The following is a 57,671-nucleotide window of genomic DNA, read 5'->3' as shown; positions in this document are numbered from 1 at the left end:
CGGGAGTGAGTGCCGGTGGTCGTACCGGTCTGACCGCCGTTGTTGTGGCACTGCTGTTCCTGCTGGCGCTGTTCTTTGCACCGCTGGCGGGCAGTGTGCCTGCGTTCGCGACAGCACCTGCATTGCTGTATGTCGCCGTATTGATGACATCCGGTCTGGCGGAGATCGAATGGGATGACATTACAGTTGCTGCCCCGGTAGTGGTCACTGCGCTGGCCATGCCGTTCACTTACTCCATTGCCAACGGCATCGCCTTCGGTTTTATCGCCTGGACCGCAATGAAAGCGCTGTCTGGCCGCTGGCGTGAACTGAACCCGGCACTGGTTATTCTGTCAGTACTGTTCGTGATCAAACTGGGCTGGTTTAACGCCTGATCATGATGCGCGCTGGAGAGCCTGACCGGGCTCTCCTTAGCGTTGTCCCTTCTTTTATTCCTCCCATTCCTCACCGACCGGGTCATTGGCATCCGGTGCCTGCATTTCACTGATCAGCCATTCCTTGAAGGCTTTCATACCTGCCGTCAGTGGGCGGTGCTTGCGGTACACCAGATAAAACGCCTTGTGGGTATCGAGCATGATGTCGAACGGTACCAGCAGGTGGCCGGAGCTGATTTCTCTTGAGGTCAGGGTGCTGTCGGCCAGCGCCACGCCCAGACCTTCCTGTGCGGCGGCGGTGGCCAGCTGACTGCTGGACAGCTGCAAGCTGCCTTTCGGGGTAATAAAGGCGACCCCAGCCTGCTCCAGCCAGTTCTCCCACTCGTATTTGCGCTTGTTGACGTAGATAAGGGTGTGGTGGCGCAAGTCTTCCGGTTTATTCAGCGGAAAGCGGCCCTTCATCAGGCGTGGGCTGCATACAGGTACCAGCATGACGTTGCGCAGGAAGTGCACTTCGATGTCTTCCCATTCGCCGTTGCCGAAATACACCGCCATATCGGTATTGGAGCGGTTGAAGTCGATCAGGCCCATGGAGGCATTGATCTGCAGCTCGATGTCCGGGTATTTCTCCTGAAAGCGTGCCATGCGCGGCATCAGCCAGCGGGTAAGAAAGTTGGGAGCCACGCTGATGGTGACCACGTTGGTTTCCAGATTGGCCGTCAGGCGTTGTGTCGCGACCTCGATTTCATCCAGCGCATGCTTGATAGAGGTCAGGTATTGCTCGCCAGCAGGCGTCAGCTCTACCTTTCGCTTGTTGCGGCTGAATAGGGAAACTCCCAAATATTCCTCAAGCGTTTTGATCTGGTGGCTGACTGCGGAGGCTGTTACAAAAAGTTCCTCCGCAGCCGCTGCAAAGCTACAGTTGCGGGCGGATGACTCGAAAACACGCAAGGCATTGAGCGGTGGCAGACGGCGCATGATGTTACCTTGACTGGTGAAATAAACTCAGCATTCTGCTTAGAAAGGTTCGCTTTTTCAATAGTCACTTAGACATTAGTATAGGCTGCGTACAAAGTGATCAAACACCTTTCCCAACGGAGTGAATATGATGTCTACCTATGAACTGAAACTGGATGCCAAAGGCAACATCGATACTCAGTACTACCTGTCTCAGTCAGGTGTGAAACTGGATAGCAACGGCAACGTTGATACTGAATACTACGTTGAACTGTCCAAGCAGCTGCGTTACGAGTACATGGCTGAGCTGGGTGCTGCACTGAAAGCCAAGATCAAATCCCTGTTCCGTGTTGAACTGCCCAAGCTGTCCAGCAGCCACTAAGCGCGACGGACGTCACCTGCGGGTGATGTGGCAAGCTCAACGACTGCAACAGTCAACCAACTCCTTTATGTAAGAACAATCTATCTAAAGGATGTGAGCAGGCCAGCCGTATGGCGCACTATTTTTGGGGCCTTCAGTGGCCCCGAGAATTTTCCCTCCTGATCTACCCCTCTTTGTGTTCCTGATCTCATCCGTCGTGCAGCGCTAATGTAGTAGCCGCCTCGCTGGTTTTTCTGTCCTTCTATCTTTGACCGCTCCGGCTGTTATTCGTCTTGCTGATAGCAACATGACGTCATGACCTGAGTCTGACGCATTTGAGTGCGTTGTCTGGCGTTCAGATTGTGCCTGTGTGACACCGTATAACTGCGGCAAGTACTGATGCTGACTGGCTTGTGGCGAGCACGGTTGAGCTGCCTCAAAAGCCTGAAACAATTCGCGTTATATCCTCGTTGCTACTTTACAAAGCGCTCTGGATACTGCCGGCATCAAAAATGTTTCTGTGCTGACCCTACTTTGAGATTTAACTATCCATGCAAAAGAAAACCCGCCGATATGTGTTTAGCCTGGCGTTGTTGCTGCTGATCGCAGCGGCTGGCGCCTGGTTCTTTCGTGACTGGTTCGCGCCGAAGCCACCTGTATTTGTCACCGTGCCGGTGGAGAAGCGTGATATTCAGGAGACCGTTTCATCCACTGGGGTACTCAACGCCTACAAGCAGGTCGATGTCGGTGCGCAGGTATCGGGGCAGCTGCAGTCACTGAAAGTGTCGCTGGGTGATTCGGTCAAGAAAGGTCAGCTGCTGGCGGTGATCGATCCGTCAGTGAAGGAGAACGACCTCAAGGATGCTGAGGCCGAGCTGGATAATGTGCAGGCACAGAAGCGTTCGAAGCAGGCGCTGTTGAAGCAGTATGAGCTGGAATACAAACGGCAGCAGAAAATGAGCCGTAGCGACGCCGCTGCCCAGTCCGATCTGGAGAGCGCCAGGGCCAGTCTGGACAGCACCAAAGCGGATATTGAAGCGCTGGATGCACAGATCACTCAGGCCAAGATTTCGGTCGATACGGCCAAAACAAACCTGAGTTATACCCAGATTCTGGCACCGATGGACGGCGTGGTGGTGGCCGTTGAAGCGGATGAAGGGCAGACACTGGTCTCTACCCAGTCTGCGCCGACCATTCTGATTCTGGCCAACCTCGATACCATGACGATCAAGGCGGAAATTTCCGAAGCTGATGTCATTAAGGTCAAACCACAGATGCCGGTGTACTTCAGTGTGCTGGGTGACCCGGATACCCGTTATGACGGCAAGCTGCGCTCCGTCGATCCGGCGCCTGAATCCATCACCGATGATGACACCTCGGCGACCACCATCAGCTCTTCAGCTACCTATTACAACGGCCAGTTTGATGTGCCCAATCCGGAGCACAAGCTGCGTATCTTCATGACGGCACAGGTGTCTATCGTACTCGGCGAGGCAAAAGAGGCGCTGGCGATACCGCTGTCGGTACTGGGTGACAGCAAGGGACAGGGCAGGTATGAAGTGCGGGTGCTGGATCATGGTCATCCTGAGAGCCGGGTGATTACGACCGGCCTCAAGGACAACATCTATATTCAGGTGCTGGAAGGGCTGAGCGACGGTGATCAGGTAGTGGTGGGGGATTCGCTGACGGCGGCCAGGGCAACCGCCTCTGAGGACAGTCACGGTGGGTTCGGCGGACCACCCCCAGGTGGTGGCGGCCCACGAGGATAAGCCATGAGCAGAGCATTACTTGAAGTCACCGATCTGGAGCGCAGTTTTCAGTCGGGCGAAGAACAGGTGCGTATCCTCAAGTCGCTGAACCTGAAGATCTATGCCGGTGAAATGGTCGCCATCATGGGGGCCTCGGGGTCGGGTAAGTCGACCCTGATGAATATTCTTGGCTGCCTGGATCGTCCAACCTCAGGCAGTTACCGGGTTGATGGCAAGGAAACCGGCAGCCTCAGCAGTGATGAGCTGGCGGCACTGCGCCGGGATTATTTCGGCTTTATCTTTCAGCGCTATCACCTGCTGTCCCATCTGGATGCAACAGGCAATGTGGAGATGCCCGCGGTGTATTCCGGTAATGACCGGCTGCAGCGTATTGCCCGCGCCGAGTCTTTGCTTGAGCGGCTGGGTCTGGCGGACCGTACTCATCACCGTCCCAGCCAGTTGTCCGGTGGGCAGCAGCAGCGCGTCAGCATTGCCCGTGCGCTGATGAACGGTGGGGAAGTGATCCTGGCCGATGAACCCACCGGCGCGCTGGACAGCAAAAGCGGTTATGAGGTGATGAACATCCTGCGAGAGCTGCATGCGCAGGGGCATACCATCATTCTGGTGACCCATGATGCCGATGTGGCCAGTCAGGCTCAGCGAATTATCCGTATTCAGGACGGTGAAATTCTGTCAGACGAGCCCAATCCTGATGCGCCTGAGCCACTGGCGGCTGCCCCTCGCGCCTTACGGCAGCAGAGCAACTTCAGCCGTTGGCGGACTCAGCTTGGCCTGTTCATCGAAGCCTTCAAGATGGCTCTGATTGCTATGGCGTCCAACCGCCTGCGTACCCTGCTGACGATGCTGGGTATCATCATTGGCATTATGGCAGTGGTCAGTGTGGTCGCCGTGGGGCAGGGAGCCAAACAGAAGGTCATCAACGACATTAACTCCATTGGCACCAATACCATCGATATTTATCCCGGTACCGGCTGGGGTGATATCCGCTCCAGCAAGGTAGAAACCCTGGTGCCTGCTGACCTTGCCGCCCTGCAGGCGCAGGTTTATGTCGACAGCCTGACGCCGAACATCTCAGACAGCCAGCAGCTGCGTTACCACGACATCGTCGTCAGTGCCTCCATCAAAGGGGTTGGCGAGGCGTATTTTCGTGTTAAGGACATGACCATGGAAAGTGGCCGCGCGCTGACCGATTTCGATATCAGGAATCTGGCGCAGGTAGCGGTGATTGATCAGAACACCCGGAAGAAGCTGTTCCCCCACGGCGGTAATCCGGTCGGGCAGACCATTCTTGCTGGCAGCGTGCCGGTGACCATTGTCGGCGTGGCGGCAGAGAAGGATTCGGCCTTCACCGATGAAAATCTTAATGTATGGATGCCCTACACCTCGGTGATGAACCGGATTTCCGGGCAGCAGTATTTCAGCTCCATCACTGTGCGTGTTACTGAGGGGATGTCCAACGACATCGCTCAGGCAGGCATTGAGCGGCTGCTCACTACCCGTCATGGCACCAAGGATGTGTTCACCCGCAGTTCCGACAGCATTCTCAAAACCGTTGAGAAAACCACGTCGACCCTGACCCTGCTGATTTCCGCCATTGCCGTTATTTCGCTGATTGTTGGTGGCATCGGCGTGATGAATATCATGCTGGTATCGGTGACTGAACGTACCCGCGAAATTGGCATTCGCATGGCGGTGGGAGCCCGGCAGATTGACATCATGCAGCAGTTCCTGATCGAGGCGGTGCTGGTCTGTCTGATCGGCGGCAGCTGCGGCATTCTTCTGTCGTTTGGTGTGGGGGCGGTGTTCTCCTATTTCGTCAGTGCCATGTCCATGCAGTTCTCAGCACTGTCTATTGTTTCCGCCTTTGTCTGCTCGACGCTGATTGGTGTGCTGTTTGGCTTTCTTCCAGCACGCAACGCGGCGCGACTGGACCCCATTGAGGCGCTTGCTCGTGAGTGATGCAGTGAACAGAAAACAGATTTTCCATCCTCAGCGTCACCCTGTGCGCCTGCTCAGCATCGCGATACTGGCACTGGGATTAAGTGGCTGTGCCGGGCTGGTACGCACTGATTATCAGCGACCACAGGTGGAGCTGCCGGTACAGTGGACGGTACAGCCGGACAGCGGTGACAAGGTACTGGCTGCCGGTCAGTGGTGGCAGGTGTTCAATGATCCGGTGCTGAACGGCCTGATCGAAAAGGCGCTGCAGACCAACAACGATCTTGCTGCAGCGACAGTCAAAGTGCGTAAGGCCCGCCTGCAGGCAGGGCTGGAAGCCACCAGTCTGACGCCTGATGCCTCGGTCAGTGCCAGCAGCAGCAAGGAGCGTGATCTGGATTCCGGTGCTGAAGCGCGCAGCAGCAGTACCTCTGCCAGCCTCAGTTATGAGGTGGATCTGTGGGGCAAGCTGGCCGCCAGCCGTGATTCTGCCGAATGGGAAGCCAGGGCGACTGAGCAGGACCGCGCTGATACCGCACTGACCCTGATCGGCACTACCGCCGATCTGTACTGGCAGATTGCCTATCTTAATCAGGCGATCCGTTCCAGCGAGCAGAGCATTGCCTACACCCAGCGCAGTCTGGAAGTGGTGCGGGTGAAATACAGTGCTGGTGCTGTCACTAACCTCGACCTGCTACAGGCAGAGCAAAATGTTGAAAGCCAGAAGGCTGATCTGGCTGATCTGCAGCAACAGCTGACAGAAGCACAGAACGCACTGGCCATCCTGTTCAACCAGGCACCGGAGCATGTGATGGCCGATCCGAAGCAGCTGAGCACGATGACGATGCCCGCCCTGCAGGCCGATCTGCCTGCCGCCGTGCTGGCTAACCGTCCTGACCTGCGTGCAGCGGAAATGCGGCTGCGTGAATCGCTGGCCGATGCCGATAACACCCGCGCCAGCTATTACCCCAGTTTCAGCCTGACCGCAGCACTCGGCACCAGTAGTACACAGCTGCTGAACCTGCTGCAGAACCCGGTGGCGACCCTGGGAGCAGGGCTGTCACTGCCCTTTGTTGAGTGGAATCAGGCCAGGCTGAACAATCAGATTGCGGATGCGACATACGAGCAGGCAGTGGTCGAGTTCCGTCAGTCGCTTTATGAAGCGATGCAGGATGTGGAAAATGCGCTGTCGGCACGCAAACACTACCTGCAGCAGGAGGTGGCCTTGCAGCGCTCTTATGATCTGGCCCGTCAGGCGGAGCAGGTCGCCGAAACACGCTATCGTGCGGGCGCCACTGGCGTACAGGACTGGCTGGATCAGCAGGAAACCCGTCGTACTGCCGAACTGGCACTGGTTAAAAATCGCTATAACCAGCTGAGCAATATGATGACGCTGTATCAGGCGCTGGGCGGTGCGCCACAGGATCTGGTGGCGGCAGGCACGCCGTAGCCGCCGTCACTGCACGCTGAAAGCCCTGCTGTTTGCAGGGCTTTTTTGTTACGTGCCATGACAGCGGCAGGATGACTTGTTTGAGATTGACTGAGGTCAGGACATTACTCACCGGATTCCCTGACGATGATGACTACATGGCCTGCCGGTTTTCTGGTGATAACCCCGTGGAAGTCCTGCCCTGCGACAGTTATCTGGCCGAAATGACTACTGATCTGACAAATCAAGGATGCTGCGATGAAACACCTGATCAACCGATACGCTACTCCCTTTACTACCGGACTGTTTCTGGTCTCCCTGGTCTCGGGTATTGCCCTGTTCTTCCACTGGGCTTCGTCAGCTTTTCATTCCATGCATGAATGGCTGAGCATGGTACTGATCCTGCCATTTGCACTGCATCTGTGGAAAAACTGGGGGGCATTGCTCAACTATTTGCGTAAAGGCTGGTTGTGGATCCCGCTGTTACTGTCGCTGGTAGCGGCTCTTCCGTTCGCCTTCAGCGCTGCAGCTGGCAGTGGCGGCGGTGGTAATCCGGCTTTTCGTATCGTCAGTCTGGTGGTCAGTGCGCCGCTGGCTGATCTGGCGCCGTTACTGCAGCAGTCGCCAGATCAGTTGTTGCAGCAGTTGAACGCGCAAGGCTATAAGGTGACCTCTGCTCAGGAGTCGCTGAGTGATGTAGCGGGACGGGTGGGCGTGCAGCCATTTGAACTCTTGCAGAAAGTCATGCCAGTCCACTGATCGCTGCTGGCATTCCGTTGGTCAGGGCTGACCGCCGTAAACAAATTCCACTGCCCGATTAATGGCTTCGGGCATTGCACTCATATGGTTCTCGCCGGGAAAAATATGCAGGCCGAGCTGCAGTTTGCCGGCGCTCTCCGCTGCCACTGTCTGCTGCAAATCACTGAATAGCTGCTTGACGTTATCCACCTGCGCGCGTTTTTGCAGCATCTGCGCACGTTCCGCTTTCATGCTGGCCGGAGCTGTCTGCTCCTCACTGCCGACTGTCAGCATCAGTGTCACGGGCTGGGCCAGACCGGCAAGTCTGTCCGCAAAACCGTTGCGCTCAGACAATACATAGCGCTCGTTCCACCAGATCGACGGGCTGGCTGCGACATAGCGCTGGAAATACTCCGGGTGAGTAAACAGCGTATGCAGAGTGAAAAGTCCGCCGTAGGAATGGCCAAACAGCGTCTGCTGATGGCGATTGATGGCGAAGTGCTGCTCAATCTGCGGTTTCAGCTCCTGCTCGATAAAGGCCAGAAAGCGATCAGCTCCGCCTTGCCGGGAGCCAGACTGATCGCCGGTTTTGTCCATATTGGCTGCCGGTGGCGTGTAATCTTCGGCACGGGCCACCAGTTGCGCCTTGTCTCCTTCCGCTGCGGTAATGCCGACCACAATCGCTCCGCGGGCCTGACCGCGCTGCTGCAAGCGCTCTGCCATCACTTTCCACAGTGGGAAGGTGGTGTTGCCATCCAATGAATACACCACCGGAAAGCCTCCGTCCGGCACCGGCGAGTCCGGCACCGCCACCAGAATTCGGTAACTGCGGCCTGTCTGCCGGGAGTCCAGAATGAACTGCCGGGTGTTATCCAGTGTGACTTCAGGCCAGCTGCTGGCTGTTGGAGCGGTGGCATTGGCAGTGGCGGTTGACGGGCTGTCAGCCCCGGCGAAGGTAGGATTGATCATAAGCGTAAGGATCACTGAGAGAGTGGTGCGAGTGAGGAAGCGCGACATGGTCGTCCTGCGGGTAGCGGTATGAGTTATCAAAACTCACTACTATATGCATTTGATAATCGTTATCAAATAAAGCCCCGGTAATTGTCTGTTCTGATTTGCATCTGCGCGGGCTGTCGGCACAGACGCTGGCTTTTTATCTGTTTCCAGCCAGGGTTTTTGTCCAACTGTAAAGATTCCTTGACGAAATCATGGGGATGGCATTTTATTACAGCCTGTTTCGTTTAGGTTTCGGCTTGTAAGTGTTGTGACCTGCCACGAGGAGCGAAGAGCATGGGGCATCCCATGCTGTGCCAGACAGTATCGAGGTCTTAAGGACAAGTATGAAGTACAGGGAAAGAAGCCGCTCACGGTTTGCTGGCTGGTGGGCACTGTTATGTATCGTGATGCTGTCCGTGCAGGTTCAGGCGGAGAACCGTGATCAGGTTCAGATTGAGCCTGAAGAAAGCTGGGTCAACGCCATTCCTTTCCAGACTCCCGCCAGTGTCCCCCATGAGCAGCTACAGGATGGGGAATATACGTTGCTGCAGGATCTGCAGACCCGCGCCACTGTCGGCAGCACCACTGGCTATTACCACTATGCCACGCTGATCGACAACTCCAGTGGCCTGCAGCAGAACTCCAGTATCACTCTCAGCTTTTACCCCCGTTACCAGTCTCTGACTCTGCACTATGTGCGCATTATTCGTGATGGTCAGCAACTGGACCGCACACCGCAGCAGCCGGTGGCCTTGCTGAGCCAGGATGAGAAGCTGGCCGATACGGCCTATGGCGGCAAGCTCACCACCAACATCCTGTTAGATGATTTACGCGTGGGGGACGTCGTCGAGTACGCCTTTACCCGCACCAGCGACAACCAGCTCTACCCCGAGCAGGGCTGGATGCGCATTCGAACGCAATATACCGTGCCGGTTCAGCAGAAACAGTATCGCCTGTTGTGGTTGCGCCCGGAGGTGCTGCAATGGGATGTCACGGGGCCGGCGGTTCAGGTAACGACGGCAGTGGTGCCGGGCGGTAAGGAATATAGCCTGCAGCTGCAGCATCCTGAGCCGGTCAGATCGGAGAAGGGCACTCCTGACTGGTATTCCCGTTTTGGCGCGGTCACCTTTGTTCCCCAGTTCAGCTGGCAACAAGTGGTAAAGCAGGTATTGCCCTCTTTTGCTACGGCCATGCAGGAAGACAGCGCACTGCAACCGCTGGCAGCTACTATTCGGCAGCAACACAGCTCGGTGGCTGAGCAGTGTGCGGCGGCATTGAGCTATGTGCAGAGTCAGCTGCGCTATGTTGAGCTGGATATGGACGCGAAGGACTTACCCCCTTCAGCCGTCAATACCATCCTTCAGCGTGGTTATGCCGACAGTGTTGATAAGGTTGTGGTGCTGACAGCATTGCTGCGGCAGCTGGGTATTGAAGCGGCACCGGCTCTGGTCAGTGGCTGGAAAATGCAGCTTCTGCCCGAGCTGATGCCGAGTGTCTGGTGGCTGGATCACGCTCTGGTGCAGGTGCAGCTGGCCGGGAAGCAGTACTGGCTGGATCCGTCGCTGAGTTATCAGCAGGGGACACTGGACGACATTTTTCAGCCTGACTACGGCTATGCGCTGGTGCTGTCAGAAGCCACTACCGCGCCCAGTGCCATGCAGGTGGGTAGCAATCACCCTTCCCGGTATACAGAGCATTTCGATCTGAGTAAGGGCCCTCAGGCGGCGGCTGACTATACCAGTGAAACACTGCTACAGGGCTTCGATGCCGAGCAGATGCGCGGGATGCTGGCGCGGCAGAGTGTGGCGGAAAAACGCACTGACTATCTCAATTTCTATCAGGACTACTACCCGGGTATTGAGGTGGTCCAGCCTGCCAGTTTTACCAATGTTGAGGGTAAGAATCAGTTTCGCATCAAGGAGCACTACGTCATTCCAGAAATCTGGCAGAAGACAGACGATGGCCACGAAGTGTTTTTCTATGCTTTCAACCTGGAGCCCATGGTCAAGAAAATTAAGGATACGGCACGCACCTCACCGCTGGCCCTGCCTTTTCCCCTGAATATAGACGAGACCATTGAGGTCAAACTGGACGGTGGCTGGTCACTGGATGACGGCTACTTCGAGGAAGACAATCCGTTTTTCTATTTCAGTCGCAAATCGAGCTTTTCGGAGCGGCAGCAAACCCTGACGCTGCAGTTCACCTACCGAGCCAAGGTGAGCTGGCTCGCAGCGCAGGATGTCTCTGCCTATGTCAAGGCGCGCGCAAGGATGGCAGAGAAAGCAGAATATGGCCTGTGGATTGAAGACAACGATGCCGCTGAATCAGTCCCTGCTTCGACAGCGAATGATAGAAAAAATGCTGACGCCCCTGAGTCTTTGGGGATGCAGCTCTTCGGGTGTCTGATCCTGCTGCATGCCATGGCGCTGCTGTACGGGCTGATACAAAGCTATTTTGAGGGCAGGGAAGCACCCGCCCGGCAGGCACAGTTTTACCCTGTGACGGTATGGAAACTGGTGCTGCTGACGGGCCTGACCTGGATGTTCTACCTCTGGTACTGGCACTACCAGAACTGGCGCTATGTGCGGGAACAGCTGAAAGTGAAAGTCCTGCCCGGAGCACGAGCGCTGTTCAGCCCCCTGTTTTTCTTTTCCCTGGGGCTGCAGGTGCGCAAGGTTCTGGCTGCATCACCTGAAGCCGGGTCATCGTTGTCTGTCGCTGCGGTGGTACTGGGAGCTGCGGTTTATCTGTTATTGACGCTGGCACAGTCGATGTCGCCGGAGTCTTTCTATCTGGTGATCCTGTTCAACTTCTGTGGCGGTTTGGCGCATGCGTCTGTGGCACGCGCTATCAAGCGCCTGAACAGTGCGGCGTCGACTGCCCGCAACTCTGTCTGGCGCCTGCGCCACTCATTGATCCTGCTGACCTACCTGTTGCTGATGGCATTTCTGCTGGCCAATCAGCTTGGCTGGTTACCCGACCCGCTATTGATCCCGATTTTCAGACACTGAAGCGAGCTGCTGGTCAGTCAACGACCGGCGTGCAGCTGATCATGAACACGTTCGTATCAAGTAAACAGGTGTGCAGTACCTGTAGAGGGAAGATGTATCAAGATGATGAAAGTGACATTACCTGTTTTCCGTCTGGCCTTACTGACCGCAGCGGTGATGGTGGCCACAGGCGCTCAGGCAGCCAAAACGGTAGAGGTTAACCCGACGACAGCCAGCTGGATCATGCCCGAAGCGGTATCGACGTCAGCCCGGATTCCTCAGGAAGAGGTGCGCAATGGTGAGTACTACCTGCTGTCAGACCAGCAGGTCAGAGTCGATGCGAAAGGTGATGTGGCTCGCTACAGCCACTTTGCCGTCAAGGTTGTCAATCAGCAGGGGCTGGCGGATGCCTCAAAAATCAATGTTGCCTTCGATCCTGGCTATGAGTCACTGATCTTTCATCAGGTGAAAATCATTCGCGACGGCAAGGTGATCAATAAGCTCAAGGGCAGCGATATTCCCGTTATCAGTAGTGAGCCAGACATCAGAGACTCGATCTACGAAGGCCAGCTGACCACGAATCTGCTGCTCGATGATGTACGGGTCGGCGATATCGTTGAATACAGTCTGACACGTAATGGGCAGAACCCGGTTTACGCCGGGCGCTTTGGCTATTTCCTGGATACGCAGTGGTCTATTCCGTTACATGGACAACATTTCCGTCTGCTATGGGAGAAGAATACGCCACTGAATCTGCGCCAGTTCAATCGCAATGTGGAGGTATCGACTATCCCTTACGCGGGCGGAGTGAAGTATGTCATCGACAATCCGTCGCCTCCCACGCTGTACACCAACAGCGAAGCACCCGACTGGTTTAATCCCTACGGTTATGTGCAGTTCTCCGAGTTTGGTAACTGGCAGGGGGTGGTGAGCTGGGCCATTCCACTTTATCGGGATGCCGTCCGTACCGATGCCGCTATTCAGAACATTGCACAGCAGATTCGCTCAGCCTATCCCTCCAGTCAGGATCAGCAGATCGTCGCTGCTCTGGAATATGTACAGAGCAAGATTCGCTATGTGGGCATCGAGATTGGTGAAAACTCCCATCGCCCCAGCCCTGCCAGCGAGACCCTGGCCAGGCGTTACGGGGATTGTAAGGATAAGGTCATCCTGATGATCAGTATTCTCAAGGCTTTGGGTGTGGAGGCGCAGCCCGCGCTGGTCAGTACCAACAAGGAAGATGCCATTGCCAGCTATCTGCCCACCATCAACGCCTTCAACCACGTTATTGTCCACCTGAGCCGTCAGGGTAAGTCGGTGTGGCTGGATCCGACCCGGGACTCGCAACACGGGCAGTTACTGGACATTTATCAGCCAGATTATGGCTATGCGCTGGTGATTGATGCCAATACCTCTGCGCTGACAGCCATGACTCAGGCCACCACCCAGCATGCAACGGTAATCAACGATACCTTTGATGTGAGCAAGGGGGCGCAGGGTGAAGGGCGTTTCACAACCGACCGGACAATGAATGGGCTGGATGCCGAGCTGGTGCGTGACCGGCTGGCCAAAGGCGCGCAGGATTTGCGTGGGCGCTACCTCACCGCATTTCAGTGGTATTACCCCAAACTGGATGCCTTACAGCCGATGGCGTTCAACGATAACACTGCGAGTGGCCAGCTGAGAGCGAAAGGGGAATATCGTGTTCCTGAAATCTGGACTGAGAACGATAACGACCTGCAGTATCAGACCGCGTTCTATCCTACCGAGATTTACCGCTATCTGGATAAACCGGATCAGTTGAAGCGTATCGCACCATTTACCCTCAGTTTCCCGGTCAATATTCAGCAGAATATTGCGGTGACGCTGGAGGATAAAAAGTGGAAGTTCAAGAAAGAGAATTTTGTCGAGGATAACGACTATTTCCATTATGAACGTCAGGTCCGATATGACTCCGGTAAGGACTTGCTGACGCTGAACTATCAATTCCAGATCAAGAAAAAATATGTCCCTGCAGATGATATTGATAGCTATATGAAGGCACGCAAGCGCGTGATCGATCACGGAGAAATGTGGGTAGTAGAACCCTATCCCATGGTTTTGCGGACGTTACGCTCAGGTAAGAACGCCAGCAGCTAAACAGGAGTGATGACATGTATTACTGGAATATCAAAAAACTGAAATTGCAGCTGATTAATGAAGGCCTGAGTCAGCGTGCCCTTTTTGTCTATATCTTTATCTATGTCATGTTGAGTGAGCTGGTGACCCTGCTACTGCCTTTTGGCACACAGCAAGCGCCTGACACGGCCAATATTCTGGTTGCCATGGCTGAGTTTGTTATCTGCGGTATGGGTCTGTTTGGCTGCTACAGGGCTAACGGTGGCAAAGCAGGTCAGCAGTTTGCAGAGCGCTTCTTCAGTATAGGAATAGTGCTGTTGGCACGCTTTTTTGCGTTGCTAATTCCCATCTTTGTCGTGGTTTTCGCGGTCGCCGTGGTAAGTCAGGCTACCGGGATGGGGGATATGGAGTCCACTATGGAAGCCGCGATCTACGTCGGTATGTTGCTGTGGCTTGCGGCCTATTTCTGGCGTTCAGCGGTACATATCGGCGATGTAGCCAGAGCGCGCTCTGATGTTTCGCAAATCGGCGATGTGACCGTATCCGCGTAAGAATAGAGTTGATTTTTTACGCACCCGGCCCCTATTCACAGGGGCCACATCCGTCAGCCCTGTTCCATTCTGGCCATCTTCCGGAGACCCCACGGTAGCTGATTTTGTCATCCAGCCTCAGCTCAGGCTTCGGCAGAAAGCCACCGAAGCCTGAGTGCCAGCAATACAGTATGGCCCTGAAATTTCAGGTCGGCGGATTTGCGCTGGCACCTAAGGCATCGGGATGCGTTTGCTGCCGTAATGACATCCATATCCATATCCATATCCATATCCATATCCATATCCATATCGATGTAGACGTAGACGTAGACGTAAAAGGGTCGCTCCCTCGTTATATCTCCTGCCCAGCGGCATGACGACCGGCTCACTGTAAGGACGTGTTTACGATTTGCCGACCACCGGCCAGATCGTAAACACGTGTTGCGGCGGGCAGTGCCTGTTTACCCCACCCTGAACTGTTCATCCAGCGTGCTGTATCCCAGGCCTGCCTGTTTGCGGACCTGAATCTGGGTGCTGATGCGCTCCTTCAGTGCCTCCACATGGGAAATGACGCCGATCATCTTGCCGCTGGCCTGCAGGCCATCCAGCGCGTTGAGGGCGGTCTCCAGCGTATCGCTGTCGAGGGTGCCAAAGCCTTCATCGAGGAACAGCGAGTCGATGCGGGTCTTGTGGCTGACCAGCTCTGATAACGCCAGCGCCAGTGCCAGACTGACCAGAAAGCTTTCACCGCCGGACAGGGTCTGGGTATCACGGACGACATCAGCCTGCCAGGTGTCAACCACGGCCAGCTCCAGTTGTTCACCTTCCTTGCGTTGCAGCTGATAGCGGCCATCCAGCCGCTGCAGCTGACGGTTGGCCAGATAGATCAGGTGATCAAGCGTCAGGCCCTGGGCAAAGCGGCGGAATTTGTGACCATCCCGCGAGCCGATCAGATCATTCAGCTGTTCCCAGCTGCGCAGTTCGGATTTGTGCCGCTCCAGTGTGGCCAGCAGATGCTGCTGTTGCTGGCGCTGCTGTTCATCCCGCTGCAGTTCACTGTTGATGGCGCCCAGCTCTTCAGACAGTGACGCTGCCGCCTGTTTCAGGCTGTCCAGCTGCTCCTGCAGTTGTGCACTGTCCTGCTCGGTCAACGGCTGTTGCTGCAAGGTGTCCAGCTGCTGTCGGGCCTGCTGTAACAGCGCCTGCTGGCGGGTCAACTGGCTGTCCAGTGCCTGCAGCTGCTGCTCAATCCGGGTATAGCTGGCGTCGTCCAGCAGAGCATTCTGCAACGCCTGCTGATCAGCAAAGGGGCTGGCCTCCAGTGCCTGTTGCCAGTGCTGTTCCGCATCGGTCAGACGGTTGTTGAGGTCAGCCAGTTGTTCGCCCAGCTGTTGCAGGCGGCTGTTCAGCCCCTGCTGCTGTAACAGCAGAGACTGTAACTGCTGCTGCTGGCTGTTCAGATGCTGCTCTGCCTGTGCCAGATTGTCCGTGCTGTGCTGGCGGGTTGGCTCGATGGGCTGATTACCAAAGAGCTGCTGGCGCTGGCTGGTCAGCGTGGCCAGTTGTTTCTGCAGCTCGTTCAGCTGGGTGCTGAGTTCGGCGGCTGCCTGCTGTGCATAGTGCAGATGGCTCTGCTGTTCACTGTGCTGTTGCTGCTGGGTTGCGAGTTGCTCGGCCAGTGATTGCAGGGCGGCTTGTTGCTGCTGATAGGTTTGTACCGTCCGCTGCTGGGTCTCTAACCAGCTGTCCATGTCTGTCATGTTGGGTAGGGTCAGTTGACAGGCGGCCAGCTCCTGCTGCAGCTGCCCGGTCAGCTCAGCATGGCTGTGAGCCTGCCGGCCCAGCTGCGCTTCGATGTCCTGTTGCTGCTCCTGCAGGGAGGCCAGTTGCTGCTGGTGCTGCAGTTGCTGGGCGAGCAGTTGCTGCAGGAGTTGCTGTTGCTGCGCCAGTTGCTGTTGCCCGGTGTGCAGTTGTTCCTTGTCATGACGACTGGCGGTGAGTGCCTGTTCCAGCTGCTGGCCCTGCTGATGGAAGCCCTGCAGCCACTGCTGCAGGCTGGTCTGATCACCCAGCGCCAGCGGGCTGTTGAGTGCGGTGATCGCCTGACGCCAGCGTTGCTGCAGCTCCTGCAGCTCTCGCTCTACCACGCTGATACGTTCCTGACGCTGCTGCAGTTCGGTGCTGAGTCGGGCCAGTGTGTTATTCAGCTCGATGCCCTGATTGCGGATGGCTTCCAGTCGTTCGGATTGCTGTTTGAACTCCTGCTCCAGCGCCGAGGTAGCGGGCAGCTCATAGTTGCTGACCAGTGGATGCTCCAGTGCGCCGCACAGAGGGCAGGCATGGCCGGGCTGCAACTGCTGACGGTGTTGCTCCAGACTGGCGATGACCTGGCTCTGCCTGACCAGCTGTTCCAGCCGTTTGACGTCGCGGTTGCAGTGTGTGTATTCCTCGCGAGCCTGAGTACGGGACTGATCGGTCTGTTCGCTTTGCTGCTGCAGACGCTGCAGCGTCAGGCGCAGCTGTTGCTCTTCTTCCTGCAGCTGCACAAAGGTCTGGGTCAGATCCTGCAGGCGCTCGGCTTGGGGGCGCTGGTTTTGCCAGTGCTGATAATGGCTCTGCAGCGCCTGTTCCTGCTGCTCTGCCGGTTGGCTTGCCTGACGCTGCTGGAGCTGCTTATCGAGCTGGCTAACCGTCTGCTGCTGGCTGTCGATCTGCGGTGTCAGCTGGCTCAGCGCCTGCTGCAGCTGAATCTGTTTCTCCTGCATGCTGTGCTGTTTCTGTTGCAGTGCCGCCTGTTCCTGTTGAACTGCGCGCCATTGCTTCAGCTCTGTTCCCCAGCGTTGCAGCGATTTGTCGATCATGACCAGCTGTGGGTGTTGCTGCAGATAGTGTTGGGCCTGTTCCTTGTCTGCCTGCAACTGGGCCAGTGCCGCGGCGATGGTTGTCAGCTGCGCTTCGGCTTCCTGCTGCCTGGCCGTCGCCTGTGCGAACGCGGTCTTTCTGGCGTCCTGTTCTGCGGTGAGGCGATCGATGTCCCGATCCAGCGGGATAACCTGCTCAAGGGTGGTCAGTAGCTGTTGATGGTGAAGTTTGCGCTCCTGCAGCTGCTGAGCTGCGGCGTCGACGCCTGCCTGTTGCTGACTCAGCTGCGTCTGCAGCACGTGCTGTTGCTGCTGCAGGCTGTCGTATTGCTGCTGTTGCTGCAGCGCCTGAGTGCGCTGGTTTTCCAGCTGTTGCCACAGGGGGTGTAGTTTTTGCGCGGGCGCACGCAGTGCCAGCTGCTCGCGCTGAGGCTTAGCCGCTGCAATCGCCTGCTGTGCTTCTACCTCACTCTGGCTCAGCTGTTGCAGCTGAGCGTGAGCCTGTTGCAGCTGATCACGCCAGGCCAGCTGCTGGCCCAGTGTGGCCAGTTGTTCGCTCTGGTGTTGCTGCTGTTGTTGCAGTTCGGTGCGACGCTGCTGGCGCTGACTGATATCCGCCTCGGACAGCAGCCGGACCCCTTTGAGCTCAGCTTCCATTTCCTTGACCTGCTGCTGATGCTGGCGGGTCATATCGAAGGTCTGCTGGGAAATGCGACCGTAAATCTCGGTGCCGGTCAGCTCTTCCAGTAATGAGGCACGGCTATTGGCATCAGCATTGAGGAAGGCCGCAAAGCCACCCTGTGCCAGCAGCATGGAGCGGGTGAAGTTGGCAAAGTCGAGGCCGGTCAGCTCGGCAATCTTGCTGAGTTTTTCCGTCACCCGGCTGGTGATGATCTCGCCCTCTAACGTCGCCAGTTCAACGCTGACCGGCTGCAGATTGCCATCGCTTTTTTCCCGGGCCCGCTTCTGCGCCCAGAATGCCCGGTAACCCTTGCCCTTGACCTCAAATTCCACTTCGCTCAGGCAGTCGCCGGTGTGGCGGCTCATGATCTCATTGCCGTTGGCACTGATGGTCAGGCGCGGAGTGCGGTGATACAGCGCCAGACACAGGGCGTCGAGCAGGGTACTTTTACCTGCGCCAGTAGGGCCGGTAATGGCGAACAGGCCTTGATCGGTAAAGGGCTGCTGGCGGAAGTCGATCTTCCATTCGCCTTTGAGGGAGTTCAGGTTTTTCAGGCGGATGCTGAGGATTTTCATTGGGCATCCTCCTCGTTCATGGCAGGTGAGGGTGTTGTGGAAAGGGAAGCGAGATCGCTGTCTGACGCAAGAGCGGCAGGGGCGGTGGCGTTGTTATCGCCGTTTTCCAGTGCGTCCAGCACTTCAGCGAAACGGTGTTTGAGTTGCGTTACGCTGTCACCGGTCAGCTCCTCGCGCGCCAGACGTTCGCCAAAAACGTCATGCGGATTCAGCTCCTCCAGTGTGGTGGGGCTGTCCTCTTCCAGCAGCAGGGCCGTCTGGCGAATTTTGCCACGGCGTACCTTGAGGACTTCCACCGGTAACGCCTCCAGCAGGTCGGCAATACGCTGCTGCAGGTCAGAACGATAACCCTCATCCAGAATTTCAATATCGAGCCAGGCAGGCAGCGGCAGGCGGGTATCGATCAGTTTGGCCAGGCGCGGCACCAGCTCGTCCAGCTGACAGCTCATGCTGTACAGTGCGCGGCTGCAGGGGATGTCCAGGGGGGTGATCTGCTGCAGTTGTGCGGCGCTGAACTCCACCAGCAGCACTTCTTTTTTCAGCCCTTCATTGAAACTCAATGGCAGAGGGGAACCGCTGTAACGCCAGTGCGCCTTGCCTGCCACCTGCTGCGGCCGGTGCAGATGGCCCAGCGCCAGATAGTCGAAGGCGGGGAAGTCACTGGCCGGGAAGGCATCCAGCGTGCCGATATAGATTTCCCGCTCGGAATCACTGGTCTGGCCGCCCAGTGTAGTCAGGTGACCGCTGCCGATAATGGGCAGTGCGCGGTGCTGACGCTGTGCTTCGGCCAGCGTGAACAGCTGCTGATAGATTTCTTTCAGCGCCTGCCGGGTGGCCTGCTGTTTGGCGGCGGCGCTGTCACCAGCCTGACTGCTGACCAGATCCCGAGGGCGCAGGAAGGGCAGGGCACAGAACAGGGCGGCTTCTTCACCCTGGCGGTTTTTCAGGGTCAGCAGATGCTCTGACAGATCAGGCTGACGCCCGGCGATCACCTCGGTGTTGAGGCAGGCCAGCACGCCGCGCGATTCTTCCAGCGTCGATACCGCATCATGATTGCCCCCCAGCACCACCAGCTGGCATCCGGCCCGCTGGGCTTCGACAACAAAGTTCAGGTATTGCTGGCGGGCGTAGCTCGGCGGTGTGCCGGTATCAAAAATGTCCCCGGCAATGATCAGCGCATCCACCTGATGCGCGGTGATTTGCGTCAGCAGCCAGTCGAGAAAAGCCTGATGTTCCTGAAAACGGCTCTTGCCCATGAAATGCTGACCGAGGTGCCAGTCAGAAGTGTGAAGTAGTCGCATGGTAATCCTTGCCGACGGCAGAGTGGCGGAGCTGGCCTGTTATGGCGGTACAGACTCGAACGAGTGATACGGCAGACAGTGGTCAGGCCGCCCCAGACAGGCCCTCATTATTTGAACTTTGGCGAGGTTGGCAAGGGCTAAAGGGCGGTGACGCTGGTGGTTGTCAGGGTGGGGAATGCTGTCAATGACGGGATTCGCATCGACTCTGGCGGTTTGTTGATTATATTTCAGCCAGTGTTGTTGAGGTAAAAGCTGGTTTTCCTGACCGGTGGGAGTAAAATTCGCGCGGATTTTGCGACAGCAGCGGAAAAGTACCCGGTATAACCCGGTGCGACCGGCTGTCGGATTGTTTTCTGGCTCTCTGGAACGCCGCCTTTTCCCTCGCTATCACACCCTTGTCAGCCCGTCAGAATGCTTCCTGCTTTTTAGAGCAGGAAGGCGGGTTGGCGTTGTGGTTTGCAGCAGTGTTGAGGTGGGGTGGTGGAGCCCATTCTGAAAGGTAATAGACGTAAATGCCGCGAATTCTTGTGGTAAAAACGGGCGAGGCTTTTGCGCATGTTGCGCAGCGCCATGGAGATTTTGACGCGCTCTTTATCAATGCCATGGATTTGACCCCGGAGCGGGTTGATATCTGCCCCGCCTATGCGGTGGAGCAGCTGCCCGACGCCAGTGAGTACGCAGGTATTGTCGTCACCGGCTCCCATGCCATGGTGTCTGACCGTGAGGACTGGAGCGAACGTCTTGGTCAGTGGCTGGTGGATGTGGTCCATCGGGAAAAGCCGCTGTTTGCCGTGTGCTATGGCCATCAGTTGCTGGCCCATGCACTGGGTGGCGAAGTGGGTTATCACCCGCAAGGCCCGGAAATGGGCACAGTGGACGTCAGCCTGAGCCAGAACGGTCAGCGTGACCCGCTGTTTGGTCTGTTGCCCAGTCGCTTTCGTGCCCAGTCGACCCATTACCAGACCGTGCTGCGTCTGCCTGCCGAAGCGCAGGTACTGGCGAGCAATGCGTTTGAACCGCATCACGCCTATCGTGTTGGCCCCTGTGCCTGGGCGACGCAGTTCCATCCTGAGTTTACCGCTGAGGTGATGAGCGACTATGCCAGTGCTCAGCGTGCGGCACTGGAGCAGAAAGGCCTTGATGTGGATGCCATTCTGAGCGGCATTGATGCCACCACTGATGCAGCTAACCTGCTGCGCGGTTTTGTGCGTTATACGCTGGATTGATCTGTTACCGAGAGCTTATCAGGAACAGCGTCTTCGCTGTTCCTGACTAAGAGCGTGTCCACACTACGCCTTTGGTCTTTTCCCCATCTGTTGCCATCTCTGCCATACTCCCAGCATTTTCCGTGTCAGTTCCCCCGTCTCTGCATTGTTGATCTGACCGGATGTTCAGGGAGTGAGTTCAGCCATGATCGAGTCCATCGATGTTCAGCTGGTAGTGCCGCTGTTTCAGCAGATGAGCGTCTATCTGCTGATCGCCTATCTGTTCTCCAAAACACCGCTGTTCAGGCCATTGGCCAATCTGTCCAGCTGGCCGATCCACAAGCTGATGGTGTACGGCATCTTCTCCAGTTTCTGCATTATGGGCACCTACTTTGGCCAGCAGACGCTGGATGCCATTGCCAATACCCGTGCCATTGGTGCCATTCTCGGTGGCCTGCTGGGAGGGCCGCTGGTGGGGCTGGCGGTTGGCTTTACGGGTGGTATGCACCGTTATTCACTGGGCGGATTCACCGATGTGGCCTGTGCCATTTCCACTACGTGGGAAGGGCTGCTGGCCGGACTGGTGCACGCTTTCTGGCAGCGGCGCGGGCAGACCGAGCGCATTTTCAATCCTTTGCAGGCACTACTGCTGGGTATTGTTGCCGAAGGCTGCCAGATGGCGATTATCCTTGCGGTGGCTAAACCCTATGATCAGTCGCTGCGTCTGGTGGAGGCCATTGCCCTGCCGATGATGGTGGCCAATGCCCTTGGCGCCGCGCTGTTCATGAGCTTTATCCGCGATGCCAAGTTTCAGGCCGATGAGCTGGCCTCACAGGTATCCCGCCGCGCGCTGCGTATCGCCCGCCGTTGCGTTGGCCTGCTGGATGAGGGGCTGAATCAGCGCTCGGCGCAGGCCATTGCTGAGGTGGTCAAGGATGAAACGGGCGTGGCAGCTGTCGCCATCACAGACCGTCAGCAGATTCTCGGTTTTACCGGTATGGGGGCTGATCATCATCAGGTCGGGCGGCCGATCTCCTCGGTGATCACGCTGGATGCCATTCGTGATAACCGGGTGGTGTTTGCCGATGGCCTGACCACCCCCTATCAGTGCTCCATTGAAGGAAGCTGCGAGCTGGGCTCATCGCTGGTGGTGCCGCTGCGTGGCGAACAGGAGGTGGTGGGCACCATCAAGCTGTACGAGCCCAAGCGCAAGCTGTTCCGTAATCTCAATCGCAGTCTTGGTGAAGGGATTGCCGGGGTGCTCTCCAACCAGATCCTGCACAGCCAGTTGCAGGCCAGCCGTGCCCTGCTGGCGGAGGCCGAGCTGCGGGCGCTGGAGGCCAAGGTGAACCCGCATTTTCTGTTTAACAGCCTTAACACGGTGGCGGCGGTATTGCGCCGGGCACCGCAGGAGGCCCGTCAGCTGGTGCTGCATCTGGCCGAGTTTCTGCGCGGCAATCTGGGGCGCAACACGGTGACGGTGTCGCTGGTACAGGAGTTTGAGCATATTCATCACTATCTGGCGATCGAGAAGGCACGCTTTGGTGACCGCCTGCGCTTTGTCGAAGATCTGGATGAAGCGCTGGAGGATGAGCAGGTGCCTGCACTGGCCATTCAGACGCTGGTGGAAAATGCCCTCAAACACGGTATCAGCCGGGCTGAGGAGGGGGGGGAGGTCCGGCTGACGGCGCGGCAGCAGGGGGATCATATTCAGGTGATCGTCGAAGACAGCGCGGCCCAGGTGCCACAGCAGCATGATGGCCTCGGCTTGCGACTGGTGCGGGAGCGGTTTGCCGCACTCGGTGTCAGCTGTACACTGCAGCTCCACCACCAGCCGGGCATCGCAACCCGTGCAGAGCTGATCTGGCCCAGAGGAGTGCTGTCATGATTCGTGCCCTGATCGTTGATGATGAGCCGCTGGCCCGGGAAGAGCTGGCAGCCCTGCTGGAGGAGGCAGGCAGTGTCGAGGTGGTGGGCGAGGCGGGCAACGGCAAAGATGCTCTGTTGCAGGCCAGGGCAACGCAGCCTGACGTGATCTTTCTGGATGTGGATATGCCCGGGCTGAATGGGCTGGATGTCAGCAGTCTGCTGGCCGACCCGCGGCCGCTGCTGGTGTTTGTTACGGCGCATCAGGAATATGCCCTGACCGCCTTTGAGCAGGAGGCGCTGGATTATCTGCTGAAACCCGTCAACCCTGAGCGTCTGGCACGGACGCTGAAGCGTATTCAGGCGCAAGGTGTGGGAGAGATGGAACCGCTGGAGCGGCTGGCCTGCCATCAGGGCAACCGGGTACGGCTGGTGCTGCCCGCCGACATCGACTGTGCCTATGTCGATCTGACCGGCACACAGGTGCAGGTCGGCGGCGAAGAGCTGCACTGCCAGCTGCCGCTGAAAACGCTGGAGTCGCGGTTGCCACTGATTCGGGTGCATCGGCAGTATCTGATCAACATCGATGCCATCAGGGCGATTACCCAGAATGAAGGCGGTGCCGAAATTGAAACCCGCCACGGCGCCAGAGTGCCGGTGTCGCGGCGCTACTTCAAACTACTAAAGGATAAATTCCTGCTGCCCTTCTGACCGCTCAGGGGCGGATTACGACCACTCAGCCAGAAACAGACTGCCGCACTTCGTTGCAATCATTAAGCTCGCCTGCAAACCACCACAACAAACACAACAAGGGGGTAAGCATGCAGTGGTTTCTCCTCGGTGTCGCCTTGCTACTGGGCGGCTATTTTATCTACGGCAAGATCATTGAACGTATCTTTGGCGTGCGGCCAGAACGCAACACGCCTGCCCTGGTCAACAACGACGGTGTTGACTATGTGCCGATGTCCACCGGCAAGGTGTATCTGGTGCAGCTGCTCAATATTGCCGGTCTTGGCCCGATTTTCGGCCCCATTCTCGGCGCACTCTATGGTCCGACAGCGCTGCTGTGGATCGTCTTCGGCTCGATCTTCGCCGGTGCGGTACATGACTACTTCTCCGGCATGATGTCGGTGCGCGCCAACGGTGCCTCGGTGCCGACTGTGGTCGGACGTGAGCTGGGGACGGCTGCCAAACACTTCATGAATGCCTTTGCGGTCATCCTGCTGTTGCTGGTGGGTGTGGTATTCACCCTCGGCCCGGCCAAACTGCTGGGGAATCTGTCAGGAACCTCCGTACCGGTGTGGGTGGCGATCATATTTGGCTATTACATGCTGGCCACCATCGTTCCCATCGACAAGATTATCGGCCGCTTTTACCCGCTGTTCGGCGCACTGCTGGTATTCATGTCCGTTGGCCTGCTGATCGGTCTGGCGGTCAGTGATCATCCGTTCTATGCCTCCGGTATGACCTTCGCGAACCTTCACCCGGATCACCTGCCGCTATGGCCGCTGCTGTTTATCACCATTGCCTGCGGCGCGCTGTCCGGCTTCCATGCCACGCAGTCACCGCTGATGGCGCGTTGTGTGGAGAATGAAAAGAACGGCCGTTTCGTGTTCTACGGCGCGATGATCGGTGAAGGGGTGATCGCCCTGATCTGGGCGACGCTGGGCATGTCTTTCTATCAGAGCCCTGAAGCACTGAACGCCACACTGGCGGCTGGCGGTCCGGCGGCGGTAGTGGATGAAGTGTCTCGCTCGCTGCTGGGTACGGTGGGTGGTGTACTGGCCATTCTGGGTGTCGTGGTACTGCCGATTACCTCGGGGGATACCTCTTTCCGTGCTGCGCGTCTGATTCTGTCTGACTTCCTCAAGTTTGATCAGAAACCCATCGCCAGGCGCCTGCTGGTGGCCATTCCGCTGTTTGCCGTGGGCTTTATCATCAGCCGCATGGACTTCGATGTGATCTGGCGCTACTTCGGCTGGGCCAACCAGATGACTGCAGTGATGATGTTGTGGGCCGCTGCTGCCTGGCTGAAACGCCATGGCAAATTCCACTGGGTGTGCACCCTGCCTGCGGTATTCATGACCGGCGTGGTCAATGCCTACCTGCTGTCAGCCCAGATCGGCTTTGGTTTGCCCATGAGTATCGCCGGCCCGGTGGGTATCGCCTCATCGCTGGTGGTACTGGCCTGGCTGCTGCTGCGCGGTCGCAATGACAAGGATGAAGTGGATATGCCTGCTCTGGCGTCGTCGCAGAATTAAGCGGCATCCGGGCACAGATTCCACGTTTCAAGAAAGCCGCGCAGTGCTGCACTGCGCGGCTTTTTGTTTTTCGCTATGCTGCTGAGCCTGACAAGCTCTGTTACCGGGCAATGTGCTGAGGAGAAGCGGCAATGCTTAGGAATGTGAACATAACCCTGACCCTGCTCATGACCCTGTGGGCGGCAGGTGCTTCAGCCAGCTGCAGCAATGCTGTGACCACGGCGGAAATGAATGCCTGTGCGGCACAGGACTACAGCACGGCCGACGGAGAGCTGAACAAGGTTTACCAGCAGGTGCTGAAGCACTACGCCGATGATCCGGCCTTTATCGACAAACTGAAAAAGGCTCAGCGTTTGTGGCTGGCCTATCGGGATGCGCATCTGGCGTCGATCTATCCTGAGGCCGATGCCAGCGAGGTTTACGGTTCGTCCAATCCCATGTGTCAGTCACAGATTCTGGCCAGAATGACCCGGCAGCGTACGGCTGAATTGCAGGCATTTCTCGAACGACCCGAGGGCGATGTTTGCGGCTATATTCAGCCCTAAACCTCAATTTCGCGGAAGATTGAGGAGAATTCACCCGCTGCTGAGGGCAATGTGATATAAAGGCCGCCGATTTTTCACCGGTGGCCTTTGCTTTTATGGCTGCCCTGCCTGACCACGAGAGCAGTACTGAGGGAGTTAATGTCTAACAGTCACGACCTGAAAGGTTTGTTCAAGTTTCTCAACCGCGATGAGTGGCCACAGTGTTTTGCCATGGTGTTTGATGACCACCTCGGTCAGACCCTCAAAGCGGGCGACATGACGTTTGAAGACCTGGCCGGCATGATCGGCAACGAATGGGCGAATACCCTGTGGGGTTGTGCATTTGAGGATTTTCTCACTCAGGAGTTCGACGTTGCTGGCGTCAATATGATTGACGACTACATGAAGCGGCGTGGCTGGAAGGAAAGCGCCCGTACCAAGGCCTATATCAGGGCATTGCGCACTTCTACCATGAGTTTGTATCGGGTGGAGCAGGTGGTGCCCGGGCAGTCACTGAGTCTGCGTGATGTCATCCGTGGTGGTGATGACGTAGTCGTGAGTGACCCCGGCATGGCCCGCAGCGTCAAGGTGGGTGACCATCTGGCAGCCCGGGTAGTGGAAGAACTGAACAGGCTGATTCTGGCTGGCGGCGCGCTGCTGTTCAGCGATGACGCAGTGACCACCCTGCTCGACAGCCTGCGGGAGGCCTATGGCAAGGCGGCTGATGAGCCGTTGCCACAGCCTGCCGAACAGGAACTGCGCTCGGTGGCCGCACTCTTTACCCTGTCCTGGCTGACCCATGAGCTGGGGGATCGCTTACCTCAAGGCAAGGCATCGGCTGAGGCTGCTGATAGCGAGGCGGTTGAAGGCAGCGAAGCGAACGAGGCCGTTGCCGTTAACGCGAATGGCACTGAGCCATTAACGGCGAACACCACCACCGTATCTGTGATGGAGGGTACAACGGGCAGCAGTGACGCTGAGCTGACTCCCCATGAGGTGCGTTTCCCGCTGGCCACCAAGGTGCTGCAAAAAGACCTGACGCCGCATCTGGATGAGGCCGACTGGCTGCAAAAGCACAGTGCCAAGGTATGGCACTGGCACCATGAGGGACAGATGCTGGGGGCGGCCGAATTGAAAGGGCGTCACCTGACCCTGAGCGTGGAATCAGCCGCGCGGGCAAAGTGGGGTGCCGAAATCTTCAGCTGGAAGCTGTCGGAACTGCTGCGTGAGCCTGAAATTGAAGCGGTCATGGTGCAGTAATCGGGTCGCAGACTCAGACTGTGTTCATGCTCTTAAAACACAACGCCGGGTGATTAGCCCGGCGTTGTCATTTCTTTCAGGCGGTACCGCTATTCCTGCAGGCCGCCTCCCAGCACCCGATAGAGGGTGACGCGGTTGTCCAGTTCGGTCAGACGGGTGGAAATATAAGTCTGCTGGGCACTGTACAGCGTGCGCTGTGCTTCCAGCGCATCCAGATAGCTGTCTACACCGTTCTTGTAGCGGTCGAACGACAGGTTGTAGCTGTCCTGCGCTGCATCCATCAGGTCTTTCTCAGCACTCAGCTGGTCAGCAATAGTGCCGCGTCGTGCCAGTGCATCTGCGACTTCCTTGAAGGCGGTCTGTACTGCGTATTTGTAGGCGGCAACATACTTGTCCTTCTGCGCTTCGTCGTAGGCAAGGGCTGCCTTGTTGGCACCACCGTCAAAGATCGGCAATGACAGACTGGGGGCAAGACTCCAGATGGTGGTAGCGCCACCGCTGAACAGATCCGCCAGGGCAGCACTGGCCAGCCCACCGGTGGAGGTCAGTGACAGACTGGGGAAGAAGGCAGCACGGGCTGCACCGATATTGGCATTGGCTGCCTTCAGGTCGTGCTCAGCAGAGAGCACATCAGGGCGCTGCAGCAGCACATCAGAGCTGACGCCAGCCGGTACCTCTGCCAGCCAGTCTGTGCCCTCCGGCAGACCATCCGGCAATAATGTGGCTTCCACCGTCTGGCCCACCAGCAGTTCGAGCGCATTGCGATCCTGTGCCACCAGCGTGGTGTAACTGGCAATGTCAGCGCGGGCACTGTGGTAGGTGGTTTCGGCGTTACGCACATCGACCCGTGAGTCGACTCCCAGCTTCAGACGCTGGCGGGTAATGTCCACATCACGTTTGGCGTTCTCCGCCGTGTCCTGTGCCAGCCTGAGCAGTGACTGATCAGAAGCCAGCGTCAGCCAGGCACTCGCGGTCTCGCCAATCAGGGTGATGCGGGTCGCTCTGGCGGTCTCTGCAGACGACAGATAACTCTCCAGCTCAGCCTGCGTCAGGCTGCGGGTTTTGCCAAACAGGTCGATTTCGTACGAGCTCAGGCCCGCAGTGGCTTCGTAGCTTTCCGATATACCACTGCTGCCGAGGCTGCGCGAGCGGCTGCCTGACAGGGAGGCATCCACTTCCGGCAGCTGGGCAGCACGCTGTTCGCGATAAGTGGCGCGAGCGGCAGCCACGTCGGCCAGCGCCTCACGCAGGTCCTGATTATTCTCCAGCGCCAGCGCAATCACCTTCTGCAGGCGTTCATCCCTGATAAAGGTTTTCCATGGTAGCTCTGCCGCAGTCTGTGAGGCGCTGGCAGCTGCCTGCTGGCCATAAGCTTCACCCTGCGGCCAGCTTTGCGGCACGCTGCTGGCCGGGCGCTGATAATCAGGTGCCAGACTGCTACAGCCTGCCAGTGCTGCCAGCAGGGGCAGCACGGCAAACGCTCTGGAGCCGGGCAGACGGGGGAACATCACTTTTCTCATCTCAGGCTCCGGTCACATCGGCTGTATGGGGAGGCAGTGAAGTCGCACTCTGCCCGGCATCATCGTCTTCCACTCGCTTGCGTTTGGGGAACAGACGGCGAATCAGCACGAAGAACAGCGGTACCAGAATCACGGCCAGTACGGTGGCCGTAATGGTACCTCCGACAATCCCTGAACCAATCGAGATCCGGCTGTTGGCACCGGCACCGGTGGATACGGCCAGTGGCAGAGTACCGAAGATAAATGCCAGTGAGGTCATCAGAATCGGGCGTAAGCGCAGCTTGGCACCTTCCACGGCGGCGGCAAACTGATCGGCGCCACGCTGGTAGGCGGCTTCGGCAAACTCAACGATCAGGATGGCGTTCTTCGACGACAGGCCGATGGTGGTCAGCAGTGCCACCTGGAAGTAAATGTCATTTTCCAGACCGCGCAGGGTGGCTGCCAGTGCTGCACCAATCACACCCAGAGGAATCACCATGATCACCGAGAAGGGCACGGACCAGCTTTCATACAGGGCGGCCAGACAGAGAAATACCACCAGAATGGACACGGCATAAAGCAGGCTGGACTGCCCACTGGACTGACGCTCCTGATAGGACAGGCCACTCCAGGTATAGGTGGTGCCTTCAGGCAGGGCGTCCGCCAGTTTCTGCATCTCATTCATGGCTTCGCCGGAGCTGACACCGGTGGCACCTGCGCCCTGAATTTCATAGGACGACAGGCCGTTGAAACGGCTCAGGGTTTGCGGGCCACTGGTCCATTCCACTGAGCTGACGGCACTGAAGGGCGTCATGCTGGTGTCATCGCTGGTGCGAACAAACCAGTGCTTCAGGTCATCCGGCGAAGAGCGGTATTGGGCATCGCCCTGCACATAGACTTTTTTCACCCGGCCATTGTCGACGAAGTCGTTGACGTAGCTGCCAGCCCAGGCGGTACTGAGGGTGCTGGTCACATCGGACAGGGACAGGCCGAGCGAGGTGGCTTTGGCCGAGTCGATATTGATCTTCAGTTGCGGTGTGTCACTCAGCGAGCCGAGGCGAATACCACTGAGCTTGTCATCTTTGCGGGCAGCGGCCAGCAGCTGATTCTTGAGCTTTTCAAAGTCGGCACGCGAGGTACCGGGCGCTGCCTGCAGTTCAAAGGTGAAGCCATTGCTCTGGCCCAAGCCACGGATGGCCGGGGGCGACATGGCAAAGATACTGGCATCACGCACACTGGACAGGTTTTTCATCGCCCGCTGGGAAATAGCGGCGGCGGTATTGGCCTCTCCCGGGCGGGAGTCCCAGTCATTGTAGGCGACGAAGGCCATGGCCGCGTTTTGTCCGGCGCCACTGAAGTTGAAGCCGGAGATGGTGAACAGGGCGTTGACGTTGTCTTTCTCGTCGGTGAGGAAGTAGTTCTTGACGTCATCTGCCACCGCCATGGTGCGCTTGATCGAGGCGCCGGTCGGCAGGTTGATCTGAATCATCCCTTCACCCTGATCTTCTTCCGGCAGGAAGCCGGTCGGCAGACGCAGCATGAGTACCGCCAGCGCACCGACGATCAGTCCATAGACTATCATCCAGCGAACCGGCTGACGCACGGTGCGGCTGACACGGCCTTCGTAGCGGTTGGTCATGCGGTCAAAGTTGCGGTTGAACCAGCCAAAAAAGCCCTTGCGAGCAGCATGGTCACTGGGTTTGAGGATGGAGGCGCAGAGTGTCGGGCTCAGCGTCAGGGCAACAATTACCGACAGGGCCATGGAGGAAACAATGGTGATGGAGAACTGGCGGTAGATAACGCCGGTCGAGCCACCAAAGAATGCCATCGGTAGGAATACCGCAGACAGCACCACGGCGATACCGATCAGCGCGCTGCTGATCTCACCCATGGACTTGATGGTGGCGGCGCGGGGCGACAGCTTCTCTTCGTGCATGACACGTTCGACGTTCTCGACCACTACGATGGCGTCGTCCACCAGCAGACCGATGGAGAGTACCATGCCAAACATGGTGAGGGTGTTGATCGAGTAGCCAAACACGGACAGCACGCCGAAGGTGCCCAGCAACACTACCGGCACGGCAATGGCGGGGATCAGCGTGGCACGCCAGCTCTGCAGGAAGACAAACATCACCACCACCACTAGTGCGATGGCCTCGAACAGGGTTTTTACCACTTCTTCGATGGAGATGCGGATGAACTGGGTGCTGTCCTTGGGATAGGCAATTTCATAGCCCTGCGGCATGTTTTTCTGCAGCGCGCTGATGGTGCTCTTGACGCGCTCTGCCGTGGACATGGCATTGGCGCCGGGAGCCAGCATTACCGCGATGCCCGAGGCCGGGTGGCCATTCAGCCGGGGAACGTAGTTGTAGCTCTCTGCTCCCAGCTCAACGGTGGCAACGTCCCCCAGTTTGACATCCGCACCACTGGTGTCGTGCTTGATGATGATATTGCGGAACTGTTCCGGTGTGGTGAGCATGGACTGGGCGGTGACGGTGGCATTGAGTTCCTGTACGTCGGTCGTGGGCATGCCGCCGATATTACCGGCAGCTACCTGGGCATTCTGGGACTCCAGTGCGGAGGTGATATCCGACGGCATCAGGTCATAGGCGGCCAGCTTGGTGGGGTCCAGCCAGATGCGCATGGCGTACTGTGAGCCAAACACCTGCACGCTGCCGACCCCTTCCAGACGGGCGATGGAGTCGGAGATGTTGCTGGAAATGTAGTCGGAGATGTCGTAGTGGGTTGCCTTGTCGGTCTTGTCGTAGACCGCCGCAATCAGCAGGAAGTCAGATTGCGATTTGGCGACCGTAACCCCTTGTGACTGCACGGACTCAGGCAGTCTTGAGGTGATCTGCGATACCTTGTTCTGGACCTGTACCTGCGCAGTATCGGCATTGGTGCCCTGTTCAAAGGTCACGTCAATGGAGGCTTTACCTGAGGATGAAGAGCTGGATGTGAAGTACAGCAGACCATCGATACCGGTCAGCTCCTGTTCAATCACCTGGGTGACGCTGTTTTCGACGGTTTCGGCCGAGGCGCCGGTGTAGGTGGTGGAGATCTTGACGGTCGGCGGTGCTACATCCGGATACTGGGCAACGGGCAGGGTGAACAGCGCGGCCAGCCCCGAAAGCATGATGATAATCGAGATCACCCAGGCAAAGACCGGGCGATCAATAAAGAAGCGAGCTAGCATCGGTTACATCGCTCCTTTGTCCTGATCGGCCGCGCCTTGATTGGCGACCCTGCTGGCATCGGCGGCCTTGTCAGTCACTGAGCCGTCGGCGGCCAGTTCGACTTCCACACTTTTCACTTTCTGACCGGCGGCAACCTTGCCTGTACCTTCGACAATCAGCTTGTCGCCAGCGGACAGGCCCTGAGTAATCAGCCATTTATCACCGATGGAGCGATCAGTGGTGACCTGCCGCTGTTCCACCGTGCCGTCGTCTTTAATCACCAGTGCGGTGGCATTGCCACGGGCATCACGAGCCACTCCCCGCTGGGGCACCAGCATGGCCTGGGTATCCACCGCTTCATCCAGCACGGCACGCACGAACATGCCGGGCATCAGTAAATCATCATCATTGGGGAACTGGGCGCGCAGTGTTACTGAGCCTGTGGACTCATCAACCGCCACTTCACGCACTGTCAGCGTGCCTTTGCTGTCATAGGTCGAGCCGTCTTCCAGCTGCAGGCTGACTTCGGTGTTACCACTGCTGACACCTGAGCGCTTGAGGGTCTGACGCAATTTCAGCACTTCTTTGCTGGACTGAGTCAGATCGACATAAATCGGATTGAGAGAGCGGATGGTAGCGAGGGCGGTGTCCTGATCGGCAGTCACCAGTGCGCCTTCGGTGACAGAGGAAATACCAATGCGGCCGGCGATGGGCGCTTTCACCTGGGTATGATCCAGATCGATCCTGGCGCTTTCTACCGCGGCTTTGTATTTCTCCACGCTGGCGACAGTTTCCAGATAGGCTGCATGAGCATCATCAGCATCCTGTTTGGACACCCCTTCAGATTTGGCCAGTGCGGCATAACGCTGATCTTTCAGCTTGGCCGAGCGCACGGTTGCTTCGGCGTTGAGCAGGTCGGCCCTGGCCTCGTTATAGGTTGCTTTGTAGCTGGAATCATCAATCTGATACAGCAGCTGGCCTTTACTGACCTCTGAGCCTTCTTCAAACAGGCGCTTCTCCACAATGCCGCTGACCTGAGGGCGAACTTCGGCCGTGGTGGAGGCAACAGTACGGCCCTGTAATTCTGTTTTCAGTGGGACTTCACTGGTGCTGAGGGTGATATAACCGACTTCCGGGGTGCGCTGCTGTTGCTGTTGTGCTACTTCCTCTTTCTGGCAGCCAGCCAGAGCAAGAGGCAGAAGGATCAGCCCAGCCATCGTAGATAAGTATTTCATGGGTTACCGATGCCACAGGATAAAATTGAGAATGATCATTCTCAAAACTATACAATGCTACGGATTAAGCCCCTAGCAGCATGGTTTAAAGAATGGTTACAACAGATAACAAGAGCCAGACTAAGACAGAAAGGGACCAGCAACGCCGCGAGCTGATTCTCGATGCGGCGCAGCATCATGTTGTTGAGCTGGGTTTTCATCGTACCAGTATGGCCATGATCGCAGAATCGTCGGGCCTCAGTGTCGGGCAGATTTACCGTTACTTTGCAAACAAGGAGGCCATTATCGCTGCGCTGGTGGAGCGTATGACCAATCAGCGTCTGCAATGGATGGAGCTGGAAAAAGGCTGGCTGAAGCCGGTGGAGTGGAATGAAAGCAGCATGGCGCCAGCCCGTATCGCCGATGCTGACCGGGCGCTGCTGCTGGAAATTCAGGCCGAGGCGGCGCGTAATCCGGCCATTGCCGAGATTTCCTATCAGGCCCATCTGACCCTGCAGGCCAAGGCGGTCAGTCTTCTGCGCAAGGCTTTTCCCGGGGTTAATGATGACTACCTGAAACTGATCGTCGAGCTACGCGCCACCCTGATTCAGGGCATGATGCTGCGCCGCTATGACGCGCGGGATATGGATCAGGGCAAGATGACCCGATTTTGTCTGGAGCTTATGCTCAGGCTGCTGAACGACCCGCTGGATACGCCGCCACACTGAGCCACAGAGCGTATTCCCGGTCTCGCAGGTCAGCAGATTGTAAGCACGCTGTTAGGGCAGCTCATCGCTGTTGGTCAGCGCCTGAATCATGCTGCCCGGCTGGATGACACTTTCCCACTCGTGCAGGAAGCGGTTGCGTTTCATCTGGTCAAGATACACCAGTAACCCGAGTCCCAGGCTGATGGGATGATAGCTGGACTCATAATTGAGCCGGATACCATTGGCCGAGCGAGGGCCATCGCCGAGCAGACTGATCAGGCCGCTGTGACTGGCAATGTCGTTCTGACCTTCGACGGACAGCAGAAAGTCGATGAACTGCTGCGCCAGTTTGGGTGAGCTGGCCTTTTTCGAGATCAGGGCGATAGGGCTCATGGCCAGGGTGTAGTCGGACGGAACGATCACGCCCAGTCGTGGGTCCTGCAGGGCCCGGCTGAGGGAGTAGGAGCCCAGCACGTTGTAGCCGAGGATCAGTTTGCCGGAGGCGACCGCATCGAGTATCAGGCTGGTACAGCAGTACGTCTGTACATCAGCACGGCCAAGGCTCTCCAGCAGGCGGCCGTTGATGCTGGAGTGCACGGCATCCTGGGTAAACAGCATGTAGCCGACGCCGGACAGGCGTATGTCATAGGTACCCACTTTCTGCTGGTAGAGCGCGGGTTGCTCGCGCAACTGGGTGGCCAGTTCTTCATGGGTGCGCGGTAGCGTCTGATCTTTGAAGGCCGCTTTGTTGTAGACCATCACCAGTGGCTCGAAAGCAAAGCCAAAGCCCTCGTGCCGCCACTTGGCCCAGTCGGGCAAATCGTCAGTATTGGCCGAGTCATAGGGGCGGGCATAGCCGTCATTGATCAGTTTGGCCTGCAGGTCCATGGCCGAGCTGATGATGATGTCGGTGGTGGTCGCCCGGTGCAGATATTCACTGCGAAAATCCATATACAGCTGAGGTGACAGCACTTCTTCGTAGCGAACCTGTATTGAAGGGTGCTGTTCCTGAAAGGCCCGAATTAACGGGAAAATCGCCGATTTGTCGGTAGAACCCTTGATAAACAGCCAATTCCCTTCGTCCTGCTTACCGGTGTCATGGGGTTTGTCATCGCCGGCATTGGCGGTGAAAGGGTCTGTGGCGCCATAAGGTGCGCTGCCCAGAGTGGGCGCCTTGTCATCCGGTGAATCCGCCACAGCGCTCTGGCTGCCGAGCCAGCATAGCGTCACTGCAACAGTCGCCAGCAGGCAGCGCTGCAGGCGCGGTAAAACAGCACGATATTGCCCTGTCATGATCATTCCTGCTCCGCGGCCGGGAAGGACAGTGTCACTTTTAGTCCGCCACTTTCCCCATTACTCAGCGTCATGTCCGCCTGATGCGCATCGGCAACGGCCCGGACGATGGCGAGCCCCAGACCTGACCCTGCACGATCTTCAGCCAGACGCTCGAAACGCTGCTGCACCTGCTGATGCTGCGCGGTGGGGATGCCCGGGCCGCGATCTTCGACACTGATCTGCAGCTGGCCATTCTGAGCGTGCACAGCGAGTGTAATCTGGTTGTCCGCCGGGCCATATTTAACGGCATTATCCAGCAGGTTACGCAGCGCCTCCTTGAGACTGATGGTGTCGCCCTGAATCCAGGCTGACTGCACATTGGTGTCATAGCCAAAATCCACCGCAGTGTGGGCATGGTCGCGCACAGCTTCGGTCAGAACCTGACGCCCCAGTTCGTTCAGGTTGACTCTGGCCAGCGTTTGCGTGTCGCCGCGGTGAATCACCAGAGCGTGAGCCAGCAGCTGGTTGGTCAGGCGTATCAGCCGCTTGCTCAGCTCGCGAGCCTTGCTCAGGCGACGCTTGAGTGCGGCGTTATCCTGTTCATGCTCCGCCATATCAAGCTGGACCTGCAGGGTGCTGAGCGGCGTGCGGATCTGATGGGCGGCATCGGCGATAAAGTTCTGCATCAGATTGAGGTTGCCCTGCAGCCGTCGCATAAAGGTGTTCAGTGAGTTGACCAGCGGCGCAATTTCCTTCGGCGCCGGGACTTCCAGCGGGCTGAGCTGGGCCGGAGCACGGTTGCGTAAATCCTGACTGATCAGGCCCAGTGGCCGCAAGGCCCGACCTATGCCGAACCAGACAAACAGTAAGCCCAGCGACATGATCAGCAACAGCAGCCCCAGCGCATTGAGAAAGACTTCCCAGGTCAGGGCGGTACGGGCGATGCGGGTCTGGCCGATCTGCACCGTAACCCAGCCATGAATGCCCTGTTCGGTCAGCAGTTTGCTTTGCAGCAGAAAGCGTACGTTTTCACCGCTGTAGCGGGCATTGAAGAACACCGGTTCATTGCCGGGCTTCCAGTGCTCAGGCAGGGGCAGATCCGGATAGCCGGTCAGCGGGAAGCCGTCTGGCCCCAGTACCTGATAGAACGCCCGGTCTTCGGGGGCCAGGCTCAGCATCGACATGGTGGAGTAGGGCATGTCCACTTCGATACCTTCATTGGTGACGAAAACACGTTCCAGAATGGACAGACTGGCGCCGGTCAGCAGCCGGTCGAAGGAGTAGTCAGCGGCACGCTCGGCGTAGCGCCAGATGCCAACGCCCAGCAGCAGCAGGGCGATGATGAAAATCGCCCCCATGCGAATCAGCAGGCGGCGTTTGAGGGAGTAGCGTCTGGCCATGGTGCGCGGAAACAGGCGTCAGTCGTCAACATGGGCGAGATAGCCCATGCCACGAATGGTCTTGATTACCAGCGACGAGCCATCGAGGCGCTTGCGCAGACGAGTCAGGGTCTGCTCGATGGCGTTGGGCGTGTGGGCTTCATCAAAGGTGTAGAGGCGGTCTGCGATATCTTCCTTGGTCAGCACATGATCGAGGGCGCCAAGAAACACTTCCAGCAGCTGCACTTCGCGATGGCGCAGATCCATCGGCTCGTCATTGATGAATACCTGACGTGAGGCCGGATCAAACAGCAGATTGCCACAGCGCACTTCATTGCTGGCGTTGCCGCGATCCCGACGCAGCAGGGCACGGGTGCGGGCTGCCAGTTCACGGAAATCAAAGGGTTTGACCAGATAGTCGTCGGCCCCCAGATCCAGTGCGCTGACCCGATCGTCAATTTCAGCACGGGCGGTCAGGACCAGAACCGGCACCTGATTCCCCTGACGGCGTAATGCCTTCAGCAGCTGATAGCCATCTTTGCCGGGCAGGTTGATATCCAGAATAAGCAGTTCAAAGCTTTGATAGGCCAGCACTTTTTCTGCCTGTTCGGCGGAGCTGACCCAGTCCAGCGGATGGCCGTGGTGGCGAAAATACTCAGCCACGGCATCGGCAAGTTCGACATTGTCTTCGATGAGTAATATGCGCATCTCGGTTCTGCGATGGTAGTTCTTGTCTTTGGCCGCTGGGCGAATGAGGGGCGTGCCCTCATCTTCCCGTTTCTGGCCATTCCGTGGCAGCGACTCAAGCCTAGCAGAAATTGTAACCGTAGCAGAACTGCGACGGTGTGGCGTGGCTGGGGAATAAGGAAAAGTACAGGCCTTCGGTAATGTGTGCTGGCATGAATGAGCATCATGGTCTAGACATTAGACCTTAGAATAAGAGCCCATAGCCGATACGTGTGTGTCAGGATCGTGTCAGGTTGCAAGCGTATGTTTATTCGACATGTTGACCCCATCCCGGTCACATTGTGTTTTCAAAAATTCCCCAGCAGGTGGAGATAACAACAATGAAACGCCTTTTTGCACTGCCCGTACTGGCTTTGTCTTCTGTTCTCGTCAGCGCACCCATGATGGCCAATGCCGCTGATATGCCCAAAGCGCCTGAGTGTATCGCGCCTACCAACCCCGGTGGTGGCTGGGACTTTACCTGCCGTAGCGTGGGTAAACTGCTGTCTGCCCTGAGCTATGTCGATGGCAACGTGCAGACCGTGAACATGCCAGGTGCTGGCGGCGGCGTAGCTTTTGCTCACGTCGTATCCAAACGCAACACCGATAATGGTGTCTTCGTTGCTGCTTCCACTGCTACGACTACCCGTCTGGCGCAGGGCCAGTTCCCTGGCGTTAACGCTGACATGGTGAAATGGGTAGGTACTCTGGGGGCTGACTACGGTGTTATCGCCGTGGCTAAAGACTCTCCCTACAAAAATCTGGGCGATCTGCTGAACGCACTGAAAGCTGACCCGAACTCAGTCAAGTTCGGCGGCGGTAGTGCTAACGGTGGCTGGGATCACCTGAAAGTGCTGATGACTGCCAAGTCTGGCGGTGTTGATAAACTGCGTGACATCAAGTACCTGGCCTTCAACGGCGGTGGCGAAGCCATTACTCAGGTAATTGGCGGTCACATTGGCGCGTTCACTGGTGACGTGTCTGAAGTGCTGGGTTTCCTGCAGTCAGGTGATCTGCGCGTTCTGGCTGTACTGTCTGACGAGCGTCTGCCTGCTCCTTATGATCAGATCCCCACTGCCAAAGAGCAGGGCGTTGATACCACCGCACCTAACTGGCGTGGTTTCTACATCCCAGGTGGTGCTTCTGACGATACCTACAACTGGTGGGTAACCTCTCTGGACAAGCTGTATGACTCACCTGCCTGGAAAGACGTTATGACTGAAAACGGTCTGCTGCCTTTCCACAAGTCAGGTGCTGAGTTCAACGAGTTTGTTCACAAGCAGATCCAGGATATTGCTGAAATCTCCAAAGAAGTTGGCCTGCTCAAGTAATTGAGTGAGTGAAATGGGGGAGTGCCTGCACTCCCCCATTGGTAGTTTCCGTTCGGCTCCCGGCACGTCTCGTCGACATGGGGCATCTTCCTTCTTGCAAACTTGTCCATGGAGACGGCCAGAGCCGTGTGGTCCGTGGCTCAGTCGCATCTGCGATTGGGCTTAACGGTGAAGTGATGGGCGTAATAGGTGGAGGTAGCAGATGCTACTGAACAATGATCGTATCTTCGGCATGCTGATGCTGGTTCTGGCCGTTGCCTACGGCTGGGGTGCCACTCAACTGCCCGAACCTTTTGGTGGCAACGAAGTCGTTGGCCCCAGTACTTTTCCTTCGATTCTGGCCTGGATTCTGGGCCTGTGCGCCATCTACCTGATCGTTAAGCCTGACCCCTCGCAGGAATGGCCCAGTGCCAAGATTTTCGGGGAGCTGCTGGTCGTTGTAGTGGTATTGCTGGGTTATGCCTGGTCTCTGGATTATCTGGGCTTCATCCTGGCCAGCTTTGCCTGTGTCGCTATCCTGAGCTGGCGTATGGGCGCCACCGTGGCTTCTGCTGCGCTGGTCGGTCTGGGAACGTCTGTGGGTGTGTTTCTGATTTTTGATATCGGTCTTGAATTGCCGCTGCCCATGGGCCTGCTGGGAGGTTTGGCATAATGGAAACGTTAAATTTTCTGATGCATGGTTTTGGTGTGGCGCTGACCCCCACTAACCTGATGTTCGCTGCCATCGGTTCCATTCTGGGGACGCTGATTGGCGCACTGCCTGGTCTTGGCCCTGCCAACGGTGTGGCTATCCTGATTCCTCTGGCATTCAGCCTCGGTCTGCCTGCTGATTCGGCGCTGATCCTGCTGACTTCGGTGTATGCCGGTGCCATGTACGGTGGCCGTATTTCCAGCATCATGCTGAACATCCCCGGCGATGAACCTGCGTTAATGACCACGCTGGATGGTTATCCCATGGCGCGTCAGGGCAAGGCTGCCGAAGCGCTGGCGATTTCGGCGATTGCTTCCTTTATAGGCAGCTTCATTGCCACCATCGGCCTGATCCTGCTGGCGCCGATTCTGGCCAGGTTTGCACTGCACTTCGGTCCTGCTGAATACTTCGCCCTGTTTGCACTGGCATTTGCCACTCTAGGTGGTGTAACCGGTAAAAACCCGGTCAAAACCCTGCTGGCAGCGGCGCTGGGTCTGATGATTGCTACTGTGGGTATCGATCACAATACAGGTACGCCACGCTACACCTTCAATACCCTGGAGCTGTACGAAGGTGTTGATTTCATCATCGTGCTGGTCGGTATGTTTGCTATCAGTGAGCTGATGTTCTTTATCGAGGCACATGCCGGTGCGGGTCATCAGATGGTGGTGCTGAACAAGCTGCGCCTGAAAATGTCTGACATCATCCACGTTCTGCCAACCGCCATTCGTGGTTCTGTGCTGGGCTTCGTTGCGGGTGTATTGCCAGGCGCGGGCGCCTCTCTGGGCAGCTTCATCTGCTACACCCTGGAAAAACGCTTGCTGGGTAACAAAGCCCACTTTGGCGAAGGTGATCCCCGTGGCGTGGCTGCTCCTGAAGCAGGCAACAATGCGGCGGCTAACGGTGCGCTGGTCCCCATGCTGACACTGGGCGTGCCCGGTAGTGGCACCACGGCTGTACTGCTGGCCATGCTGATTTCCCTGAACATCACCCCCGGCCCGATGCTGTTCCAGCAGCACGCTGATCTGGTATGGGGCGTCATCGCGGCACTGTTCGTCGGTAACTTCATTCTGCTGCTGCTGAACATTCCGATGGTCGGTATCTTCGTCAAGCTGCTGAGCATCCGACCCATGTACCTGATGCCCATCGTGACGCTGGTCGCCTCAATCGGCATCTATTCACTGAGCCACAGCGCCATGGATCTCTACTTCATGGTGGCCTTCGGCATCTTCGGTTATGTTCTGCGCAAGATCGAGATTCCTCTGGTGCCGGTCATTCTGGGCATGTTGCTTGGCCCGGAAATGGAAACCAGTATGCGTCATGCGCTGACCATTTCTGATGGCAGCTGGAACATCTTCTACAGTAGTGGTCTGAGCATCGGTCTGTGGGCTATCGCCATTCTTGGTCTGATCCTGCCTACCGTACTAGGCCCGCTGCTGCGCGGAAAAATGAACAAGGCACGTCAACACGAAGGTCAGAAAGTCTGAGTGAATAGCGACTGACTGAACTGACACACAGCAAACAGGCGGGGGATTCCCGCCTGTTTGCATTTTATGGGTTGGGATTTTACCGAAGGAAGTGCCGGCCGCGTGTCTGGCAACGCTGTGCTATGGTTATGGGTGGATTTCATGATTAGCAGCACAGAACAATACGAGGTTACACCACATGGAGGTCAATATTCGCCATGCCGACAAGGCCGACGTCGATGCCGTTCGCGCTATTTACAGTCAGCCTCATGCCTATGAGAACACCCTGCAGTTGCCCTATCCCTCTCAGGAGTCCTGGGAAGCGCGTTTTGATCAGGTGGGCACCCATTACCATAATCTGATTGCTGAGGTAGGGGACGACGTCGTCGGCCAGCTCAGCCTGATCAGTAATAACCGGCCGCGACGACGACATGTTGCCGAGTTTGGTATGGCTGTCCGGCAGGATTATCTGGGCAAGGGTGTCGGTTCAGCGCTGCTGCGGGCAGCTATGGACATGTGTGATCGCTGGCTGAATATCGAGCGTGTGGAAATAGAGGTGTACACCGATAACACAGCGGCCATTGCGCTGTACAAGAAGTTTGGTTTTGAAATCGAAGGTGAGCACAAGCGCTACGCCTTCAAGAACGGCCATTATGCAGATGTATTTACCATGGCGCGTTTTCGTCCATTGATGAAGAGCTAGTGTTAAGTAGTACCGCGCTATTCACCTCAAGAGAGGGCACGCTGCCTCAAAACGGGCTTGCTCCCATTAACGCAGGTCAATTCCGACGGTTGCCAGTATCGAGTATCAGAAAGCAGAAATAACAAAGGCGAGCCTGTCAGCTCGCCTTTATCTTTTATTGCGGTACCGCATTTTGCCTGGAGCGTGAACTCGCTCTTAGTTCAGCGCAGCCAGTGCCGCTTCGTAATTAGGTTCATTGGCCACTTCGCCTACCAGCTCGGTGTAGGCCACTTTACCTTCAGCATCAACCACCACGACACAACGTGCTGTCAGACCGGTCAGCGGGCCGTCGATCAGTTTTACGCCGTAATCAGCAGCGAAATCGGAGCGGAAGGCAGAAGCTGGGATGACCTTGTCCAGACCCTCAGCGCCGCAGAAGCGCGCCTGGGCAAAAGGCAGATCCTGAGAGACGCACAGCACGACGGTGTTTTCCAGCGCGCTGGCTTTCTGGTTGAACACGCGGACAGAAGTGGCGCAGGTAGGGGTATCGATGCTGGGGAATACGTTCAGCACAACGCGCTGACCTTTCAGGCTTTCCAGAGTCACTTCAGACAGATCGGTTTTAACCAGGGTCAGGGCAGGGGCCTGGCTGCCAACCGCGGGCAGGTCGCCGTTGGTGTTGAATGGATTACCTTTCAGCGTAACTGTAGCCATGTTCAAACTCCGTGTTAATTACCCACTTCAATGTGCGGGTAGTAGTTGAGTAGCAGGGTCAGATATTGCGGGCGCAGGAGCGGAATTACAAGGTGCCAGGGGCTGGCGCGCTGTCTGAAAAAGCAAAAAGCCGAAGCAGGGCTTCGGCTTTTTGCTGGTATAGCTCACTGAATAGCGAGACAGGTATTAACGCAGCTTGCTGATATCTTTCGCTTCCCAGTGAGGGAAGTATTTGCGTACCAGTGCGTTTAGTTCCTGTTCGAAAGCCTGCAGACGCTCAAGCTCATCCAGTTCCTTCTCGCCCTGTGCATCAGCGATACTGGCGATCATGCCTGCTCCCAGAGTAGCGTTGGACATGCGGTCGATCAGAATAAAGGCGCCGGTGGTGCTGTTCTGTTCGTAGGCATCCAGAGCCAGTGGCTCATCCGTTACCAGACGGCAACGACCAATCTCATTCAGAGCCAGACTGCGAGTGGCAGACTCGGCCATGGTGTTAACGTCAGTCTTGAAGTCGATGCGTTCTACTTTGGCAGGAATCAGCTTGCCACCGGTTTTCAGCCAGTAACGCTTGCCTGCTTCCAGTTCAGCTTCACTCATCCAAACAATGTCAGCATCGAACGTATCAGATACGGTCGGCAGGTTGTCAGTCTTGACGATGACGTCTCCGCGGCTGATATCGATCTCGTCTTCCAGTACCAGGGTAATAGCCTGAGGAGGGAAGGCTTCGTCCAGCTCACCGTCGGCAGTCACAATGGCCTTGACCTTGCTGGATTTGCCAGAGGGCAGGGCGGTTACGCTGTCGCCTTTACGCACGATGCCGGAGGCCACCGTACCGCAGAAACCACGGAAGTCCAGATTGGGGCGGTTGACGAACTGTACGGGCATGCGGAAGTCATCAAAGTTGATGTCTTTGGTGATCTCAACGTTTTCCAGAATCTGCATCAGCGGCTCACCCTGATACCAGGGCATGGCGTCAGACTTGTTCACCACGTTGTCACCGTTCAGGGCTGACATCGGCACAAACTGGATATCAGGGATATGCAGAGCCTTGGCGAACTCCAGATATTCATCGCGAATGCGGTTGAATTCGGCTTCATCAAAGTGCACCAGATCCATCTTGTTGATGGCGACGACAACGTGCTTGATACCCAGCAGGTTGACGATAAAACTGTGACGGCGAGTCTGGGTCAGCACACCACGGCGGGCATCGATAAGAATGATGGCCAGATTGGCGGTGGAAGCGCCGGTGGCCATGTTACGGGTGTACTGCTCATGGCCGGGGGTGTCAGCAATGATGAACTTGCGCTTGTCGGTAGAGAAGTAGCGGTAAGCCACATCGATAGTGATACCTTGCTCACGCTCAGACTGCAGGCCATCCACCAGCAACGCCAGGTCCAGCGCTTCACCTGCATTGCCCACACGTTCGTTGTCTTTGTGCAGGGCTGCCAGATGGTCTTCAAAAATCAGCTTGGTGTCATAAAGCAAACGGCCAATCAGGGTGGATTTGCCATCATCAACGCTGCCGCAGGTGATAAAGCGCAGCAGGTCCTTGTTCTCGTGCTGTTTCAGGTAGCCGAGGATATCGGATTCGATCAGTTCGGAGGCGTGACTCATTCGATTCTCCTAATCGGAAGAGCAGGCACTGATGCTGGCCTGCAAGCTTCCATATCTCATTCGTTCTTGCTAAGGGCGGTGAACAACACGCCTTTAGAAATACCCTTCGCGCTTCTTCTGCTCCATGGAGCCTGCCTGGTCATGGTCGATCACTCGGCCCTGACGTTCGGAGGTTTTGGTCAGCAGCATTTCCTGAATGATTTCAGGCAGGGTGTTGGCGGTGGATTCCACCGCACCTGTCAGCGGGTAGCAGCCAAGAGTACGGAAGCGTACTGACTTCATCACCGGCTTCTCGCCTGCTTCCAGTGGCATACGTTCGTCGTCAACCATGATCAGGGTGCCGTTGCGCTCAACCACAGGACGCTCTGCTGCGTAGTAAAGGGGAACGATTGGGATACTTTCAAGGAAGATATATTGCCAGATATCCAGCTCGGTCCAGTTGGACAGCGGGAATACCCGAATGGATTCGCCACGGTGAACCTTGCCGTTATAGAGGTTCCACAGCTCAGGACGCTGGTTTTTCGGATCCCAGCGATGTTTCTTGTCACGGAAGGAATACACACGCTCCTTGGCGCGGGATTTCTCTTCGTCACGACGGGCACCACCAAACGCAGCATCAAAGCCGTACTTGTCCAGTGCCTGTTTGAGTGACTCGGTCTTCATCACGTCGGTGTGGATCTTGGAGCCGTGGGTGAAGGGGCCGATGCCCTGCTTAACCCCGTCTTCGTTGATATGGACAATCAGGTCCATGCCAAGCTTTTTGGCCATCTCGTCGCGGAAGCTGATCATTTCCCGGAATTTCCAGGTGGTATCCACATGCATCAGCGGGAAGGGAGGCTTGCCAGGGTAGAACGCCTTGCAGGCCAGATGCAGCATGACCGCTGAATCTTTGCCGATGGAGTACAGCATCACCGGGTTTTCAAACTCGGCGGCTACCTCACGGATGATATGGATGGACTCTGCTTCAAGCTGCTTCAGGTGAGTCAGCTGACGTTCAGACAGGGTATTCACTACTGATGGTTTGGTCGCTTCGGACATGGCACCCTCGTTATGCAGACAAACCCGGCATCACGCCAGGTTTGCTTCCGATTTAATCTGCTGGACCCAGCGCTCAACCCGCTCATCGGTTTGATCGCGTTGCCAGTCTTCATCAATGGCCAGGCCTACAAACTGCTTGCCGTCGGCAGTGGCAGCCTTGGAGGCTTCGTACTCGTATCCTTCGGTAGACCAGTAACCGATGGCTTTGCCGCCCTGGGCGATGACTTTGTCATGCAGCATGCCCATGGCATCAAGGAACCATTCGGGGTAACCAAACTGGTCGCCCAGACCGTAAAACGCGACGGTTTTATCGGCAAAATCGACGTCATCTACGTCATCCCATACTTCCTGCCAGGCTTCCTGAATCTCGCCGTAGTCCCAGGTGGGGATGCCGAAAATGATGAAGTCGTAGGCTGCCGCAACGGCAACAGGTGTATCGTCCACACTGTAGACGTCTACATCGGCACCCAGCTTGGCGATGATCTTCTTGCCGACTTCCTCGGTGTTACCTGTGGTTGAGCCATAGAACAAGGCGATAGACATGAACACTTTCCTTTTAACTTCGTTTAACCAGTTAGCAGGCAATCACGGTTTGCACTGGTCAGCCCTGTCCTTATTTGCTTGGTTTGAGTGTCTCCATCGCAGTTCAATCACTTAGTGATTGGGTTGGAGAGGGGACGGGTCCTAAAACAGTGTCGGCGAATTTTAACAGAGCCATCATAGAGGCATAGATTTAAAACAAAAAAGAATAAATTGGCATGTTGTCATTTCCGAAAGATATATGAATGGCGTGCAGCGGGCAGAGCACGACACCGCCTTAATTTCATAATCAAAGAAGCTATATAAATAAGAAATTATTCTTTTGAGTTATATAACCTCCTCCTCTACCATGCTCAGCCAATAGTGAAAATGGGTCGAGCCATCGCTGGTCGTCAGGCTGAATTCGGCAGGGCGAGAAGTGGTCGGTGATGGTTGGGTAACGATGTGGTTGTATGCCTGCACATTGAGACCCACACATAGTTAACAGGCTATGCCTGGCTCCCCAATTGCTCTGATGGCGCACTGGACAGACGTCCGCTGCGCAGAAAACTTACTAATAAAGCAGGGCTGCATGCTGACACAGTACTTCCGTGAAGTCGGTGTCCATGTGGAAACAAACCGTGAATCTGAGTGTGTGAAAAAGCCCCATGTACGTTTATAACGAATATGACCAGCGTCTGGTGGATGATCGGGTCGCGCAGTTCCGTGACCAGACCCGCCGTTATCTGGCAGGTGAATTGCCCGAGGACGAATTTCGTGTCCTGCGCCTGATGAACGGGCTCTATATCCAGCGCTTCGCTCCCATGCTGCGCGTGGCCATTCCTTATGGTCTGCTGTCTTCTGACCAGCTGCGCAAACTGGCTCATATTGCCCGTACTTACGACAAAGGCTATGGCCATTTCACTACCCGTCAGAACATCCAGTTCAACTGGCCGACGCTGGAATCTGTACCTGACATCCTGGCGGAGCTGGCTGAAGTGCAGATGCATGCCATTCAGACCAGTGGTAACTGTATCCGTAATACCACCAGTGATCAGTACGCCGGTGTGATTGCTGGCGAAGTGGAAGATCCTCGTCCCTGGTGTGAGCTGATCCGTCAGTGGTCAACGCTGCACCCTGAATTCGCTTATCTGCCACGCAAGTTCAAGATCGCCGTGACCGCCAGCGAGCGCGACCGTGCTGCCACTCAGGTGCACGATATCGGCATCCATCTGACACCAAACGAAGCGGGTGAAGTGGGTTTCCGTGTCTATGTAGGGGGTGGTCTGGGCCGCACGCCGTTTATCGGTCAAGTGATTTGCCCCTGGCTGGAAAAGAAACACCTGCTGTCCTACCTCGAGTCCATCCTGCGCGTTTACAACCTGCACGGGCGCCGTGACAACAAGTACAAGGCGCGTATCAAGATTCTGGTTAACGCTATGGGCATTGATGCATTCCGTGATGCTGTTGATGCTGAGTGGGCGCATGTCAAAGACGGCCCCATGACTCTTGATGAGCAGGAAGTGGTACGCCTGAAAGCCTACTTCACCGAACCTGCTTACGATTCTGCCGCAGCCGCTGATGCAGGCCTGCAGGCGCTGTTGTCCGGCAATAGCGATTTCCGCGTCTGGTTTGAGCGCAACACCCGTGAGCACCGCGTCGAGGGCTATCGCATCGTCGTGCTGTCTCTGAAACCGCTGCTGCGTGCCCCCGGCGATGCAACCGATGCACAGATGGACGCCATCGCAGATCTGGCCGATGAGTACAGTTTTGGTGAGCTGCGCGTCACCCACGACCAGAATCTGGTACTGGCTGACGTCGCTGAAAAAGACCTGCTGGCCCTGTGGCAGAAAGCCATCGAGCTGGATGTGGCGCGCCCCAACGTGGGAACCGTCACCGACATGATCTGCTGCCCCGGCTTCGACTTCTGTTCTCTGGCCAACGCTCAGACTATTCCTGTCGCTGAAGCCATCAACAAGCGTGTTGAGCTGCTGGACTTTGTCCACGATCTGGGCGAAATCAGCCTGAATATGTCTGGCTGCATGAATGCCTGTGGTCACCACCACGTAGGTAACATCGGTATCCTCGGCGTCGATAAGAAAGGCGAGCAGTGGTATCAGATCACCATCGGTGGTTCGGCGGCAGAAGATGCCAGTCTGGGCAAGGTGATCGGCAAGGCCGTGCATCAGGATGAAGTGCCTGAAACCGTGGCCCGTCTGCTGGAAGTATATGTGGAACAGCGTGAAGGGGAGGATGAGTCCTTCCTGGATACCGTTCGTCGTGTAGGTGTTGACCCCTTCAAGGAGCGTGTATATGCCCCTCATCATTAACAGACAGTCTCAGGTTGAGCAGGTTGAAGACACCTGGACCCTGTGTCTGGATGCCGAGGCTGCGCTGCCTGCCGGTGACGTGATCATTCCTCTGAAGCGTATGCTGGCCGATGCCAATGGTGAGATCAGCAGCCATGCTGGTCGTGTTGCACCGCTGGTCGAGCCTGCTGACGATACTCTGACAATCAAGGATCTGGTGGGTACATTGCCGCTGGTGGCTGTGCACTTCCCGGTCTTTACGGATGGCCGTGGTTTTACCCACGCCCGCATCCTGCGCGAGCGTTTTGGCTATCAGGGCGAAATCCGTGCAGTGGGCGATGTGACCCGTGATCGTCTGCAGTACATGGCGCGTTGTGGTTTCGATGCCTTCCTGATTGCGGAAGATCGCTTCAAGGCCGAACACCTTGAAGCATTGAGCGAGATCGGAGTGGACTACCAAGGGGGCGCCTACGATCCCCGTCCACTGTTCCGCCGCTGGGCACAGTAACCCGCTCAAAGGACTGCTTGCGCCGTCAGGGTGCGGGCGGTCCGGCCCGATCCGGCTCCGTGGCGAGCCAACTGAACCGATTACCGTGAGACACTGAGATGAGCGATAACCAAGCCAGGGCGGCACTGTCTGAAGTGCTGCAGGCCAAAATCGAGCACAGTATCCGTCTGCTTCAGGAAGCCGAAGGCAAATATGCCAGGGTGACCTTTGCCAACAGTCTGGGCGCGGAAGATGTGGTCATCACCCACCTGATTGCCCGGCATGCACCGGCGATCAACATGTTCTGTCTCGATACGGGTCGCCTGCCTGAAGAGACACTGACCCTGTTGGCGGACATTCAGCAACAGCTCAGTTGCCGGATTCAGGTGTTCTTTCCCCGTCCTGAGGATGTGGAAGCCTATGTCAGTGAGCATGGCGTGAATGCTTTCTACGAAAGCATTGAACTGCGCAAGGCCTGCTGCCATGTACGTAAAGTGTTGCCACTGAAGCGTGCACTGGCAGGCTATGACGCCTGGGTAACCGGCATTCGCCGCGAACAGTCCGTCACCCGCGATAACGTCGCGTTCACTGAGCGCGATCTGGGCAACAACATGGATAAGCTCAATCCGCTGGCTGACTGGACGGAAAAAGAGGTCTGGGCCTATATCCGCCACTTTGCCGTGCCTTACAACATCCTGCACGACAAGTTCTATCCCAGCATCGGCTGCGCGCCCTGTACCCGCTCCGTCACTTTGGGCGAAGATGTGCGGTCTGGACGCTGGTGGTGGGAGAATGCTGATCTGCGCGAGTGTGGTCTTCACCCCGGTGCGTCAACACCATTGAAGCAATCCGCTGGTTCAGCCGGTGCCGCGTTTTCTTCTCTGAAGCGCCCCGATTGAAACGCTGTTCGGAATACGTTCAAACCCTGCCCTGTGCAGGGTTTGTTGTTTCTGCGCCATCGGCTGCTTGTTTTACTGCCGTAGTTAGGGATGTGTGTGGGGTGAGTGCGAACGTGTTTGCCCGCAACGCAGAGGTCCTGCTGCTATTGCTCTTATCACTGTCGGCTCAGGCCGGGGAGTGGCAGCTGTACAGGCAAGACAGAGGAGTGGCTGTCTGGTATCGCGGAGCTGACGATGGTCGCTCTATGGAGCTGCGTGGTGAGTTGCAGGTGCAGGCCCAGCCTTCGGCATTGCTGGCTGTGCTTGAAGACGCCGACAGCTTTTCCAGGTGGGTGGCTTACGGTGAGCGGGTCCGCTACCAGCCTCTTATCGCGCCAGCCTCTCAGCCACAGGCACTGAGCCAGCTGGTGCACAGCTATTTCAATCCGCCCTGGCCGATCAGCAATCGCGATCTGCTGGTGCAGTCGCTGGCGGGTACCGACCCTGATGGCAGGCTATGGCTGCAGGTGCAGACGAGTGCCAATCGTCTTCCTGCCTCGGCGGATTATCTGCGTATTCCTGATGGTCAGGCGTGCTGGAAGGCGGAGCCGATACCCGGCACGGTAATGACCCGTATCCGCCATCAAAGCCGCTACACCGACATTGGTCTGGTGCCGCGAGTACTCCAGCATCTGGCAGCACGCCGGGCATTGTTTTCTTCGTTGTTACGGCTGCAAACCCTGATCAGTGCCGAGCGCTATCAGCAAGGCCGCTACGGCCACTACCGCCTAAGCCCGGCTGAGTTGCAGTACTGCCAGCAGCTGGAAAAGTGGTAAACGGTCGGTAGCGGCCTGCAGACGCAGAAGATCAGCTGCTTACTGCAGCTTGAAGCGGATGGGGACCAGCACGGTTTCAGAGCTGCCAGCCCGGAACCGCCATTGCTGTACCGTTGCCAGTGCAGCACGATCCAGCACGCCATAACCACTGGACTCGGCAACATCCACCTTCTCAGCACGGCCATCGGGTGTCAGCGTCACACGTAAGGTCACACGCCCTTGCCAGTTGTTCTGCCGCGCGCGACTGGGGTAGTGAGGCGAAGGGTTGTCTGCACTGCCCAGCGTGTACCTGTCACTTGCTGATGATGGACTGCCCTTGTTTGCTGCTGCAGCAGACTGTGTAAGGGGCGAGCTGCCCGCGCTGCTGTCTTTTGGCGGCGTCTGCTTACTCGTGTCCGTCTGTGGCGGGCTATCGGGTTTGGCGGGTTGCAGCGGCTGGTTGGTCGGCTGAGCCTGCATCGACGTTGTAGCGTGCTTTTTCTCCGCTGCTGGAGGTTTTGGTGCTGCAGGTGGCTTGATGTGGGAGGCGGGTTTGGCAGCGCTGACGGGGCTCTTTTTTTCGGGCAGCGGCTTGGGTTTGAGCGGTTTGGGGGCTGGCTCGCTGGCCTCTGTCACGGTCGCGACTACGGGCACGTTGGGCCGCTTCCGGCTCTCGTTGTCAGCCGTTGCTGGTGATGGCGAAAGCGCTGCTGTGGAGGGCACCAGGTCGTGCTCCACCTCTTTTATGGTGACAGCGGTTGTTGCAGGCGGAGCGGCTACAGGCTCAGGTGCTGAGGGTGGCGGCGGGTTACTTTGCTCAGCCTGTTGCGATAATGGTTTTGGCAAAGAGGGCGAGTCTGCCGGTTGCTGGCTGGCCGCATAGCTCAGCTCGACGGCGATGGCTGAGCCACTGGTTGTCCCACTACCCGGCTCTCCCATACTGAGCAGCCAGGGGGTGTGGCTGAGGGCAATCAGGGCCACGCCATGAGCCGCCAGTGATACCAGCAGCCATAACCATAGTGAGCTGGAGAACACTGAGCGGCTGCGCTGTGAGTGAACAAGGGGCATGGCTGTCATATGCAGGGCCTAGAACGGGCTCAGAGCCTGAATCTGCGGTGGCCTGACTTGCCAGTCGACTCGGAAGTCGACCCCATAGACCGGATTGATATGAGCTGGAACCAGTACTTCAGAGGCCAGGCCATCAGCACGCACTTTGCCGTTGTGCATCAGAATGACCCGGTCTGCAAAGCGCGCAGCCAGTTCCAGATCATGCAGTACTACCAGCACTCCTTTGGGAATGATACTGCCCTCGGTAATCAGGTGAGCCAGGCGGCGCAGTACCGCCATGATCGACAGCTGATGGTGTGGGTCCAGACCCGCCAGCGGTTCGTCAGCCAGCAGCATCGGGGTATCGCAGGCCAGCGCCCGGGCAAGCATGACTCGCGCCAGTTCTCCGCCCGACAAGGTGTTGACGGTTCTGTTCTGCAGGCTGAGGCAATCGCACCGGCTCAGTGCCATGTCGACCAGCGGGTGATGCTGATCAACAGTATTGCCTTGTGCCAGTCGCCCCAGTGCGACCACTTCCCTGACGGTGAGCGGCCAGGCGCACTGGTGTTGCTGTGGTACATAGGCAATATGACGAGCCAGCTGCTGAGGTACCAAGTTGCGATAGCTGTCATCGTTGAGATAGATCTGGCCTCGGTAGTCGCTGACCAGCCCGGCCAGCGATTTCAGCAGCGTTGATTTTCCCGCTCCGTTCGGGCCGATGAGTGCGACAAGTTCACCCTGTTTCACCGTCACGTCTGCCGGGCCCAGCAGTGCTTTGCGCTGATGACTGACCTCCAGCCCGGCGGCGCAAAGTTGCATACCACTTTGCATGTGTTACTCCTCCTGTCGCTGGCGATAAAGCAGATGAAACAGCACCGGCGTACCAATCAGTGCAGTGACGACGCCGAGTTTGAGTTCGTTACCCATGGGCAGGATGCGAATCAGGGTGTCGGCGAGTAACAGCAGTGCACCGCCCCCCAGCAGTGAGTGTAGCAACAGCTTGTCAGGACGATGCCTGACCAGTGGACGCAGCAGGTGCGGAACGACCAGACCAACAAAGGCGATACTGCCGGTCATGGCGATGGTGCTACCTACGCAGAGTCCACAACCCAGCATGATGCGTGTCCGCAGGCGCTGGGGGCTGATACCCATGGTAGCGGCGACGTCCGGCCCCAGGCTCCAGCCATACAGGCTGGGCCCTGTGCGCAGCAGCAGCCAGCAACCCAGAGCCACGGCCGGAATGATCAGCAGGACCTGAGGCAGCCCTTTATCACTGGCTGAGCCCATCAGCCAGAAAATGACTTCCAGTGCGGCAAAGGGGTTGGGTGCCAGGTTCAGTGCCAGCGTGGTGAGTGCCGAGGCCAGTGCAGACAGGGCAACCCCCGCCAGAATAAAGCCGGTCATACTCATGCTGTGGCGGGCCAGCCAGCCCAGGGCGGCCAGACCTACTGCTGCACCGATAATGCCGCCCAGCGGTACCCACCAGGCCAGTGTGGCAAGGGGGCCGAAATAAAAGGCGATCACGGCGCCCAGTGCTGCCCAGCTATTGATCCCCAGCAGGCCGGATTCCGCCAGAGGGTTATGACTATAACCCTGCAGTACCGCCCCCGACAGGCCGAGACTGGCACCGGTGATGAAGGTTAGCAGGGTGCGTGGCAGGCGCACCTCCAGAATGAGCTGGCTGGTATCAAAGCCATCCGGAATGCTGAAGCTGCCACCGGGTGCCAGTATCAGTGAAAGACAAAACAGCACGGCAACAATGATCAGCAGCAGGTAGCGCTGTTCGTTGATGCCCAGCAGCAGGCTGCGCGAAGCGGCGTGTACGTCAGAGTTCAAGGAGTGTGCTCCAGAGAACGAGATGAATCGGTGGGTAATATTGCCAGCTGCTGATTGAGTTGTTCGAGGGTACGAATGACCTCCGGTGTACCGCAGGCAAGGCCATCGTCGGTGAGCGTGATCAGCTGCCATGGTCCCTGTTGCAGCCAGTCCTGCTGCAGCCAGGCCTGGCCTAGCCCAGGCGCGGCGTTGCTGCTTTTGAACACGATGATGATTTGCGGCTGCCAGGTGATGACCTGCTCCGCTGTGGCGCGCTGCCAGTTGCGCTGGCTGACAGGGCGAACGTCTACCAGACTGGTATGGCGCAACAGATCGATGGCCAAACTGTCATCGGTCGCCATCCAGCCACCGTTCTGCAACACCAGCGTGCGGCGTTGTTTGCCGGCAGCCTGCAGCCCACTTATCGCAGAGCGCAGATTGCCCACGATCACGGCGGCTCGGTCATGCTGGCCCAGGGCATCCCCCAGTACGGTAATACGCTGCATCATGGTGTCGAGATTTTGCAGGGCAGGCAGGCTCAGGGTACGGATATGCAGCTTGTTGAGTAGCTGTAGTGTGTTGCTGGCACTGTAGGCATCGGTGACCACCAGGCCTGGGTGCAGCAGGGCCACTTCATCGGCATTGGCATGATTGAAATGGAGCGGGCTGGAAAACGTTGCCGTTCCCAGTCTGGCATCATCGGACAGATAACTGGCCGATATCAGCTGTGCGCTTGCGTCCAGACTGCTGATCAGCTGGTCGGTACAGAAATGCATGGATACAACGCGCGCAGGAGAAGCCCTGCCGAAGGACGGCAGGGCGAATAGCAGCAGCATGCATACACCCATCGGGCGTATGCATGTCATCAGGCGCTTAGCAGGTCGTTGAAAATCGATCTGCGTTGCCGAATACCGCGTCAAAAGCAGGCTCAAAATGCTCATTTAGTTCACTAAACTCCGCTTTTTTGCCTGTTTCTTGTGCCCGCGGGGTATTTCCTTGTCTCGGCTGCCTCGATAACGTTTTTCAACCACCGGTTAGAACGCCGCATTGACGCCGACATATAGAGCGCGACCCTGAGTGCCGTAGCCGTACAGCTCTTCATAATCGCGATCAAACAGGTTTTCCACACGTGCAGTCAGCTGCCAGGTTGGGTTGAGATCATAACGACCAGACACGTTGAACACGGTGTAGCTGGGCAGGTGGTGGCTGCCGCTGTCGTCACGCTGGCCTTTGTAGACAATGCCCGTATTAATGGCGGCAGGTAGCCCGGCGAGTTTGTAGTCCACGTAGACAGAGCCTTCATGCCAGGGCTGACGCAACAGCGCAGTGCTGTCTTCCTCGTTATCCACATCGGTATAGGTGTAGGAGGCATTCAGCTGCAGCTGTGCGTTGATCTTGCCGCTGGCGCTGACTTCCACGCCCTTGCTACGGGTGACACCCTCAACGTTCTGATAGGTGAAGGTGCTGTAGTCGTAGTCGATCTGATTCTTGACGCGGTTGCTGAACCAGGTCAGATCCAGGCTCCAGTCACCCAGCTTCTGCTCGATACCGATATCACCACCATGGCTTTCTTCAGCAGTCAGGTCGCGATTGCCTGAGTAGGCATCAAATAGCTGATACAGGCTGGGGTTCTTGATACCTGTTCCGTAGCTGGTATGCAGACGGGTCTGGGGCAGAACGTTCCATGACAGGGCGGCACGTGAGCTGTTCTCGTTGTCGAAGTCATGGTTGTCATCGAAGCGATGGCTGAGACTCAGGCTGGCGGTGTCGCTCAGGTCAGCACGATACTCGGCCACCCAGGAATCGCTGCTGTTGTCTGCTTCGCCCTGAGCGCTGTAGGTGCTGTTAAAGCTTTCTTCTTCGTGTTCCAGCGCCACAATCAGGGTGTTTTCCAGATTGGGCAGGGCGGCGATACCAAAATGATACTGGCCCTGATAGTCCGCCTTGTTGCTTTCGCCTTCGTAATCGTAGTTACCGCTGGCCTCGGTGTAATAGTTGCGCAGCGTGTTGGCATGGCTGAAGCCGATACGGTTCTCGAAATTGCCATCCAGCAGTGCAAAGTTGGTTTCCAGTCGCACGCTGTTACGTTCTGCCGTGCTGAAATCATTGTTGTCGGTCAGGGCGAAGGTCAGCGGGTCGTAGCCATCATAGTCAAGGCGGCTGTAGTTGTGGCTGACATTCAGGCGGACGTCCCAGTCATCGGTCAGGTGATAGGTCACCCGGCCATTAACCTGGCGGGTGTTGTTCTTGTCCTTCTCGTCGTTGCCACGATCTTCGTTGAGGGAAGAGAACGCATCACTGTGCAGCCCTGACAGGCCATAGCCGTAGTCCACCTTTCCGGCACTGCCGCTACCGGACAGGCTGAGCGTCTGGGTGTCATTGGTGCCTGCTTCGGCGCGCAGATTGGTGCGGTTGGGGCCGCCCTGACGGGTGATGATCTGAATCACACCGCCGATGGCATCGCTACCCCATAGCGCGCTTTGCGGGCCACGAACAATCTCGATGCGTTCAATATCGGCGACCAGCAGGCTGCCAAGATCCATGCTGTTGCTGATGTCGGAGGGGTCGTTAACGGTCACGCCGTCGATCACCACCTTGACGAAGCGCTGGTTCAGGCCGCGAATACGAGCATACGTGACTGAACCTGGGGTGGATGTCTGATAAATGTTGATGCCGGGCATACCTCGCAGGGCATCGGCAACACGGGTAATCTGACGTTGCTCCAGTTGCTGGCGGGTCAGCACAGTGACAGAGCTGCCGACACTGCTGGCTTCCTGCGGCAGTCGGCTGGCTGTCACCAGCAGTTCATCGGTAGTGGTGTCGTCATCCGCCGCCAGAGCGTTGACGGCAAAGGTAGCAGTCAGACAGGCGACGGCCAGCGGAGTTAAAGCTGGGCGCAACAAGCCTGCACCAGCGAAAGCGGTAAAAGAGGATTTCACGGCGTAAGTCTCCAGAGATTCAGATCGACAGACCGTGGAACGGCACTACAGCAACGGCATGCAGACCTGCGTCAGGGGAAGGGACGCAAGACGGAGCATGAGTTGGAAAGATGAAGTTCAACGGTCTGTCAGGAAAACTGACGCGTCGACGATGATGACACCGGTCTGGGATTCACCCCGATCACAGACATGACACGCATTCACAGGCAGGTATCCTGGCTCGGTTCAACGTCTGTCCACCTTCCCATCGGGCTACGACTGCATGCGTCCTGGCGATTGCATGATTCCTGTCAGTGGAACGGTCGTATATGACAGTGGTGTATTGGACAGACTCCCCTTCACAGTTGCGGGGGCAGCTGGGGATTCTCACCCCATTCCCATTTGTTCCTGTTACGGAACCTGCGAATGCGCGCACTTTAACGCATTGATACAAAAAACGCGACTTGTATTGTGAGTGAAAACCCGGTCTTTACCTTGGTTTTATCCGCCGAAATGAAGTGGTCCGGCAGGGGGATATTCTTTGGCACAGAACCGCTTTATCGCAGCTTCGAGGTAATGTTGGACGTGAACTGATGAAGTGCTGTCGGTATGATAGGCGCCAGTTTTCTGTCGAGTATCGGAGACATCATGCCTCTTGCACAATGGTACCGCTTTGATCAGCTCAGTCCGTTGCAGCTGTACCGGCTGCTGGCCCTGCGTCAGCAGGTGTTTGTGCTTGAACAGCAGTGCCTGTACGCCGATATCGATGGTGCTGATCCAGAATGCTTGCATCTGCTGTATACCGATGAGCACGATGCGGTGCTCGGCTATCTGCGGATTATTCCCGGTGATTCGGTGCGTATTGGTCGGGTCGTGGTGGCTGAGACGGCACGAGGGACCGGACTGGCGGGTCGCCTGATGGTGTCGGCGCTGGACTATATCAGGCAGCACTTTGCGCAGCATGAGGTCGCACTCAGTGCGCAGGCGCATTTGACAGCGTTCTACGGGCGTTATGGTTTCGTCGCGGAGTCGGAGGAATACCTTGAAGACGGCATTCCCCATGTCGATATGCGCTTGTCGAAGGTTTAAGGCAGCGGAAGGTAGCCGACTTCCTGCAGCTGATGCTGGACTGTGTCGCTGCTCAGCCAGCTGAGAAAAGCGGTAGCCAGCGCCGGTTGAGCAGAGGCGACAGTCTGCGCGCCTGCCAGAATAATCGGCTGGTACAGTTTATTGGGGACAACCCAGAATGTGCGCGGGTCGGTGCGTCGGGTCTTTAGTGCTGTCAGTGATACCAGGCCACCGCTGGTGCTGCCTGAGGCGACCAGGGCAAAGGCGCCGTCTGCCGCAAACGACTGAAATACGCGGCGTGGAAATGGCCACAGATTGAACAGTGTGAGTACCTGTCTGGCGGCATTCCCATATGGGTCCTTGTCAGGCAGGGGAATGGACAGTGACGCGGCGTTGTAGAGGTCGCGCTTGCCGGGGCGATGGCTGGAAGGTTGCCAGTAAGCCAGCTGGCCGCGTGTCAGTGGCAGAATGCTGTTGCTGGCGATGACACCTGACTGTGCCAATGTTTCCAGCTGAGCGGACGTCAGCCCAAGCACAATGTCGGCCTCTCTGATACTGTCCAGCTGCTGCTCGATGGGCGTAGCCTGCAGGGTTGAGTAGCTGACCTGACGCTGGGTATCAGGAGCGAATTGCTGAGTGAGTGGGGCTACCGCTTTCTGCATGTCGTCGGTTGTCAGCACGTGTAATTCGTTTGCCTGTGTGTCTTTACCCACAATAAGCAGCATCACCAGAATAAACAGAGCAGCAATACAGCTGCCGGATTCAGATCGGTTTCCATGCGCTGATCTACGTTGAGGCCGTGGTACTGCAGAAGGGGCTGCCATCGTGGCCGCTGACAGTGCTTGAGCAAAGGTAGGGGGTGGGGGTAAATGCTCTCCTGACATCCTCAAGTCCTCTGTTCTTCGGGTTGGCGTAGGTCAGCATAACGGATCAGGCGCGTGAAGGCAGGCTGCTATCGCTTAGCAAAGGATACAGTCTGTGACTGACGCTCTGGTTTCAAGTCAAGGGGGATACCCCCATAGCAGAAGGTCTGTCTATGAGCTCGAATCTAGATCATTTGTTTGCCAAAAACGCCGATTGGGCTGCGCGTATGGAAGAAGAGCGCCCCGGCTTTTTCAAGATGCTGTCGTACCAGCAAACCCCCGAGTATCTGTGGATTGGCTGCTCGGATAGCCGTGTTCCCGCCAACGAGTTGATGGGCCTGTTGCCAGGCGAGGTGTTTGTTCACCGCAATATTGCCAACCTGGTGATTCACTCAGACCTGAATGCCATTTCTGTTATCCACTTCGCCGTGCGCGTACTCAAGGTCAAGCACATCATTGTCTGTGGTCACTATGGCTGTGGCGGTGTGAAGGCAGCGATGGAGAATGGTGATCTGGGGCTGATTGATAACTGGCTGCGTCATATCAAGGACACCTACTACTACAACCAGCAGGCTATTCATGCACTGCCGGTGGGTGAGCGTTTGAATCGCCTGTGTGAAATCAACGTCGTGGAGCAGGTTTCCCACATCAGCCACATGAAGGCGGTGCAGAACGCCTGGGCCAATGGTCAGGAGCTGGCCATTC

Annotated in this window: 47 protein-coding genes and 1 riboswitch (2 of these 48 cut by a window edge); of the genes, 27 read left to right on the top strand and 20 right to left on the bottom strand. The window is 57.1% G+C overall.

Annotated features, from left to right (window positions below; all coding sequences use genetic code 11):
* Positions 1-374: the 3' portion of an NCS2 family permease gene (locus QCD60_RS29300; RefSeq protein ID WP_279790941.1), read on the top strand. 922 nt of this gene lie to the left of the window's left edge; 374 of the gene's 1,296 nt are visible here — the last part of the coding sequence; the start codon falls outside the window, past its left edge; its stop codon occupies positions 372-374.
* A 54-nt stretch (positions 375-428) separates the two neighbouring features.
* Here the strand turns inward: QCD60_RS29300 and gcvA are convergent, their stop codons facing one another.
* Positions 429-1,352: a transcriptional regulator GcvA gene (gcvA, locus tag QCD60_RS29295; RefSeq protein WP_279790939.1), complete on the bottom strand. Its 924-nt coding sequence runs from the start codon at positions 1,350-1,352 to the stop codon at positions 429-431.
* A 127-nt stretch (positions 1,353-1,479) separates the two neighbouring features.
* Between gcvA and QCD60_RS29290 the strand changes: the two genes are divergently transcribed.
* The 5 genes from QCD60_RS29290 to QCD60_RS29270 all read left to right on the top strand — a co-directional run bounded on the left by QCD60_RS29290 (position 1,480) and on the right by QCD60_RS29270 (position 7,587).
* Positions 1,480-1,713, top strand: coding sequence for a hypothetical protein (locus tag QCD60_RS29290; RefSeq protein ID WP_104155291.1), 234 nt, complete (start codon positions 1,480-1,482; stop codon positions 1,711-1,713).
* Positions 1,714-2,243: 530 nt separating this feature from the next.
* Positions 2,244-3,461 (top strand): macrolide transporter subunit MacA, encoded by a 1,218-nt coding sequence (macA, locus tag QCD60_RS29285; protein ID WP_279790935.1) that lies wholly within the window; start codon positions 2,244-2,246, stop codon positions 3,459-3,461.
* A 3-nt stretch (positions 3,462-3,464) separates the two neighbouring features.
* The gene (locus tag QCD60_RS29280) at positions 3,465-5,420 is read left to right on the top strand and encodes a MacB family efflux pump subunit (RefSeq protein WP_279790933.1); all 1,956 of its coding nucleotides are present in this window, start codon (positions 3,465-3,467) and stop codon (positions 5,418-5,420) included.
* A gap of 4 nt (positions 5,421-5,424) precedes the next feature.
* Positions 5,425-6,849: an efflux transporter outer membrane subunit gene (locus tag QCD60_RS29275; protein WP_279790931.1), complete on the top strand. Its 1,425-nt coding sequence runs from the start codon at positions 5,425-5,427 to the stop codon at positions 6,847-6,849.
* 237 nt (positions 6,850-7,086) lie between these two features.
* A complete protein-coding gene (locus tag QCD60_RS29270; protein WP_279790929.1) occupies positions 7,087-7,587 on the top strand; it encodes a hypothetical protein in 501 nt (166 codons plus the stop codon).
* 21 nt (positions 7,588-7,608) lie between these two features.
* Here QCD60_RS29270 and QCD60_RS29265 read toward each other — a convergent pair whose 3' ends face one another.
* On the bottom strand, positions 7,609-8,535 hold the full coding sequence (locus QCD60_RS29265) for an alpha/beta hydrolase-fold protein (RefSeq protein WP_279790926.1): 927 nt from the start codon (positions 8,533-8,535) through the stop codon (positions 7,609-7,611).
* 371 nt (positions 8,536-8,906) lie between these two features.
* Between QCD60_RS29265 and QCD60_RS29260 the strand changes: the two genes are divergently transcribed.
* The 4 genes from QCD60_RS29260 to QCD60_RS29245 all read left to right on the top strand — a co-directional run bounded on the left by QCD60_RS29260 (position 8,907) and on the right by QCD60_RS29245 (position 14,577).
* A complete protein-coding gene (locus tag QCD60_RS29260; protein WP_279790924.1) occupies positions 8,907-11,573 on the top strand; it encodes a DUF3857 domain-containing protein in 2,667 nt (888 codons plus the stop codon).
* A 102-nt stretch (positions 11,574-11,675) separates the two neighbouring features.
* Positions 11,676-13,691 carry a DUF3857 domain-containing transglutaminase family protein gene (locus QCD60_RS29255; protein ID WP_279790922.1) on the top strand — a complete coding sequence of 672 codons (2,016 nt, stop codon included), beginning with the start codon at positions 11,676-11,678 and terminating at the stop codon, positions 13,689-13,691.
* Between the two features lie 14 nt (positions 13,692-13,705).
* Positions 13,706-14,221 carry a hypothetical protein gene (locus tag QCD60_RS29250; RefSeq protein ID WP_279790920.1) on the top strand — a complete coding sequence of 172 codons (516 nt, stop codon included), beginning with the start codon at positions 13,706-13,708 and terminating at the stop codon, positions 14,219-14,221.
* Positions 14,222-14,391: 170 nt separating this feature from the next.
* A complete protein-coding gene (locus QCD60_RS29245) occupies positions 14,392-14,577 on the top strand; it encodes a hypothetical protein (protein WP_279790918.1) in 186 nt (61 codons plus the stop codon).
* An 84-nt stretch (positions 14,578-14,661) separates the two neighbouring features.
* Here the strand turns inward: QCD60_RS29245 and QCD60_RS29240 are convergent, their stop codons facing one another.
* Positions 14,662-18,318, bottom strand: coding sequence for an AAA family ATPase (locus QCD60_RS29240; protein WP_279790916.1), 3,657 nt, complete (start codon positions 18,316-18,318; stop codon positions 14,662-14,664).
* Positions 18,315-19,619: an exonuclease subunit SbcD gene (gene sbcD / locus QCD60_RS29235; protein ID WP_279790914.1), complete on the bottom strand. Its 1,305-nt coding sequence runs from the start codon at positions 19,617-19,619 to the stop codon at positions 18,315-18,317. The genes QCD60_RS29240 and sbcD overlap by 4 nt, the downstream gene beginning before the upstream one ends.
* Positions 19,620-20,131: 512 nt before the next feature.
* On the opposite strand from sbcD, the gene QCD60_RS29230 reads away from it, so the two are divergent.
* The 6 genes from QCD60_RS29230 (at position 20,132) to QCD60_RS29205 (ending at position 26,735) form a co-directional block, all read left to right on the top strand.
* Positions 20,132-20,845, top strand: coding sequence for a glutamine amidotransferase (locus QCD60_RS29230; protein ID WP_279790912.1), 714 nt, complete (start codon positions 20,132-20,134; stop codon positions 20,843-20,845).
* A 184-nt stretch (positions 20,846-21,029) separates the two neighbouring features.
* The gene (locus QCD60_RS29225) at positions 21,030-22,712 is read left to right on the top strand and encodes a sensor histidine kinase (protein WP_279790910.1); all 1,683 of its coding nucleotides are present in this window, start codon (positions 21,030-21,032) and stop codon (positions 22,710-22,712) included.
* The gene (gene btsR / locus QCD60_RS29220) at positions 22,709-23,401 is read left to right on the top strand and encodes a two-component system response regulator BtsR (RefSeq protein ID WP_279790908.1); all 693 of its coding nucleotides are present in this window, start codon (positions 22,709-22,711) and stop codon (positions 23,399-23,401) included. The genes QCD60_RS29225 and btsR overlap by 4 nt, the downstream gene beginning before the upstream one ends.
* 110 nt (positions 23,402-23,511) lie before the next feature.
* Positions 23,512-24,951, top strand: a complete 1,440-nt coding sequence (locus QCD60_RS29215; protein WP_279790906.1) for a carbon starvation protein A — start codon at positions 23,512-23,514, stop codon at positions 24,949-24,951.
* Positions 24,952-25,082: 131 nt separating this feature from the next.
* Positions 25,083-25,496, top strand: a complete 414-nt coding sequence (locus QCD60_RS29210; RefSeq protein ID WP_279790904.1) for a lysozyme inhibitor LprI family protein — start codon at positions 25,083-25,085, stop codon at positions 25,494-25,496.
* Positions 25,497-25,634: 138 nt separating this feature from the next.
* Positions 25,635-26,735: a hypothetical protein gene (locus QCD60_RS29205; RefSeq protein WP_279790902.1), complete on the top strand. Its 1,101-nt coding sequence runs from the start codon at positions 25,635-25,637 to the stop codon at positions 26,733-26,735.
* Between the two features lie 89 nt (positions 26,736-26,824).
* Here QCD60_RS29205 and QCD60_RS29200 read toward each other — a convergent pair whose 3' ends face one another.
* From QCD60_RS29200 to QCD60_RS29190, 3 genes are read right to left on the bottom strand one after another with little or no spacing between them, the layout of a single operon-like run.
* Entirely contained in the window at positions 26,825-28,255 is a 1,431-nt protein-coding gene (locus tag QCD60_RS29200) for an efflux transporter outer membrane subunit (protein WP_279790900.1), read from the bottom strand.
* Between the two features lies 1 nt (position 28,256).
* Positions 28,257-31,430 carry an efflux RND transporter permease subunit gene (locus tag QCD60_RS29195; RefSeq protein WP_279790898.1) on the bottom strand — a complete coding sequence of 1,058 codons (3,174 nt, stop codon included), beginning with the start codon at positions 31,428-31,430 and terminating at the stop codon, positions 28,257-28,259.
* A 3-nt stretch (positions 31,431-31,433) separates the two neighbouring features.
* The gene (locus tag QCD60_RS29190; protein ID WP_279790896.1) at positions 31,434-32,645 is read right to left on the bottom strand and encodes an efflux RND transporter periplasmic adaptor subunit; all 1,212 of its coding nucleotides are present in this window, start codon (positions 32,643-32,645) and stop codon (positions 31,434-31,436) included.
* Positions 32,646-32,737: 92 nt separating this feature from the next.
* Between QCD60_RS29190 and QCD60_RS29185 the strand changes: the two genes are divergently transcribed.
* The gene (locus tag QCD60_RS29185) at positions 32,738-33,352 is read left to right on the top strand and encodes a TetR/AcrR family transcriptional regulator (protein ID WP_279790894.1); all 615 of its coding nucleotides are present in this window, start codon (positions 32,738-32,740) and stop codon (positions 33,350-33,352) included.
* Positions 33,353-33,403: 51 nt separating this feature from the next.
* Here the strand turns inward: QCD60_RS29185 and QCD60_RS29180 are convergent, their stop codons facing one another.
* The 3 genes from QCD60_RS29180 to QCD60_RS29170 are packed head-to-tail and all read right to left on the bottom strand — an operon-like array spanning position 33,404 to position 36,693.
* Positions 33,404-34,624 carry an ABC transporter substrate-binding protein gene (locus QCD60_RS29180; RefSeq protein WP_279790892.1) on the bottom strand — a complete coding sequence of 407 codons (1,221 nt, stop codon included), beginning with the start codon at positions 34,622-34,624 and terminating at the stop codon, positions 33,404-33,406.
* A 2-nt stretch (positions 34,625-34,626) separates the two neighbouring features.
* Positions 34,627-36,006: a sensor histidine kinase gene (locus tag QCD60_RS29175; RefSeq protein WP_279790890.1), complete on the bottom strand. Its 1,380-nt coding sequence runs from the start codon at positions 36,004-36,006 to the stop codon at positions 34,627-34,629.
* An 18-nt stretch (positions 36,007-36,024) separates the two neighbouring features.
* On the bottom strand, positions 36,025-36,693 hold the full coding sequence (locus QCD60_RS29170; RefSeq protein ID WP_279790888.1) for a response regulator transcription factor: 669 nt from the start codon (positions 36,691-36,693) through the stop codon (positions 36,025-36,027).
* 419 nt (positions 36,694-37,112) lie between these two features.
* On the opposite strand from QCD60_RS29170, the gene QCD60_RS29165 reads away from it, so the two are divergent.
* From QCD60_RS29165 to QCD60_RS29150, 4 genes are all read left to right on the top strand, one after another.
* On the top strand, positions 37,113-38,042 hold the full coding sequence (locus QCD60_RS29165) for a tripartite tricarboxylate transporter substrate binding protein (protein WP_279791098.1): 930 nt from the start codon (positions 37,113-37,115) through the stop codon (positions 38,040-38,042).
* Between the two features lie 202 nt (positions 38,043-38,244).
* A complete protein-coding gene (locus QCD60_RS29160; RefSeq protein ID WP_279790886.1) occupies positions 38,245-38,694 on the top strand; it encodes a tripartite tricarboxylate transporter TctB family protein in 450 nt (149 codons plus the stop codon).
* The gene (locus tag QCD60_RS29155) at positions 38,694-40,220 is read left to right on the top strand and encodes a tripartite tricarboxylate transporter permease (protein ID WP_279790884.1); all 1,527 of its coding nucleotides are present in this window, start codon (positions 38,694-38,696) and stop codon (positions 40,218-40,220) included. The genes QCD60_RS29160 and QCD60_RS29155 overlap by 1 nt, the downstream gene beginning before the upstream one ends.
* A gap of 178 nt (positions 40,221-40,398) precedes the next feature.
* Entirely contained in the window at positions 40,399-40,902 is a 504-nt protein-coding gene (locus QCD60_RS29150; protein ID WP_279790881.1) for a GNAT family N-acetyltransferase, read from the top strand.
* Positions 40,903-41,097: 195 nt separating this feature from the next.
* On the opposite strand, the gene tpx is transcribed toward QCD60_RS29150, so the two are convergent.
* The 4 genes from tpx to fldB all read right to left on the bottom strand — a co-directional run bounded on the left by tpx (position 41,098) and on the right by fldB (position 44,790).
* A complete protein-coding gene (gene tpx, locus QCD60_RS29145; RefSeq protein ID WP_104155257.1) occupies positions 41,098-41,595 on the bottom strand; it encodes a thiol peroxidase in 498 nt (165 codons plus the stop codon).
* A gap of 186 nt (positions 41,596-41,781) precedes the next feature.
* The gene (gene cysN, locus QCD60_RS29140; RefSeq protein WP_279790878.1) at positions 41,782-43,209 is read right to left on the bottom strand and encodes a sulfate adenylyltransferase subunit CysN; all 1,428 of its coding nucleotides are present in this window, start codon (positions 43,207-43,209) and stop codon (positions 41,782-41,784) included.
* Between the two features lie 93 nt (positions 43,210-43,302).
* A complete protein-coding gene (gene cysD, locus QCD60_RS29135; protein WP_279790876.1) occupies positions 43,303-44,247 on the bottom strand; it encodes a sulfate adenylyltransferase subunit CysD in 945 nt (314 codons plus the stop codon).
* Between the two features lie 30 nt (positions 44,248-44,277).
* The gene (gene fldB / locus QCD60_RS29130) at positions 44,278-44,790 is read right to left on the bottom strand and encodes a flavodoxin FldB (RefSeq protein WP_279790875.1); all 513 of its coding nucleotides are present in this window, start codon (positions 44,788-44,790) and stop codon (positions 44,278-44,280) included.
* 644 nt (positions 44,791-45,434) lie between these two features.
* On the opposite strand from fldB, the gene QCD60_RS29125 reads away from it, so the two are divergent.
* The 4 genes from QCD60_RS29125 to QCD60_RS29110 all read left to right on the top strand — a co-directional run bounded on the left by QCD60_RS29125 (position 45,435) and on the right by QCD60_RS29110 (position 49,276).
* Complete coding sequence (locus QCD60_RS29125) at positions 45,435-47,096, top strand: nitrite/sulfite reductase (protein ID WP_279790873.1); 1,662 nt, start codon at positions 45,435-45,437, stop codon at positions 47,094-47,096.
* Positions 47,080-47,583, top strand: a complete 504-nt coding sequence (locus QCD60_RS29120) for a DUF934 domain-containing protein (protein WP_279790871.1) — start codon at positions 47,080-47,082, stop codon at positions 47,581-47,583. The genes QCD60_RS29125 and QCD60_RS29120 overlap by 17 nt, the downstream gene beginning before the upstream one ends.
* A gap of 98 nt (positions 47,584-47,681) precedes the next feature.
* Positions 47,682-48,461: a phosphoadenylyl-sulfate reductase gene (locus QCD60_RS29115; protein WP_279790869.1), complete on the top strand. Its 780-nt coding sequence runs from the start codon at positions 47,682-47,684 to the stop codon at positions 48,459-48,461.
* A 101-nt stretch (positions 48,462-48,562) separates the two neighbouring features.
* Positions 48,563-49,276: a hypothetical protein gene (locus QCD60_RS29110; protein ID WP_279790867.1), complete on the top strand. Its 714-nt coding sequence runs from the start codon at positions 48,563-48,565 to the stop codon at positions 49,274-49,276.
* A gap of 39 nt (positions 49,277-49,315) precedes the next feature.
* Here QCD60_RS29110 and QCD60_RS29105 read toward each other — a convergent pair whose 3' ends face one another.
* From QCD60_RS29105 to QCD60_RS29085, 5 genes are all read right to left on the bottom strand, one after another.
* On the bottom strand, positions 49,316-50,332 hold the full coding sequence (locus QCD60_RS29105) for a TonB family protein (protein WP_279790865.1): 1,017 nt from the start codon (positions 50,330-50,332) through the stop codon (positions 49,316-49,318).
* 9 nt (positions 50,333-50,341) lie between these two features.
* Positions 50,342-51,133: an ABC transporter ATP-binding protein gene (locus tag QCD60_RS29100; protein ID WP_279790863.1), complete on the bottom strand. Its 792-nt coding sequence runs from the start codon at positions 51,131-51,133 to the stop codon at positions 50,342-50,344.
* A gap of 3 nt (positions 51,134-51,136) precedes the next feature.
* Entirely contained in the window at positions 51,137-52,138 is a 1,002-nt protein-coding gene (locus tag QCD60_RS29095; protein ID WP_279790861.1) for an iron ABC transporter permease, read from the bottom strand.
* Entirely contained in the window at positions 52,135-52,953 is an 819-nt protein-coding gene (locus tag QCD60_RS29090) for an ABC transporter substrate-binding protein (protein WP_279790859.1), read from the bottom strand. Before QCD60_RS29090 ends, QCD60_RS29095 begins: the two co-directional genes overlap by 4 nt.
* Before the next feature lie 198 nt (positions 52,954-53,151).
* Complete coding sequence (locus tag QCD60_RS29085; protein WP_279790857.1) at positions 53,152-55,056, bottom strand: TonB-dependent receptor; 1,905 nt, start codon at positions 55,054-55,056, stop codon at positions 53,152-53,154.
* A gap of 187 nt (positions 55,057-55,243) precedes the next feature.
* Positions 55,244-55,474, bottom strand: a riboswitch (cobalamin riboswitch).
* Between the two features lie 209 nt (positions 55,475-55,683).
* On the opposite strand from QCD60_RS29085, the gene QCD60_RS29080 reads away from it, so the two are divergent.
* Positions 55,684-56,124 (top strand): GNAT family N-acetyltransferase, encoded by a 441-nt coding sequence (locus QCD60_RS29080; RefSeq protein ID WP_279790855.1) that lies wholly within the window; start codon positions 55,684-55,686, stop codon positions 56,122-56,124.
* On the opposite strand, the gene QCD60_RS29075 is transcribed toward QCD60_RS29080, so the two are convergent.
* Positions 56,121-56,783: a substrate-binding domain-containing protein gene (locus QCD60_RS29075; RefSeq protein WP_279790853.1), complete on the bottom strand. Its 663-nt coding sequence runs from the start codon at positions 56,781-56,783 to the stop codon at positions 56,121-56,123. The genes QCD60_RS29080 and QCD60_RS29075 overlap by 4 nt on opposite strands.
* A 356-nt stretch (positions 56,784-57,139) precedes the next feature.
* Here QCD60_RS29075 and can point away from each other — a divergent pair, with 356 nt between their 5' ends.
* Positions 57,140-57,671: the 5' portion of a carbonate dehydratase gene (can, locus tag QCD60_RS29070; protein ID WP_104155243.1), read on the top strand. Its footprint extends 122 nt past the window's final position; 532 of the gene's 654 nt are visible here — the first part of the coding sequence; the start codon lies at positions 57,140-57,142; its stop codon lies off the right edge, out of view.

The sequence above is a fragment of the Pokkaliibacter sp. MBI-7 genome (genome assembly GCF_029846635.1).
Lineage (GTDB): Bacteria > Pseudomonadota > Gammaproteobacteria > Pseudomonadales > Balneatricaceae > Pokkaliibacter.
This window is presented reverse-complemented; position numbering and strand designations above follow the sequence as displayed.

Excerpts from the sequence above, each read along its gene's own strand:
- gcvA (WP_279790939.1), bottom strand. The coding sequence starts at position 1,352 with ATGCGCCGTCTGCCACCGCTCAATGCCTTGCGTGTTTTCGAGTCATCC.
- QCD60_RS29290 (WP_104155291.1), top strand. The coding sequence starts at position 1,480 with ATGATGTCTACCTATGAACTGAAACTGGATGCCAAAGGCAACATCGAT.
- macA (WP_279790935.1), top strand. The coding sequence starts at position 2,244 with ATGCAAAAGAAAACCCGCCGATATGTGTTTAGCCTGGCGTTGTTGCTG.
- QCD60_RS29280 (WP_279790933.1), top strand. The coding sequence starts at position 3,465 with ATGAGCAGAGCATTACTTGAAGTCACCGATCTGGAGCGCAGTTTTCAG.
- QCD60_RS29270 (WP_279790929.1), top strand. The coding sequence starts at position 7,087 with ATGAAACACCTGATCAACCGATACGCTACTCCCTTTACTACCGGACTG.
- QCD60_RS29265 (WP_279790926.1), bottom strand. The coding sequence starts at position 8,535 with ATGATCAATCCTACCTTCGCCGGGGCTGACAGCCCGTCAACCGCCACT.
- QCD60_RS29260 (WP_279790924.1), top strand. The coding sequence starts at position 8,907 with ATGAAGTACAGGGAAAGAAGCCGCTCACGGTTTGCTGGCTGGTGGGCA.
- QCD60_RS29255 (WP_279790922.1), top strand. The coding sequence starts at position 11,676 with ATGATGAAAGTGACATTACCTGTTTTCCGTCTGGCCTTACTGACCGCA.
- QCD60_RS29250 (WP_279790920.1), top strand. The coding sequence starts at position 13,706 with ATGTATTACTGGAATATCAAAAAACTGAAATTGCAGCTGATTAATGAA.
- QCD60_RS29245 (WP_279790918.1), top strand. The coding sequence starts at position 14,392 with ATGGCCCTGAAATTTCAGGTCGGCGGATTTGCGCTGGCACCTAAGGCA.
- QCD60_RS29240 (WP_279790916.1), bottom strand. The coding sequence starts at position 18,318 with ATGAAAATCCTCAGCATCCGCCTGAAAAACCTGAACTCCCTCAAAGGC.
- sbcD (WP_279790914.1), bottom strand. The coding sequence starts at position 19,619 with ATGCGACTACTTCACACTTCTGACTGGCACCTCGGTCAGCATTTCATG.
- QCD60_RS29230 (WP_279790912.1), top strand. The coding sequence starts at position 20,132 with ATGCCGCGAATTCTTGTGGTAAAAACGGGCGAGGCTTTTGCGCATGTT.
- QCD60_RS29225 (WP_279790910.1), top strand. The coding sequence starts at position 21,030 with ATGATCGAGTCCATCGATGTTCAGCTGGTAGTGCCGCTGTTTCAGCAG.
- btsR (WP_279790908.1), top strand. The coding sequence starts at position 22,709 with ATGATTCGTGCCCTGATCGTTGATGATGAGCCGCTGGCCCGGGAAGAG.
- QCD60_RS29215 (WP_279790906.1), top strand. The coding sequence starts at position 23,512 with ATGCAGTGGTTTCTCCTCGGTGTCGCCTTGCTACTGGGCGGCTATTTT.
- QCD60_RS29210 (WP_279790904.1), top strand. The coding sequence starts at position 25,083 with ATGCTTAGGAATGTGAACATAACCCTGACCCTGCTCATGACCCTGTGG.
- QCD60_RS29205 (WP_279790902.1), top strand. The coding sequence starts at position 25,635 with ATGTCTAACAGTCACGACCTGAAAGGTTTGTTCAAGTTTCTCAACCGC.
- QCD60_RS29200 (WP_279790900.1), bottom strand. The coding sequence starts at position 28,255 with ATGAGAAAAGTGATGTTCCCCCGTCTGCCCGGCTCCAGAGCGTTTGCC.
- QCD60_RS29195 (WP_279790898.1), bottom strand. The coding sequence starts at position 31,430 with ATGCTAGCTCGCTTCTTTATTGATCGCCCGGTCTTTGCCTGGGTGATC.
- QCD60_RS29190 (WP_279790896.1), bottom strand. The coding sequence starts at position 32,645 with ATGAAATACTTATCTACGATGGCTGGGCTGATCCTTCTGCCTCTTGCT.
- QCD60_RS29185 (WP_279790894.1), top strand. The coding sequence starts at position 32,738 with ATGGTTACAACAGATAACAAGAGCCAGACTAAGACAGAAAGGGACCAG.
- QCD60_RS29180 (WP_279790892.1), bottom strand. The coding sequence starts at position 34,624 with ATGACAGGGCAATATCGTGCTGTTTTACCGCGCCTGCAGCGCTGCCTG.
- QCD60_RS29175 (WP_279790890.1), bottom strand. The coding sequence starts at position 36,006 with ATGGCCAGACGCTACTCCCTCAAACGCCGCCTGCTGATTCGCATGGGG.
- QCD60_RS29170 (WP_279790888.1), bottom strand. The coding sequence starts at position 36,693 with ATGCGCATATTACTCATCGAAGACAATGTCGAACTTGCCGATGCCGTG.
- QCD60_RS29165 (WP_279791098.1), top strand. The coding sequence starts at position 37,113 with ATGATGGCCAATGCCGCTGATATGCCCAAAGCGCCTGAGTGTATCGCG.
- QCD60_RS29160 (WP_279790886.1), top strand. The coding sequence starts at position 38,245 with ATGCTACTGAACAATGATCGTATCTTCGGCATGCTGATGCTGGTTCTG.
- QCD60_RS29155 (WP_279790884.1), top strand. The coding sequence starts at position 38,694 with ATGGAAACGTTAAATTTTCTGATGCATGGTTTTGGTGTGGCGCTGACC.
- QCD60_RS29150 (WP_279790881.1), top strand. The coding sequence starts at position 40,399 with ATGGAGGTCAATATTCGCCATGCCGACAAGGCCGACGTCGATGCCGTT.
- tpx (WP_104155257.1), bottom strand. The coding sequence starts at position 41,595 with ATGGCTACAGTTACGCTGAAAGGTAATCCATTCAACACCAACGGCGAC.
- cysN (WP_279790878.1), bottom strand. The coding sequence starts at position 43,209 with ATGAGTCACGCCTCCGAACTGATCGAATCCGATATCCTCGGCTACCTG.
- cysD (WP_279790876.1), bottom strand. The coding sequence starts at position 44,247 with ATGTCCGAAGCGACCAAACCATCAGTAGTGAATACCCTGTCTGAACGT.
- fldB (WP_279790875.1), bottom strand. The coding sequence starts at position 44,790 with ATGTCTATCGCCTTGTTCTATGGCTCAACCACAGGTAACACCGAGGAA.
- QCD60_RS29125 (WP_279790873.1), top strand. The coding sequence starts at position 45,435 with ATGTACGTTTATAACGAATATGACCAGCGTCTGGTGGATGATCGGGTC.
- QCD60_RS29120 (WP_279790871.1), top strand. The coding sequence starts at position 47,080 with ATGCCCCTCATCATTAACAGACAGTCTCAGGTTGAGCAGGTTGAAGAC.
- QCD60_RS29115 (WP_279790869.1), top strand. The coding sequence starts at position 47,682 with ATGAGCGATAACCAAGCCAGGGCGGCACTGTCTGAAGTGCTGCAGGCC.
- QCD60_RS29105 (WP_279790865.1), bottom strand. The coding sequence starts at position 50,332 with ATGACAGCCATGCCCCTTGTTCACTCACAGCGCAGCCGCTCAGTGTTC.
- QCD60_RS29100 (WP_279790863.1), bottom strand. The coding sequence starts at position 51,133 with ATGCAAAGTGGTATGCAACTTTGCGCCGCCGGGCTGGAGGTCAGTCAT.
- QCD60_RS29090 (WP_279790859.1), bottom strand. The coding sequence starts at position 52,953 with ATGCTGCTGCTATTCGCCCTGCCGTCCTTCGGCAGGGCTTCTCCTGCG.
- QCD60_RS29080 (WP_279790855.1), top strand. The coding sequence starts at position 55,684 with ATGCCTCTTGCACAATGGTACCGCTTTGATCAGCTCAGTCCGTTGCAG.